The organism is Agromyces terreus (assembly GCF_009749465.1).
Lineage (GTDB): Bacteria > Actinomycetota > Actinomycetes > Actinomycetales > Microbacteriaceae > Agromyces > Agromyces terreus.
In genome coordinates this window covers 1,027,696-1,085,366 of sequence record NZ_WBIS01000001.1, presented here as the reverse complement: position 1 = coordinate 1,085,366, position 57,671 = coordinate 1,027,696, and the positions used below count along the sequence as shown (strand labels likewise).

Sequence of the window (57,671 nt, the reverse complement as noted above, 5' to 3'; positions counted from 1 at the left end):
GGACTCACCTCCTACCGCTTCAGCCTCGAGTGGTCGCGCATCGAGCCGGTGCGCGGGCACTTCTCGAAGGCCGAGCTCGCGCACTACCGCCGCATGATCGAGTTCTGCCTCGAACTCGGCGTGACCCCGGTCGTGACGCTGCAGCACTTCACGACCCCGCAGTGGTTCGCCGCGCTCGGCGGCTGGGACGGCCCCGAGGCCGAGGCGCTGTTCTGCGCCTACGTCGAGCAGGCCTGCACGATCCTCGACGGCGTCGAGTGGGTCGCGACGATGAACGAGCCCAATATGCAGGCCGCGATCATGACCGCGATGCGCCACCTCGCCGCATCCGGCGGTGAATGGACCAGTCCCACGGTCGAGGCCGACGGCGACGACGAGAAGAAGCAGACCCACAGCGAGTTCCTCACGTACGCCGACCCCGAGATCGGCCGCCTCTTCACCCGCATCCACCACGCGGCCCGCGCGATCGTGCGCGAGCGCACCGGCGCGAAGGTCGGGTGGACGATCGCGGCGGGCGCGCTGACCGCGGCGCCGGGCGGTGAGGAGAAGCTCCTCCAGATCCGGTACGGCAAGGAGGACGTGTACTGGGAGGGTTCGCGCGGCGACGACTTCGTCGGCGTTCAGGCGTACTCGAGCCAGCAGGTCGACGCGAACGGACTCGTGCCGCACCCGCCGCACTCCGACAACACGCTCGTCGGGACCGCGTTCCGACCCGACTCCCTCGCGATGGCCGTGCGCCACGCGTGGGAGGTCAGCGAGCACACCCCGATCCTCATCACCGAGAACGGCATCGCGACCGCCGACGACGCCCAGCGCATCCGGTACACGACCGGGGCCCTCGAGGGCCTCGCAGGCACCATCGCCGACGGCATCGACGTGCGTGGCTACCTGCACTGGTCGCTGCTCGACAACTTCGAGTGGGGCCACTGGGAGCCGACCTTCGGCCTGATCGCGGTCGACCGCGACACGTTCGCGCGCACCCCGAAGCCGAGCCTCGCTTGGCTCGGCGAGGTCGCCGCCCGCAACGGCCTCGAGGCGACGGAGGTCGCAGCATGAGCTTCCCGTTCGCCGACGTCTCGAACCGCCCGCTGACCGACCTGCTCTCGCTCGCCGGTCGTCGAGCCGTGGTCACCGGCGCCGCCCAGGGGCTCGGCAGGGCCATCGCGGCCCGCCTGGCCGAGGCCGGCGCCGACCTGCTGCTGATCGACCTCAACGCGGATGCCGCGCAGGTCGCCGCTGCGGACCTCGCGGATCGATACGGGGTGCGCGTCGCGAGCACTCGCGCCGACGTCGCCGATGCGGCCTCGGTCGCGGCCGCCGCCGACCTCGCGGTCGCCGAACTCGGCGGCATCGACGTCTGGGTCAACAACGCCGGGATCTTCCCGAACGCACCCGTCACGATGATGCCCGACGAGATGTGGGACGCGACGTTCGCCGTCAACGCCCGCGGCGTCTTCCTCGGCTCGCGCGAGGCCGCGCGCCGTATGTCGGCCGACGGCTCCGGCGGCGTGATCGTCAACATCATCTCGACCGCGGGCGTGCAGGTGGCCTTCTCCGGCATGGCGGCCTACGTGGGATCGAAGCACGCCGCGCTCGGCATGACGAAGTCGCTCGCGGTAGACCTCGCCCCGCTCGGCATCCGTGTGCTCGGCGTCGCGCCCAGCTTCGTGCCCACCGAGGGCAACCTCGCGGCCGCGAAGGCGGGCGCCGAGTCGGCGGCGGCAGCCGGCATCGAGATGCCCCCGCTCGAGGTCATGAACACGAGCATGATCGGCCGCATGGGCACCCCCGATGACATCGCGCGCGTCGTGCTCTTCGCCGCGAGCGACCTCTCGATGATCATGACCGGCAGCACCCTCCTCGCCGACGCCGGCGAGACGGTCTGACCCGTGCCGCTCACGGCGCAGCGGCCAATGCGCGGGATCCAGCAGATCCAGATCGGCCGGATCACGTCGACCGACGATCAGGCGCGCGACACGCTCGCGCGCCTGGTCGCGGCCGGGTTCGAGGTGATCGAGCTCAACGGCTTCATGACCCGGCCGACCCCGCTGCTCGTGCGGGCGCTGACGAGGGCCGCCGGCATGCCGGTGGGCGGCGGCGGCCGACTCGACTGGCGGCGGCTGGTCGCGGAGTCGGGCCTGTCGGTCGCAGCGCTGCACGAGGACCTCGGCACGATCGAGTCCGACCCGAAGGCGGTGGCCGCGCGAGCCGCGGACTTCGGCACCCGCAACGTCGTCGTCACCGGCATGCACCGGTTCGACTACGGCGACGACGTCGCGGTGCGACGGCTCGCCCAGCGGCTCGACACCGCAGGCCGGAACCTCGCATCCGACGGCATTCGGCTCCTGTACCACAACCACACCGCCGAGTTCCGGCGTCTGGGCTCCGGCGACACCGCGTTCGCGGCGCTCGTCGACATGACGGATCCGGATGCCGTCGGCTTCGAGCTCGACTGCTTCTGGGCCGCCACCGCAGGCGCTGACCCGCTCGCGCTGCTCGAGACGCTCGGCGAACGCGTGCGCCTGATCCACCTCACCGACCGCGGCTCGCGCACGACCGGGCCGACGATGACGCCCATCGTCAAGGTCGACAGCGTCGAACTCGGCACGGGGAACCTCGCCATCGACGCGATCGTCGAGCGCGCGGCATCCCTGCACGTCGAAGCCGTGATCCTCGAGACCCACAGGAACTGGCTCGACGGGTCACCGCTCCGCAGCGCCGAAGTGAGCGCCGAGGTGCTCCGGCGACTGCTTCCGGCCTGATCGACGAGACCCGCAACATCACCCCTGACCCTGAAGGACCCATCGTGAACTCCCGCATCGTCTGCAACCCTCTCGACCTCTCGTACCGCTATCAGGACATCCGCACGCCGTTCGTCGGGCGGAGCGTGCACCGGGAGGCGGCCGACCCGACGGTCGTCTTCTACCGGGGTCGCTACTTGATGTTCGCGTCGATGACGCGTGGGTTCTGGCATTCCGAGGACCTCATCGAGTGGACCCTCCAGCCGAGCGAGAAGATCCCGGCGATCGACTACGCGCCCGACGTGCGCGAGGTCGACGGTGCACTGCTGTTCACGGCCTCACGGAAGACGAAGGGACGGTTCTTCCGCAGCGTCGACCCCTTCGCGGACGACTTCGAGGAGATCGCCCCGAGCGACGTCGCGTTCTGGGACCCGGACACGTTCCAGGACGACGACGGGCGCCTGTACCTGTACTGGGGCTGCTCGCACAATCGCCCCGTGAGCGGCGTCGAGCTGGACCGCTCGACGTTCCGGAGCCTCGGCGAGCCGGTGCCGCTGATCTCGGCGGACACGGCGAACCGAGGCTGGGAGCGCACGGGCGACGACTACGTGGCCGAGGTGCGACGCGGGTTCGCGGGCAAGGTCATGGACGCATACATCGGCGACGCGCCCTTCATCGAGGGCGCGTACATGAACCGGGTGGGCGATCGCTACTACCTGCAGTACGCCGGCCCGGGTACGCAGTTCAACACGTATGCCGACGGTTGCTACGTCGGCGACGGCCCGCTCGGCCCGTTCGACTACGACCCGCACAGCCCCTTCTCGTCGAAGCCCGGCGGGTTCATCACGGGTGCAGGCCACGGCAGCACGTTCCAGGACCGGCACGGCAACTGGTGGCACGTCGCGACCATGCGCGTCTCGGTCAACGCCGACTTCGAACGACGGATCGGACTGTTCCCGGCCGGCTTCGACGACGACGGTGTGCTGTTCTGCAACCAGAACTTCGCCGACTACCCGATGCTGGTGCCCGACCGAGCATTCGACCCGTGGACCGAGGCCTCCCCGGGTTGGATGCTGCTCTCGCATCGCGCCCACGCCACCGCCTCGTCGTCGGCCGAGGGGCACGACCCGGCGCTCGCGACCGACGAGTCGGTGCGCAGCTGGTGGGTGGCCGGCTCCGACCGGCCGGGGGAGTGGCTGCAGCTCGACCTCGGCGAGGAGGCGACCGTGCACGCGCTGCAGGTGAACCTCGCCGACCACGAGCTCGCGTCTCGCGCGCCGAAGCGCCGCGACCTCGCGAAAGCGACGTTCGGCAAGCGCGCGGTCTTCCCGGACTCGCACCCCACCGAGGTGCGAGTCGAGCTCTCGGTCGACGGCGTGGAGTGGACGGTCGTGCACGACACTATCGGCTCTCGCGAAGACGCACCGCACGCGTTCATCGTGCTGCCCGAGGCGCGCCGGGCGCGCTTCGTACGGGTCACGGCCGGGGAGATGCCCTTCGGCGGCGCGTTCGCCGCGAGCGGGGTGCGCGTGTTCGGTCTCGCCGACGTGCCGCTCCCCGACGCCGTCGCGGTCGGCGGCGAACGCCACGACCCGCGCACGGCGTCGCTGCGATGGGATGCCGCACCCGGCGCCGTGGGCTACAACGTGCGCTACGGCATCGCGCCCGACAAGCTCTACCACTCGTGGCTCGTCTACGACCGGACCGACCTCGAGGTGGGTTCGTTGAACGCGGGACATCCCTACTGGTTCGCGGTCGACAGCTTCAACGGCGCCGGTGTGGCACCCGGTGCCGTGGCTCGCCTCGACTGACACAGCTCACCTCTCCAGAGACAGGAATCAACATGCACATCGCGAACAAGGTCTTCGTCGTCACCGGCGCCGGCAACGGCATCGGACGCGAGACGACGCTCCGCCTCCTCGCCGGCGGAGCATCGGTCGCCGGCGTCGACCTCAATGCCGACGGCCTTGCCGAGACCGCCCGGCTCGCGGGGTCGGGCGACCGGTTCTCGCAGCACGTCGTGAACATCACGGACCGCGAGGCGGTCGCCGGGCTGCCCCCAGCAGTCGAGGCGATGCACGGCCAGGTCGACGGCATCGTGAACATCGCCGGCGTGATCCAGCAGTTCGTCAAGGTGATCGACCTGCCGTTCTCCGAGATCGACAAGGTCATGAACGTGAACTTCGGCGGTGTCATGAACATGTGCAAGGCGTTCCTGCCGACCCTGCTCGCGCGCCCCGAAGCGGCGATCCTGAACGTCGCGAGCATGGGCTCGTACGCTCCAGTGCCGGGCCAGGCTGTGTACGGCGCGTCGAAGGCCGCGGTGAAGCTCCTGACCGAGGCGCTCTACGCGGAGCTCCTCGACACGAACGTGCAGGTGAGCGTCGTGTTCCCGGGAGCGATCGGCACCGACATCGCGGCGAACTCCGGAGTCAGCCTCGCGAGCGACGCGTCGACCGAGACCGCCGCGTACAAGACGACCAGCCCGGCCCAGGCGGGCAAGGTCATCGTCGCGGCGATCGAGAAGGCACGATTCCGCACCACGATCGGGCCCGACGCTGCGGCGATGGATCGGCTGGCGCGCTTCAACCCCCGGTTCGCGACCACCCTCATCGCCAAGCAGATGGGCGAACTCCTCGAGGCATGACGGTCGGTGCTCCGAATCACGCGGGCCAGAGCGCAGCCGAATGCGCCTGGTCCGCGTTCGTCGTATGGTGCGAGCTGAGCATCCGCAGGTTTCGCCGTTCCTCTTCTAAGATCACTCTCTGATTTCTATCGAGGGAACTGCTCGCCTTCGTACTGTTGCCTTCGGCTCACCACGCGGCCGACGGAACGACCCGTCGGTCGCCCGAGCGGATTCCCGAAGGAGCGAACACGCAATGGCGCGTAACCCGAAGCAGACGGCCAGCGAGGCGGACGGCGTCACCTACCGTCGCGCCAAGACCTGGGAGATCGCGTTCTCCCAGATGAACAACGGCTCGGCGATGATCTTCTACGTCCTCGTCGGCCTCATGAGCTACCTGCAGAACGCCGGATACGGCATCGCCGTCGCCGCGGCGGGCCTCATCTTGACGCTCACGCGCGTGTTCGATGGACTCATCGACCCGCTGCTGGCGCTGCTCATCGAGAAGGTGAACTTCCGATTCGGCAAGCTCCGCTTCTTCATGCTCGGCGGATGGCTCATCCGCTCGCTCGCCATCCTCATGCTGTTCGTCTGGGGCTCTGACACGGGCCTCGGCGCGGTGTTCTTCATCGCGATCTACGTGGTCTACATCATCGGTTCGTCGATGAACGACATCGCCGGTCAGATGACGGGGCCGGTGCTCACGAACGATCCGCGACAGCGGCCGACCGTGCAGGTCTGGTCGACGGTGTACGCCTACTTCGTGCCCGCGATCTTCTCGATCCTCTCGACGGTGGTGTTCCTCCCGCGCCACGGCAACCAGTTCACCGTCGAGATGCTGAGCGAGACCGCGCTCACCTACGTCGCCTGCTCGCTCGTGTTCCAGATCCTCGCATGCATCGGCGTCGCCCGGATCGACAAGCCCGAGAACTTCGCACACCTCGAGGTCGACCGCGCCAAGGCGGACGTCTCGATGCGCGACATGTGGAACCTCCTCACGAAGAACGGTCCGTTCCAGCGCTACCTGATCAGCGGGGCCTCCGACAAGCTCGCCCAGGTCGTGAAGTCGCAGGCCGTGATCGGCACGCTGATGTGGGGCATCCTGCTCGGCAACATGCAGCTCGGCTCGGTGCTCGGACTGATCGCGATCCTTCCGGGCATCGTGTTCGCGATCTTCGGCGCCCGGTACACCGGCAAGCACGGCTCGAAGGCAGCGACCGTGACCTGGACGTGGATCTGCCTGATCCTCGCCGTGCTGCTGACCGTGTTCTGCCTGGTCGTCGACATGGGCTCGATCCTCGGCAACCTGGCACTCACGATCGGATTCTTCCTCGTGTACCTGCTCCTGAACGGTGCCTCGATGGTGGTCACCGTGGCGTCCGGCGCCATGCGCGCGGACGTCATCGACTACGAGCTCGACCGGTCGGGCAAGTTCCTCCCGGCCACAGTGACCGCGACGTACAACATCGTCGACCAGATCATCTCGTCGCTCGGCGCGGCGCTCGCGCTCGGCGCCGTCGCCCTCATCGGCTTCACGACGGTCATGCCCCAACCGACCGACAGCCCGTCGACGCCGATCCTGGTGATGAGTCTGCTGCTCTTCTTCGGCCTGCCGATCCTCGGCTGGGCATGCACGCTCATCGCGATGCGGGGCTACAAGCTCGATCGCATCGAGATGATCGAAGTGCAGAAGCGCGTCGGCGAGCGCAAGGCCGCCTCGCAGGGTGCGGAGGCTGAGGGCGAGGCAGTGCCCGCCTGACGAAGCGCCGACGTCGGGGGCCGCGGATCCGATCTGATCAGCGGCCCTCGTGCGTGTCAGGCCGTGTGGGCCTCGCGATAGGCGGTCGGCGTCATGCCGTGCGCATCTCGGAACACCTTCACGAAGTAGTTCGCGTCGTCGTAGCCGACGAACAGCGCGATATCGCGCACGCTCTGCGTCGTCGTGGCCAGCAACCGGGCCGCACGCTCTGCCCGCTGCTGGGCCGTGTACGCGACGATGGTCATGCCGGTCGCCGACTTGAAGCGGCGAGCGAGCGTGGACGCGGACACCCCGAGTCGGTCCGCGAGCTCTGTCGTCGAGACCTGGCTGCTGAGGTGCAGGTCGATCTCGTCGGCGACTCGGCGCACCAGTGGCGGATACTCGCGCTGGTTGTGGCGTCGGACGTGCCGGCAGAAGTCGGTGACCATCTGCGCGGTGAACGCGGCGGACCGCTTCGGATCGGCGGAATGGCCGAGACGATGCAGGCGCTGTGCGTACTCCTGAGAGATCGCGTCGACGGTCACCGGCGGCAAGCCGCCGCGCTGCGCCGCCACCCGGGCCATGATGCGCAGGATGGTCGTGCCGAGGAACGGCGTGTTGAGGTAGCTGATGGTCTGCGGCATCCGCCCCATGCGTTGCAGGGCGGCCAGCGCGCGTTCGGATGATCCTTCCGCGACCGCGTCCATGAATTCCCGTTCGAGTCGGTACCGCTCCTCGATCACCGTGAATGCGGCTGATTGCGGGGCCTCACGGACCCCCGGGGCGATCGTTCCGCCTTCGGCCTCGACTTCGCGAAGGCTGCCGAGCGCGTCCTCGCCGCCGCCGGCGCGGAGCACGCTCGCAGCTCCGCGGTAGACGTACTCGGCATCCACGATCGGGTATCTGGTGCGGTAGAGCTTGTAGATCTGGAGGTGGGCGCTGGGGACGCCCAACCGACTCAAGGTCTCTTCGGCGACACCCGGATGCATGGGCTCGTGCGTGTACGGGCCGATGACGAGCAGGCGATCGCCCCAACGGACGAGCGAGATGGCCATGCCGAGCGGCTCTCGGATCTCATGTACGACCTGCCGATCCATGTCGCGCACGAACCCTCGGAGCACCGACGCGGTGAAGGCGGGCTGGATGCGAGGGTCGAGGCAGTGCGCCGACTCGAACGCGTCGAGTGCCGGCGCAATGTCCGTCGTGAGCTCGATCGGACAGCTCAGGACCTCGGCCACTGCGGCCGCGATGGGTGCGAGCGCGTCCTGTGCCCGTTCCTGTGCCTGTTCCTGTGCCTGTTCCTGTGCCCGTGCCTGTTCATGCGACCTTGTCATGGGGGCCTCAGTTCGTGTGGATCGTGCGGGGGCCGGAGAATCCGCTGAATCAGTGCTGATTCTGCGTGATCAGTTCTATCACGCGCCGTTCCGTCGTTCATATCGTGGTGGGGTCCAGCCGGCGTGCGCCGGTGCACTCACGTCGAAGGAGACTCCCATGACGCAGCCCGCTGCCCCTGACGCCCGACGGGCCACGTCGCTCAACGCGGGGTGGGCGTTCGCACCTGTCGAGCTGTCGACGGACTCGCACTGGTCGGACGTCGCCGCAGCGGGGGAGCACGTCGTGCTGCCGCACACGTGGAACGCGATCGACGGGCAGGCGGGCGGCGACTACCGCCGCGGCCGTTCGACGTACGCACGCGTGATCGAGGCGGAAGCGCCCGACGTCGAGACCTGGATCGAGTTCGCGGGCGTGAACTCGTCGGCCGAGGTGTACCTGGACGGCCGCTTCCTCGCGAGCCACGACGGCGGCTACTCGACCTTCCGCGTGAACGTGACGGACGGGCTCGCGGACGGCGCGGGCACGCTCGTCGTCATCGTGGACAACGCGAAGAACGAGCGGGTGTACCCGCAGCAGGCCGACTTCACCTTCTACGGCGGCATCTACCGCGAGGTGCGCCAGATCACCGTCGGGCGCGAACACTTCGCGCTCGACGGCCACGGCGGCCCGGGGGTCATCGTCACCCCGCGTCTCGACGGCGAACGTGCCGAGGTCGCGCTCAGCGCGGCGGTGGCCTCGACTTCGGGCGGATCGGCGACCGGTGTGCGGTTCACCGTCGACGCCGAGGCGACCGTCACCGTGCCGATCCTCGATGGTGAAGCGAACGCGTCGCTCGCGATCGAGCACGTCCGCCGTTGGCACGGCCTGCGCGACCCGCACCTGTACACGGCCCGAGCCGAACTCCTTGCCTGCGACGTCGTGCTCGATGTCGTCGAACTGCGGTTCGGCTGCCGCGAGTTCGCGGTCGATCCCCAGCGCGGGTTCTTCCTGAACGGCGAGAAGTACCCGCTGCGCGGTGTCTCCCGCCACCAGGACTTCGAGGGCGTCGGAAACGCGATCACCGAGGAGATCAAGCAGGGCGACCTCGCATTGATCCGGGAGCTCGGTGCGACCACCGTGCGCCTCGCGCACTACCAGCACGACCAGCGCTTCTACGACCTTTGCGACGAAGCGGGCCTCGTGGTGTGGGCCGAGATCCCGCAGATCACCGTGTTCCTCCCCGGAGCGACCGACAACGCCCGCGACCAGCTCACCGAGCTGATCGTGCAGAACCGCCACCACGCGAGCATCATCTCGTGGGGCCTGTCGAACGAGATCACTCTCGCTGGTTCCGGCGACGACGTGGTCGCCGCCCACCGCGAACTGAACGACCTCGCCCACGAGCTCGACCCGACCCGCCTGACCGCGATGGCGAACCTCTTCCTCCTCGAGACCGACCACCCGCTGGTCGGTCTGCCCGACGTCATGTCGTACAACCTCTACTTCGGCTGGTACGTCGGCGAGGCCGCCGACAACGACACCTGGCTCGACGACTTCCACGCGGCCAACCCCGAGATCGCGATCGGCCTGGCCGAGTACGGCGCGGACGCGAACGCGCAGTTCCAATCCGTCGCTCCCGAGAAGGGCGACTACACCGAGAGCTATCAGGCGCTTTACCACGAGCACATGGTCGGCATGATCGAGGCGCGGCCGTGGCTCTGGGCCACGCACGTCTGGAACCTCGCCGACTTCGGATCGGCCGGACGTGACGAGGGCGGCGTCGCGGGCCGCAACCAGAAGGGACTCGTGTCGTTCGACCGGTCGCTGAAGAAGGACGCGTTCTACGTGTACAAGGCGGCATGGTCGAGCGAACCGTTCGTGCACGTCGCAGGTCGTCGGCGCGAAGAACGGGCCGAGGATGTCACCGAGGTGATCGTGTACTCGAACCAGGAGCGGGTCGTGCTGTCGGTCGACGGCGTCGAGGTCGGGGCCGTCGAGGGCCGCCGAGTCTTCCGCTTCCAGGTGCCGTTGACCGGCGAGCACGAGGTCACCGCCCGCTCGGGCGCATCGACCGACACGATCACGCTGCGCAAGGTCGACGAGGTCTCCGCCGCAAGCGTGATGCCCACCACGAGCATCGCAAATTGGTTCGACGAGGCCGAGTTGCCCAGTCCCGCCGGGTATTTCTCCGTGCGCGACTCGCTCGGCGACATCAAGCAGTCCGAGGACGGCGCGCGCGTCATCGCCTCGGTGATGGAAGCCGTCGCGACGAGCCGCGGCGAGGTCGGCCACGGCGTGGAGATCCCGCCGGCGATGCAGGCCATCGTCGACCGCATGAGCGTCGAGAAGCTCATCAAGCAGGCCGGCGGCGTGTCCATCGAGCACGTCGCCGCCTTGAACGCCCAGCTCAACCTCATCGCCAAGTGACGCCGATGCCAGACCCGCACCTCCGAGATCCTGCACGGCTGCTGCCGGCCGACCCGTCGACCAGGGCGATCGCGCTCGACCTGTACGCGCGCGTGGCGGACAGCCCGATCATCTCGCCGCACGGCCACGTGCCGCCGTCGTTGCTGCTGGCCGACGAGCCGTACACCGACCCGGTCGCCCTGCTGCTCACCGGCGACCACTACGTGACCCGGCTGCTGCACGCCGCAGGCGTCGACCTCGCCGACCTGGTCGTGGAGGAAGACGCCGGGCGCGACGCGCGCACGGTCTGGCGCACGCTCGCCGCGCACTGGCACCGGTTCGCCGGCACGGCGTCGGGCTATTGGATCGAGGAGGAGCTCGACGGAGTCTTCGGCATCACGACCCGGCTCGGGCCAGACACGGCGGATGCAATCTACGACGAGATCGCCGCCGCCCTCGTGCGTCCGGAGTTCCGACCGCGTGCGCTCTTCGAGCGGTTCGGCATCGAGTTCCTGGCGACCACCGACGACCCGCTCGACGATCTGTCCGAGCACGCCGCGCTCGCGGCATCCGACCTTCCCGGGCGGGTGGTGCCCACGTTCCGGCCGGATCGGTACCTCGATCCGGATGCGGTCGGGTTCGCCGGCAACGTCGAGCGCCTGCTCGCCGCGACCGATCGCGCCGGCGACTTCGCCGGCTACCTCGGCGCGCTCGAGGACCGGCGGGCGCACTTCATCCGGCACGGCGCGGTCTCGACCGACCATGGCGTCGAGGAGCTGCACACGGTCGATCTCGACGCGGGGGAGGGCGAGCGCCTGTTCCAGGCCGTGGTCGCCGGTACGGCCGACTCGGCTGAGCGGCGCGCGTTCCGCGGGCACATGCTCGTGCAGATGGCGCGCATGAGCGTCGACGACGGGCTCGTGATGACGATCCACCCGGGCGTGCTCCGGAACCACTCGACCGGCACGCACGCCCGGTTCGGACCCGACACCGGACACGACATCCCCGTCGCGACCGAGTTCACGCGCGGCATCCGTCCGCTGCTCGAACGCTATGGCCTCGAGCGGGACTTCCACCTCGTGCTCTTCGCCGTCGACGAGACCACGTACTCCCGCGAACTCGCACCGCTCGCCGGGTTCTACCCGAGCGTGTACCTCGGCGCACCGTGGTGGTTCCTCGACGCGCCCGACGCGATCGCCCGCCACCGGGCCGCTGTGACCGAGACCGCGGGCTTCTACCGGTCGAGCGGGTTCATCGACGACACGCGCGCGTTCCTCTCGATCCCAGCACGCCACGACACGGCCCGCCGCGTCGACGCCGCGTTCCTCGCGCGACTGGTCGTCGAGGGAAGAGTCCGAATGGATGCCGCGGAGCGCGTCATCGACGACCTGGTCGACGCCATTCCCCGAGAGGTCTTCACGCTGTGACCGCCGCAACCGACGCCGGTGTACGCCTCTCACGACCCGCGGTGGGACTCCCGACGCCACCCGAGCGGATCGTGCACCTCGGCCTCGGCGCATTCCACCGCGCACACCAGGCCTGGTACACCGCGCGCGCATCGAACGCCGCCGAATGGGGGATCGTCGCGTTCACCGGCCGCAGCCGTGATCTCGTCGACCGGCTGAGCCCGCAGGACGGCCTGTTCACCCTCGTCGAGCGGGCCGCCGACGGCGACCGATTCGATCTCATCCCGTCGATCGTGCGAGTCGAAGCGGGCGACGACGTGCCCGCGTTCGTCGCGGCCGTCGCCGACCCGCAGGTCGCGATCCTGACGCTCACGATCACCGAGGCCGGCTACCGGCTCGCCCCCGGTGGTTCGCCGGACCTCGACGATCCGGCCGTGGCATCCGATGTAGACCTGCTGCACCGTGCGCTGACGGGCGTCGCGCCCGACGACACGACCAACGGCGCTCGGCCCTCGACCGCGCTCGGTCGTGTGCTGCTGGCGCTCGACGCGCGGCGTCGCGCGGGCGCGGGCCCGATCGCGCTCGTCTCGTGCGACAACCTGCCCGACAACGGCGGCCTCGTGCGGCGCGCGCTGACCGACCTCGCCGGCCGCATCTCGCCAGATCTCGCGGAGTGGTTGGGGGAGTCGGTCTCGGTGGTCTCGACCTCGATCGACCGCATCACCCCGGCGATCGACGCCCATGTCGAGTCCCACGCCGTGCTCGAGGCGACCGGATGGCTCGATGACGCGCCGGTCGTGACCGAGCCGTTCTCCGACTGGGTGCTCTCGGGGAAGTTCCCCGCGGGCCGACCAGATTGGGAATCGGCCGGCGCGAGGTTCGTCGACGAGATCGCCCCGTGGGAGAACCGCAAGCTCTGGATGCTGAACGGTGCGCACACCGTGCTCGCGACGTTGGGCCAGACCCGAGGGCACACCGTCGTGTCGACCGCGATCGACGACCAGCTCTGTCGTGACCTCGTCGAAGCGCTCTGGGACGACGATGCCCGGCAGCTGCCCGATTTCGACCTCGCCGACTACCGGGCTGCGCTCCTCGAGCGGTTCCGCAACCCGCGCATCGAGCACCGCCTCGCGCAGATCGCGCTGGACTCGACCACGAAGGCGCGCCTGCGCATCGTGCCGGTCGCGCTCGGCGAACGCGCCGCCGGACGCGATGCGACCGGGTGTGCCGCCGCCATCGCCGCCTGGATGCTCGGCGTGCGGGCCGGCACGGCCCCGATGCCCGACGGGATCGAGCCCGCCGCGATCGTCGACCTCGACGCATCCGCCCGGAAGGCCCTGATCGGAGCGCTCGACAGGCGGCTCGCGGAGGACGTCGGCTTCGCCCCACACGTCGCCGACGCGATCACCGCGCTCGAGACATCCTGACCCCCCAATCCAGCTCACCCACGATCCACGGAGCAACACCATGAGCATGATCATCGACAAGGCCGACGTCATCGTCACCAGCCCCGACCGCAACTTCGTGACCCTGAAGATCACGACGGCAGACGGCCTGACCGGCCTCGGCGACGCGACCCTGAACGGGCGCGAGCTCGCGGTCGTCGCCTACCTGCAGGAGCACGTCGTGCCGCTGCTGATCGGCAGCGACGCGTCGAAGATCGAGGACACCTGGCAGTTCCTCTACCGCTCGGCGTACTGGCGCCGCGGCCCGGTCACGATGGCCGCGATCGCCGCCGTCGACATGGCGCTCTGGGACATCAAGGGCAAGGCGGCAGGGATGCCCGTCTACCAGCTGCTCGGCGGAGCCTCGCGCACCGGGCTCCTGGCGTACGGGCATGCGTCGGGCAAGGAGCTGCCGGAGCTGTTCGACTCGGTGCGCCAGCACCTCGAGGAGGGCTACCGGGCGATCCGCATCCAGACCGGCGTGCCCGGGCTGAAGGCGATCTACGGCATCGCCTCGCAGTCGGCCGACACCGGTGGCGGCGAGGCCCGCTACGACCACGAGCCCGCGCGCCGCGGTGCGAAGCCCGTGCAGGAGGACTGGGACACCCGCGCGTACCTGCGTCATCTGCCCGGCGTCTTCGAGGCGGTCCGCAACGAGTTCGGCCCCGACATCCCGCTGCTGCACGACGGCCACCACCGGATGACCCCGCTGCAGGCGGCGAAGCTCGGCAAATCGCTCGAGCCGTACGACCTGTTCTGGCTCGAGGACTGCACGCCCGCCGAGAACCAGGAGGCGCTCCGTCTCGTGCGCCAGCACACCACGACGCCGCTCGCGATCGGCGAGATCTTCAACACGATCTGGGACTTCAAGGACCTGATCCGCGACCAGCAGATCGACTACGTACGCGGCGCGGTCACGCACATGGGCGGCATCAGCCCGTTGAAGAAGACGCTCGAGTACGCGGCGATGTACCAGGTGAAATCCGGCATGCACGGTCCGACCGACATCTCGCCCGTCGGTATGGCCGCCGCGATGCACCTCGGCCTGTCGATCCACAACTTCGGCATCCAGGAGTACATGCAGCACGGCACGAAGACCGATCAGGTCTTCGAGCAGTCCTTCACGTGGCAGGACGGCCTGCTGCACCCGGGCGACACGCCGGGCCTCGGCGTCGAGCTCAACCTCGATGAAGCGGGCACGTACCCGTACGCGCAGGCTTACCTGCCGTACAACCGGCTCGCCGACGGCACCGTCCACGACTGGTGAGATCCATGGATGCCGCGGTCGGCACCGACTCGCCGCCCGCAGTGGTCGTGATGGGCGTGGCAGGAGCCGGTAAGTCGACCCTCGCGATCGCGCTTGCCGAACGGCTTGGCGCGGTGTTCGTCGAGGCTGACGATCTGCACTCCGCGGAGGCGAAGGCGCAGATGGCCGCCGGCATCCCGCTCACCGACGAAGACCGGTGGCCCTGGCTTGCCCGCGTCGCCGCCCGCGCGCGCGACGAGCACGCCGACCGGCATCCGGTCGTGGTCTCGTGCTCTGCGCTGAAGCGCTCGTACCGTGAGTTCCTCACCCGCGTCAGCGAGACGGGGCTCGCGTTCGTGCACGTGCACGGCTCCGAAACCCAGCTCGCCGAACGCATCGGGCAGCGCACCGGCCACTTCATGCCCGCGACGATGCTCGCCTCGCAGATCGCCACGCTGGAGCCTCTCGCCGACGACGAGCACGGATTCGTGGTGGATCTCGAACTCGCGCTCGGTGACGCCGCCGACCGTGCGCTCGACTTTCTCAGGAGGAACGCATGACGCGATGGGCCGTACTCGGAACCGGCATGATCTCGCACCAGTTCGTGCCCGACCTGCAGGCGGTGTTCGGCGACGGCAGCGTGGTCGCCGTCTGGGGCCGTGACGAGGCACGCACCGCGGCGTTCGCCGAGCGGCACGGAATCGCCGCCGGCACGACGGGTCTGACCGAGGTATTGCGGCGCGACGACGTCGACGCCGTCTACATCGCGACGCCGATCGCCACCCACGCGCTGATTGCGCTCGAGGCGATCGCCGCCGGCAAGCACGTGCTCATCGAGAAGCCGATGGCCTCCAACGCCGCCGAGATCGCACAGATCTTCGACGCCGCCGACGCCGCAGGCGTGTTCGCGATGGAAGCGATGTGGATGAAGTTCAACCCGTTGCACGTCGGCCTGGTCGAGCGCGTGCGGGCGGGCCTCACGGGGGAGCCTCGCAACATCTCGGCGACGTTCGGCATGCCGACGCCGCCGACCGGGCGCGCCTGGGCTGCCGAGCGCGGCGACAGCGCCGTGCTCGACCGAGGGATCTACGGCGTGACACTCGCGCAGTGGGTGCTCGGCGAGCCGATCGCGGTCGACGCCTCCGGAGTCGTCGCAGACGGAACCGACCTCGAGGCTCGCGCCACGCTCACCTTCACGGGCGGGGCGCGGGCGGACGTGGCGTGCTCGGCGATCGGCTTCCTCGATCAGTCAGCGACGATCAGCGGCACGCTCGGGTGGATCACGATCGAGCCGATGTTCTGGGCCGGCACCGCCGCGCGAGTCCACGCAGGCTCGGTCGAGGCGATCATGCGCTCGCCCGAGCTGGTCGTGCATCCCCGGGAAGGCTCGGGATTCCGGCCGATGCTGCGTGCGGTCGCCGAGGCTCTCGCGGCCGGGGACCGGCAGGTCGCCCGACACGACCGTGCGGCGACCCTCGCTGTGGCGCGAACGCTCGACGTGATCCGCGAGCGTGTCCTCGCTTCGGAACATGCCGACGCGATCGGCGGCTCATCGTCGCGGCGCTGACGTAACGCTCGTGAGAGGCCCCATCGACTTCCGTCCCGGGTTGAAAAAGAGCGATAGTCGAGCTGGTTCAGTGACCGATGCGGTGATCGAACTCGCCCAGCACCGGCGACCGCATATTCACCACATTTCGATCGGAGACGCGCCCAGACGGGCCCAGACGAAGCCGGGTAGTCTGGAGGAGTTCGAGAACGATGCACGAGAAGATCCTGATCAGCCCCAGATCAGTCGAGGTATGGCCAGCGGTCCGGGAAGCCCTGAAAGCGCAGTCGGCTCCCATCGGTCACGGGTTCAAGTCCCGTCCGCCCTACCGTATTTCGACTTGATCATCCGTTGGGAATGCCGTGAACGCGCCAGCTGCTCCCCTGGAGCAATGCATCCTCGACGAGGGTATGGAGGACCTAATCCCACTGCCCGAAATCGTCCAGACGGTCGGGATGCGTGGGCTCTCTAAGTCACCTTTGCTCGTCAGCGAGGTGGCCGCCGCGATTGGAGCGCTCGTCCGCCAGGGCCGGATCCAAGTCTGGGCGGGGCAATGGCCAGCTGAGCCCGAATTCGTCGCGAGGCCTCTGGCTGAATCGCTGGTCGAGGATCTCGGCCAATATCAGTTCAACAGCCCAAGTGACCTGTCGCGACGGGTCTACTACGTGAACGTTGACAATCTCTACGTCAAGGACGGTGCCTGATGCGCCGCTTCGTGGGTGTCCCCGTCCGGGTGATTGAGTCCCCCGGCGTTTCTGGAGACTGACTTCCTTGGAAGGATCGTCTTCATGGCACGTCCCAGTAAGTACCCGCGCGAAGTTCGTGAGCGCGCTGTCCGGATGGTCGTCGAGGTGCGGCCGGATTATCCGAGCGAGTATCAGGCGATGACAGCGGTCGCCGGGATGCTCGGCATCGGTTCGCCTGAGACGGTGCGGACCTGGATGCGCCGGCAGCAGGTCAACGCGGGCGTGCGGCCTGGGCTCACGACGGACGCGCAGGCCGAGCTCAAGGGGACTGCTGAAGGTCTTGGTGACTCTTTGACCTGCCCCACAGTTTGGTTACCGTTCAGCGTGTGGCGATCAGGCGTGGGATGGATGGTAGGCCCGAGCATAGTTCGTATTCGATCGGGGTGAGGTAGCCGACTGCCGAGTGGCGTCGGCGGCGGTTGTAGAAAATCTCGATGTACTCGAAGATCGCGTTCGCGAGTTCGACGCCGGTGGCCCACTTCTTTCGGTTGAGCAGTTCGATCAACGGGCGCAGAGCTAAGACGCTCGAACGGCGAACTTACGTCGGAATCTGGCAGTCTTTCGGAAAGCGTTCGCGAGCGCGCCGATAGCGGAGCCGAGGTGGAGGTCGTCAGCACGTGATCGAGTACCCGAAGGGGCACGAGCCCGACTTCTGGAGCCCCACTCTTGAGGTCCAGTCCCATCGTTTCGCGCTCGGCAATACGGCGCGCGCCTCGGCTGGCGATCCGCCGCTGATCGCCATATGCATGAACCCCTCGTACGCGATGAGCTCAGAGGCCGACAAGACGGTGAACCGGCTCATTCAGGCCAGCATCGACAACGGGCATCCGGGCTGGGTGATGCTGAATCTCTATCCCGAGCGGGCGACCAATTCGGCACATCTCACTGCTTACGACGCTGAGCTGTCGGCGGCGAATTGTGCAGCGATTGAGCGTGTCCTCAGGCAGTACCGAGTGAGCGAGGTGCTCGGCGCCTGGGGGCAGCTAAGGCACAGGACGCTGCGTCGAGCAAAGAAGGATGTGTTGGACCTGCTCGAACGCCTCGGCGTCGGACTGTTCACGTTCGACGGGCTGACGGCCAGCAGCGATCCGCGGCACCCGATGCCCCGAGGGAAGCCGCTGCTCATGACTGGCGACCAGCGCTTCCTCAACTGGACTGACCATCGGCTTACTGAAGTGGTCCCATAGCAGCCTGCAGGTATGCTGCAATCAGGCCGTCCACCCTTGGCCGAAGGCCAGTATTCCCTCGTGCAATTGGGGAACGATCTTGGGAGGTGTGACATGGCTGTAATTCGGAAGGTATCGCCGGTTGCACTGCGGCGTGCGGTCATTCGTTCGACTGAGGCATCGGCGAAGCTGGAGAACCGGGTAGTGCCGAATGGGTACGTGGCGTCGGCAGAGGCTCGTCGTTTCGTCGAGGCCGCGAAGGCGCGCGCGATTCGCTCGAGCAAGTGACGTTCGATCCTGGATACGGCGAGACGCCGCTTGATCCGGACGAAGCGGACGCGCTCACCGCTGAGGCTCGAGCGGTGGTCGGAGATCCACCCCTGAGGGCCGCGATATTCGAGCTCGAGCAAGCAATCGAGCAGGCTGTCGCTCTGGACCTCATCAACGCGGTACTGCGCGGCGAACTGGGCGTCGACGATCTGTTGACGCCGGGATTCGTGTTCGACCTGCATGCTCGGTTGTACGGTGCGGTCTGGACATGGGCGGGTCGACCGCATGTTCGGCTGCTCAGTATCGGCGTCGATCCGGCACAGATGCAGGTCGACTTGGACGCGACGTTGGACAATCTCGCGTACAGATGGGCGAACACGAGTGATTGGGATGCTCGTCAGTTCGGCATCGCCGTGCATGCCGAACTCGTCCGTATCCATCCGTTCGTCGATGGAAATGGGCGAGCGACGCGCTTGATCGGTGACCTCATCTATCTCGCCGCGCAGGGTTCGGATTCGCCGCCGGCCGTCTATGACTGGAGCATTGACAAGCGCACGTACGTCGATGTGCTCCGTGTGTTCGATCAGAACCGGGACCCGATCCCGTTGGCGGAGTTCGTTCCGATCATCGTTATCGAGTAGCCCGAACGGCACGAACAGCGTGAGGTGGCACAAAGCCATCAGTTCGTCGGTGCGACCGAGGGCCGGGATTCATCCGTCGACGTCTATCCAACGTCACGCGCTTCGGATGAAGCGAGACTCAGATCGACCCGCCGGCGATGACGCGCAGCCTCGCGTGCCGTTCAGGACGCTCGGCCGTGTCGGCGTGGCCGGTGATTGTGAGGATGCCGTGGATCGCGGCCTCGGCGGCGATCTCGAGGTCGTAGTCGATGGTCGTGAGCGGCGGCAGCGTGAGCCGGCCGAGCGTGGTGTGGTCCATGCCGATGAGGGCGAGGTCTTCTGGAACCTGCCAGCCGCGACGAGTTGCCGCTGAGAGCAGCGCGGTGGCGACGTCGTCGTTGTAGCAGGCCACGGCGAAGCCGGTGCCGCCGAGTTCGTCGAGGGCGCGTTCGGCGTCGTCGGGGGTCACGTCGAGCCCGACCGACCCAGGATCGGGCAGCCCGGCTTCGCGGCACGCCTCGCGGAGCCCGTCTTCGCGGTCGGCGCCGAATGGGTCTTGACGGGCGTCGGCCAGGTGGGCGAACGCGAGTCGCCGGTGGCCGTGGGCGATGAGCGTGCGCCCCTGCAGGAGCCCGATGGCGTGGTTGTAGTCGAAGAAGTTCGTCGCGCTCGGGTCGAGGCCGGTCACCCCCCGGTCGCCGATGAGTGCGCGCTCCTCGTCGGTGAAACGGGTGAGCGAGAACACCGCGGCGGGCTTCATGCTCGCGATGACGCGCCCGAGCGAGGCGGTCGACGGCGTCGAAAGTCGCAGCACGAGCGTGAGGCCGTGTGCTGCGAGTTCGTCGGTCATGCGGCTGAAGAAGTCCTGCAGTGTGGCGCCGAACGTGGTGTGGGGGATCAGCGCGATGACGAAGTCGCTCGATCCGCGCGCGAGGGTGCGGCCCGCGGATGACGGTTCGTAGCCGAGTTCGCGCGCGGCCCGGTTCACGCGGTCGCGGGTGGCCTCGGCGAACCGCTGGCCGCGGCCGTTCAGGATCTGGCTGACCGTAGCGCGCGAGACGCCGGCGTGCCTGGCGACGTCTTCGCTGGTGGTGATCATGCGGAGAAGCCTATCGCGGTTGACGCGCGTAACCGAGGAACGCCGGCGAACCGGCATCCGAGTGTCGACATGGTGTTGACGCGCGTTACTAGGTGTGCTTTACTCCTGACGTAACGCGCGATACCTGATCGGTCGGATCCGGTCGCCGCATCACCCGCCGATGAAGTTGGAGCCCCTCGATGACCAGCACCGAGACCGTGACCGCCCCGGATCGCGTCGACCCATCGCGGGTGGCGTTCAACACGGGTTGGAGCTTCCGCACGAAGGTGACCGCGTTCCAAGAGCTCGGCGGCGCCGGCGCATCCGACTGGACCGAGGTGCTGCTGCCGCACGACGCGCTCATCGGCACCGAGCGTTCGGCCGACGCGCCCCGCGGCGACACCACGGCGTACTTCGCCGGCGGCTCGTTCGAGTACCGCAAGCGCTTCACCGTTCCGGCCGAGGCGCGCGGCTCCCGCATGCTGCTCGAGTTCGACGGCGTGTACCGCGACGCGATGGTGTTCGTGAACGGCGCCCTCGCCGGGCAGCACGCCTTCGGCACCTCGCGCTTCGCCGTGCGCATCGACCCCTATGTGGAGTTCGGCGCCGAGAACGAGGTTCGCGTCGAGTGCCGCACCCACCTCGACAGCCGCTGGTACGCCGGCGCCGGCATCCACCGCGACGTGCACCTGATCACCAAGGCGCCGCTGCACATCGCCCACGACGGCGTTCGCGTGACGACCCCGGATGTCGACGCGGACCGTGCGATCGTCGAGATCGCCGTCACGGTCGAGAACGACAGCCCGGTCACCACGACGGTGCGCCTGAGCGCTGCCGTCATCGAGGAGGACATCGCCGAGGTCGCCTCGGGCAGCACGCCGGTCACCCTCCTGCCCGGTGAGCGCCAGGTCGCGCGGCTGCGCCTCCCGGTCGCGAGCCCTGCGCTCTGGAGCGTCGAGGACCCGTCGCTGTACGCGCTGCGCCTGCAGCTCGCCGAGATCGGCGGGGCGGATGCCGCGGGCGCGACGGTGCTCGACGAGGAGCGGGTGAGCTTCGGCATCCGCACCCTGCAGCTCGATCCGCAGCAGGGACTGCGCATCAACGGGCGCGAGGTGAAGCTGCGCGGCGCGTGCATCCACTCCGACAACGGCCCGCTCGGCGCCGTCTCGATCGCCCGCGCCGAGGAGCGCCGGGTGCAGGCGCTGAAGGATGCCGGGTTCAATGCGATCCGCAGCGCGCACAACCCCGCCAGCAGCGCGCTGCTCGCGGCCTGCGACCGTCTCGGCATGCTCGTCATGGACGAGAGCTTCGACATGTGGACCTTCGGCAAGAGCGACTTCGACACCGCGTCGGACTTCGCGCAGTGGTGGGAGCGCGACCTCGAGGCGCTCGTCGCCAAGGACTTCAACCACCCGAGCGTCATCATGTACTCGATCGGCAACGAGATCCCCGAGACGGGCAACCGCTTCGGCGCAATGATCGGGCGCAGGCTGGCCGAGAAGATCCGCTCGCTCGACGACACCCGGTACCTCACCAACGGCATCAACGGGTTCGTCTCGATGCTCGACACGATCATCCCGATGATGCAGGCGAACCGGGCCGCGGCGGCCGACGCCGGACCCGCGGGCGTGAACGGCATGATGGCCGGGTTCGGGCAGATGATGAGCCGTATCCAGGCCTCGCCGCAGGCGACCGAACGCATCGAGGAGTCGTTCGCCGTGCTCGACATCGCCGGCATGAACTACGGCGACGCCCGCTACGAGCTCGACCGAGAGCTGTTCCCGAACCGCATCATCGTGGGCGCCGAGACCTGGCCGACCGACATCGACAAGAACTGGGCGCTCGTCACGGCGAACAGCCACGTGCTCGGCGACTTCACCTGGACCGGCTGGGACTACCTCGGCGAGACCGGCATCGGCGTCGTCAAGTACGACGACGACGGCGCCCGCGGACAGGCGTCGTTCGCGACCGGCTTCCCGGGCCTGACCGCCTGGTGCGGCGACCTCGACATCACCGGCTTCCGCCGGCCCGCGTCGTACTACCGCGAGATCGTGTTCGGCCTGCGCACCGAGCCCTACATCGCCGTGCAGCGACCCGAACACCATGGCAAGGACATCGCCGTGGCCACGCCCTGGGCCTGGACCGACTCGATCGGCAGCTGGTCATGGGCCGGCTTCGAGGGCCGACCCATCCACGTCGAGGTCTACGCCGACGCCGACGAGGTCGAGCTGCTGCTCGACGGCGAGACCCTCGGCCGCGCGACGGTGGGGGAGTCGCGCAAGTACCGCGCCGACTTCGAGACGGTCTACCGGCCGGGCGAGCTCGTCGCCGTCGCCTCCCGCGACGGCGTCGAGATCGGCCGCACCTCGCTCGCCGCGGCATCCGCGACCCTCGGCCTGCGCGTGACCGCCGACCGCACAGACCTGCGCGCCGACGGCACCGACCTCGCCTACCTCGCGATCGAACTGACCGACGAGCCCGGCACCGTGCACGCGACCCGCGACCGCACCGTCACCGTGACGGTCGACGGCCCCGCCGTGCTCGCGCTCGGCAGCGGCGCACCGATCACCGAGGAGGGCTTCACCGCCCCGCAGCACCGCACCTTCGACGGGCGGGCCCTCGCGATCATCCGTCCCACCGGCGCCGGCGAGATCACCGTCACCGTCACGGCAGACGGGTGCGCACCGGCATCCGTCGCCCTGAGCGTGGACTAGCGCCCGCTCGGATCAGCACACCACACCAGACCCCGCACCACCCTGACAAAGGAGTCCCACCATGAACAACGACCTCGACACCGGCGCCCCCCAGCCGGGCGGCGATCCGCTGGGCGCCGCGCTCGCCGACGCCGAGGGCGGTCCCCTCGGCAAGATGGTCGACCCCGGCGAGCCCGTCTTCACCGACGTGACCGCGACCGGCTCGATGATCGTGCGCGAGCCCGTGAGCGCCGGATACATCTGGCTGATGATCCTCGCCACCTTCGGCGGGTTCGCAGCCCTCGTCGCCCCGATCGGGCTCTCGCTCGCCCTGCGCGTGCAGCAGCTCGCACCCGACAACGTCGAGTACCTGGGGTACGTCGTCGGCGCCGGCGCCGCGGTTGCCGCGATCTCGGCACCGCTCACCGGCATGTGGAGCGACCGGACCCGCACGCGCTTCGGCCGCCGCCGGCCGTTCTCGCTGATCGGCGCGCTCGTGGGGCTCGCGGGCCTCGCGTTCATCGCGTGGGCGCCGTCGATCCCGCTCGTCATCGTCGGCTGGATGATCGCCCAGCTCGGCTGGGGCACCGCCCTCAACTCGCTGATCCTCTCGCAGGCCGACCGCCTGCCTGAGGCGCAGCGCGGCAAGGTCGCCGGCCTCAGCGGCGTCGTGCAGATGATCGCGTCGGTCGCCGGCGTCGGCGTCGCCAGCGCATTCATCGGCAGCGACTACCTCGTGTTCCTCGTGCCCGGAGCGATCGGACTGTTCTTCTTCGTGCTGTGGACGCTGCTCGTGAAAGAGCCGAGCAGCGTCGACCTGCCCGCCCCCGCGAAGCTCAGCATCGGCAAGGTGCTCGCCAACATGGTGTTCAACCCGCGCAAGCACCCCGACTTCGCGTGGAACTGGCTCGGCCGCCTGTTCTTCAATTTCGGCGTCACGTTCGCGACCACGTTCACCACCGTCTTCTTCGCCGCCCGCCTCTCGGACAGCGGCAAGGTGGCCGACGTCGGGTCGCTCATCGTCATCCTTTCGCTCGCCGGCGTCGTCGCGACCGCGGGCGGCGCCATGCTCGGCGGATTCCTTTCCGACAAGCTCCGCCGTCGACGCATCTTCGTGCTGCTCGCCGGTCTCGCGTTCACCGCTGGCGCGATCATCATGGCCGTCGGCGGCACGAACGCCGGCCTGCTCATCGGCGGCTCGGTCATCACGAGCATCGGCCTCGGCGTCTTCTCGGCGGTCGACCAGGCGATCGTGCTCGATGTGCTGCCCGAGCGCGACACCGATGCCGGCCGGTTCGTGGGCATCAACGTCTACTCCACGTCGATCGCCCAGGCGCTCGCTCCGATCGTCGCCGTGCCGCTGCTGCTCATCGGGGCCGAGGGCGCCGACCGGAACTACGCGCTGCTGTTCATCGTCGCCTCGGCGTGCACGCTCATCGGCGGCAACATCATCATGATCTTCGTGCGCACCGCGAAGTAGGCGAGCGGATGCCGCGGGGCGGCCGTCCCCGACGAGACGGCCGCCCGCGGCATCCGAACTCCGCATCGATCCTCTCCTCCATACGAAAGGCTTGAATCGCATGACCCGCTTCCCGACCCCGTTCCTCTGGGGCGCTGCAACGGCCCCGCACCAGATCGAGGGCAACAACCTCAACAGCGACTGGTGGGCGCGCGAGGGCCTGATGCCCGGGATGGAGCCGAGCGGCGACGCCGTCGACGGCTACCACCGATACGCGGAGGACATCGGCCTGCTCGCGGACGCCGGCCTGACCGCCTACCGCTTCGGCCTCGAGTGGGCGCGGATCGAGCCGCGCGAGGGGCAGTTCTCGAACGCGGAGCTCGCGCACTACCGTCGCATGATCGACGCGTGCCTCGACGCGGGCGTGACGCCGGTCGTCACGCTCAACCACTTCAGCGTGCCGCGCTGGTTCGCCGAGGCGGGCGGATGGTCGGCGCCCGAGTCGGCGGAGCGGTTCGCCGCCTACGTGGCCCGGGTGACCGACATCCTCGACGGGGTCGAGTGGATCGTCACGATCAACGAGCCGAACATGATGGCGATGATGGTCATGCTCCAGGAGGCGGCGCGTGCCGGACAGATGTCGGAGTGGCAGAGCCCGACCGTCGGTTCCGACGGCGCCGAGCCGTCGCGCGACGCGATCGCGCAGAACCTGCCCGTGCCGAAGCCCGAGTACGCCGCGCCGTTCATCGCCGCTCACCGCGCGGCGCGCGCCGTCCTGCGCGAGCGCACGACGGCCAAGGTCGGCTGGTCGATCGCGAACGGCGCCTTCTGGGCGGAGCCGGAGCACGCGGCGAAGCTCGCCCAGGTGCGCCGCGACTACGAGGACCTCTACCTCGAGGCATCCGCGGGCGACGACTTCGTCGGCGTGCAGTCGTACTCGACCCAGGAGGTCGACGGGAACGGGCTCGTCCCGCACCCGCCGCACCCCGACAACACGCTCGTCGGCACCGCCTACCGCCCCGACGCACTCGGCATCGCCGTGCGCTACGCCGCGGAGGTCACCGGACTGCCGGTGCTCGTCACCGAGAACGGCATCGCGACCGCCGACGACGCGCGTCGGATCGCCTACACGACCGCCGCCCTCGAGGGCCTCGCCGACGCGATCGCCGACGGTGTCGACGTGCGCGGCTACCTGCACTGGTCGCTGCTCGACAACTACGAGTGGGGCCACTGGGGACCGACCTTCGGGCTGATCGCGGCCGACCGCACGACCTTCGTCCGCACGCCGAAGCCCAGCCTCGCGTGGCTCGGCGGCATCGCCAGCAGCAACGGGGCCGACCTGGCGGAGCGGTCATGACCGTGCAGCGCTGGGCCGCGATCGGCGCCGGCACGATCTCGCGCAGCGTCGTGCCCGACCTGCAGTCCTGCGGGGGCGCCGAGGTCGTCGTCGTGCAGAGCCGCGACGCCGCGAAGGCGGCGGCGTTCGCCGAGGAGTTCGGCATCCCGGCCTCCACGGGCGACTACGACGCGGTGCTCGCCGACCCCGGGATCGACGCGATCTACCTGGCGACCCCGTTCGCGACGCACCACGCGATGACCCGTGCGGCACTGCTCGCCGGCAAGCACGTGCTCGTCGAGAAGCCCATGACGATGAACGCCGCCGAGGCGGCCGACCTGTTCGCGCTCGCCGCGGAGCGGGGCCTCTTCCTCATGGAGGCCATGTGGATGAAGTTCAGTCCCGTCTTCGTCCGCCTACAAGAGGAGCTCGCGAACGGCACGATCGGCGAGCCCCGCAACCTGCGGGCGACCTTCGGCATCCCGTTCCCGAACACCGACGGCGCGAGCAGCAAGTGGGATGTCGCACGCAGCGGCGGCGCCCTGCTCGACCAGGGCATCTACCCGATCACGCTCGCCCACTCGGTGTTCGGCGAGCCGGTCTCGGTGCACGCCGCCGGAACGGTGCGCGACGACGGGCTCGACGTCGCCGAGCACTTCACGCTCGAGTACGCCGACGGGCGGTACGCCCAGTGCGCGAGCTCGATGTCGGAGTTCGCCGAGCTCACGGCGTCCGTCGGCGGGCCGACGGGGTGGCTCACGTTGACGCCGCCGTTCTGGGCGACCACCGACCTCGAGGTGCACGCCGGCGGCATGCGCCAGATCTTCCGGACGCCCGACCTCGTCGAGTTCCCGCGCGAGGGCAGCGGCTACGTGCCGATGCTGCGCGCGGTCATCGCCGCCATCGCGGAGGGCACGACCGAGCACCCCGTGCACACCGCAGCCGACACGCTCGCCGTGTTCCGCACGATCGACGAGATCTTCGCGCAGATCCGCTGACGCGCCGACGCAGTCGCACTGACGCAGATCCGCCGACGCGCACCCACTCCGCCCCGACCGACGACGAACGAGAGAACCGAGACCATGACCGACATCGCCACCCTCCCCTACCGCGATGCCACGCTGCCCGTGGCCGAGCGCGTCGACGACCTGCTCTCGCGCCTCAGCCTCGAGGAGAAGGCCGGGCAGCTGACCCAGTACTTCTACTTCGGCTCGGCCGGCGAACTGCCCGCCGACTTCGACATCGATTCGGTGCCGCCCGAGCACCAGGCGTTCATCCGCCAGCCGCAGATGGTCGAGGCCGCGATCGCGAACGGCACGGCCGGCTCGGCGCTGTTCGTCACGAACGCGGCGACGGCGAACCGGCTGCAGCGCCTGGCGGTCGAGCAGACTCAGCACGGCATCCCGCTGATCTTCGGGTTCGACGTGATCCATGGGCTCCGCACGATCTTCCCGGTGCCGATCGCGCAGGCCGCGTCGTGGAACCCGGCGTCGATCGAGGCCGCGCAGGCGGTCGCCGCCCGGGAGGCCCGCGCGCTCGGCATCCACTGGAGCTTCGCGCCCATGATCGACGTCGCCCGCGACCCGCGCTGGGGCCGCATCATCGAGGGGGCGGGCGAAGACCCGTACCTCGGCTCGACGGTCGCGGCCGCGCAGGTGCGCGGCTTCCAGGGCGACCTCGGGCCCGAGCGCGTGCTCGCCACGCCCAAGCACTTCGCGGGCTACGGGGCCGCGCGCGGCGGCCGCGACTACGACGACGCCGAGATCTCCGACTCCGAACTCCGCAACGTCTACCTCCCGCCGTTCCAGGCTGCGATCGACGCGGGCGCCGCGACCGTCATGAGCGCCTACATGGACCTCAACGGCGTGCCCGCCAGCGGCAACCCGTGGCTGCTCACCCGGGTGCTGCGCGATGAGATGGGGTTCGACGGGTTCGTGGTCTCCGATGCGAACGCGGTCAAGTCGCTCGAGACCCAGCACTTCGCGGCGTCGGCGACGGATGCCGCGGCTCGCGCCGCCTCGTCGGGCCTCGACATGGAGATGTGCATGTTCGACCCGGCCTTCGGCACCCTGCCGGATGCCGTCGCGCAGGGGCTCGTCGACGAGGCCGTGCTCGACGCCGCCGTGCGACGCGTGCTCGAGGCCAAGTTCCGCCTCGGCCTCTTCGAGCGGCCGTACGTCGAGGAAGGCGCCGTGGAGGCCGTGCTCGACGCGCCGTCGCATCGCGACCTGGCGCAGTCCGCCGCCGAGCAGACCGCCGTGCTGCTGAAGAACGAGGCCGCGGCGCTACCGCTGGACGCGGCCGGGCTCGGCTCGATTGCCGTCATCGGACAGCTCGCCGACAGCAAGCGCGACACGCTCGGTCCGTGGGTGTTCGTGCACGACACCGCCGAGACGGTGAGCATCGTCGAGGGCATTCGGGCCCGGGTCGGCGACTCGGCGCGGGTCGAGCATGCGGCCGGCGCCGGCATCCCTTCGCGCGTGTTCCCGTCGATGTTCGACCGGCAGGACCCGACCGTCGTGAACACGCCGGCCGACTACGATGACGACGCCGAGATCGAGCGCGCCGTGGCCGTCGCGGCCGAGGCCGACGTGGCCGTGGTCGTCGTGGGCGAGCGTCAGAACCAGATCGGCGAGAACGCGTCGCGCTCGTCGCTCGACCTGCCGGGCCGGCAGCTCGAGCAGCTCCAGCGCATCGCCGCGACCGGCACCCCGGTCGTGCTCGTCGTGATGTCTGGGCGCCCCCTCGACCTGCGCTGGGCCGACGCGAACGTGCCGGCCATCCTGCAGGCCTGGTACCCGGGCACCCGCGGTGGTGACGCCGTCGCGGCCGTGCTCTTCGGCGACACCTCGCCCGCCGGGCGCCTGCCCTTCACCTGGCCCCGCCACGTCGGCCAGGTGCCGATGGTATACACGCACCTGCGCACGTTCGAGCCCCAGAACCAGGGCAAGCGCTACTGGGACGAGGAGTCCACCCCGCTCTATCCCTTCGGCCACGGCCTGAGCTACGCGAGCTTCGCCTACGACGCACTGCGCCTCGACCGCGACGAGATCGCCGTCGGCGAGACCGCGACCGTGTCCGTCGACGTCACGAACACGTCCGGCCGCGAGGCCGACGAGGTCGTGCAGCTCTACATCCACCAGCGGTACGGCACCTCCTCGCGTCCAGTGCGCGAACTCAAGGGCTTCGAACGCGTCACCCTCGCCGCAGGAGAGACCCGCACTGTCACCTTCGACCTCGGCCCCGCCGAGCTCCGCTACTGGAGCGCGGCGACCCGCGACTGGGTGCAGGACCCCACCACGCTCGACGTCTGGGTCGGCGGCAGCTCGACGGCCGACCTCGCCGCCGTGCTGACGGTCGCCGCGGCATCCGACCCCCGATGACCGAGCGAGGAGACGCCGAGATGACGAACGAACAGCAGACCGCACCGACCGAGCAGACCGAGCAGACCGTGCAGGCCGACCAGGCAGAGCAGACCGAGCGGCAGACCGCGATCCGGCCCGGGCAAGTCTGGCTCGACACCAAGGGCGAACGCATCCAGGCGCACGGCGGCTCGATCTTCACTCTGCCCGACGGCACCTTCGTCTGGTACGGCGAGAACAAGGAGCACACGACCCCCGGCAGCGGCAACTGGCACTGGGGCGTGCGCGCGTACACCTCGACCGACCTCGTGAACTGGGACGACCGCGGGCTGATCATCCCGCCCGTGCTCGACGACCCGGCGTCGCCGCTGCATCCGGCGCAGAAGATGGACCGCCCGCACATCCTCTTCAACGAAGCGACGGGCAAGTACGTCTGCTGGCTGAAGATCATGGGCGAAGACGAGCAGGCGACCCAGGCCTCCACCGTGCTCGTCGCCGACGACCTGCTCGGCCCCTACGAGATCGTGCGCACGGGCCTGCGCCCCCTCGGCATGGACGCCGGCGACTTCGACCTCACGGTCGACCCGGCCGACGGCACCGCGTACTACGTCTTCGAGAAGGTGCACACCGACGTCGTCGTCGCCGAGCTCACCGACGACTACACGGATGTCTCGGGGCAGCACAGCGTGCACTTCCACCACTCCGGGCCGCCGTTCAACCGCGAGGCCCCCGCGCACTTCACGCGCGACGGCCGGCATTACCTCGTGACCTCGAGCACGACCGGGTACTTCCCCAACCCGTCGGAGTTCGCGAGCGCCGACGGGATGCACGGGCCGTGGACCGTGCTCGGCGACGCCCACCCCGGCGACGAGACGCGCACGTCGTACCGGTCGCAGATCAGCTCGGTCTTCAAGCACCCCGGCAAGCAGGACCTCTACATCGCGCTCGCCGACCGCTGGCTGCCCGAGCTCCCCGACGACCTGCCGAACGTGTTCGACGCGATCGCCGCACGCATGCAGGGCGCCCCTCGCCCGCCCGGCGCCGAGAACCTCGCGGCCGTCATGTCGCTCGCCAGCGGCGAGAACACGGCGATCGCCGACTACGTGTGGCTGCCGATCCGCTTCGACGGCGACATCCCGACCATCGAGTGGCTCGACGAGTGGAGCCCGGAGGACTACGCATGAAGGCCGTGAGACTGCGCACCGAGTACCTCGACCGGCCGCTCGGGCTCGGCATCCTGCGCCCGCGCCTGTCGTGGAACTGCGAGGGCGGCCTCGAGCAGACCGCCTACCGTGTGCAGGCGACGCGCGACGGCGAGACGGTGTGGGACTCCGGCAGGGTCGACTCGAACCGCATGGCGCACATCGCGTACGAGGGCGCCGAGCTCACGAGCCGCGACCGCGTCGAGTGGTCGGTCACGCTCTGGGACGAGACGGATGCCGCGGGCGAGCCGTCGTCGACGTGGTTCGAGCTCGGGCTGCTCGCCCCGCAGGACTGGACGGCGACCTGGATCGCGGGCGACGTGAAGCTCAAGAAGCACGCGCGGCATCCGGTCGACTGCTTCCGCACGGGATTCCGCACGCGCGGGCCGGTGGCCCGAGCACGCCTCTACGCCACGGCCTGCGGTGTCTACGACGCTCACCTGAACGGGCAGCGGGTGGGGGAGTTCCGGCTCGCGCCGGGCAGCACCGACTACCGGAAGCGCCTGCAATATCAGACGTACGACGTCACCGAACTGCTGGCGACCGAGGAGCAGGGCGCGAACCGGCTCGAGTTCCGGCTCGCGGACGGGTGGTACCGCGGATCGGTCGGCGCCTACGGCCCGACGAACGTGTTCGGCCGCCAGACGAAGCTGCTGGCTCAACTCGAGATCACCTACGCCGACGGCCGGCGCGAGGTCGTGGGTACCGATGGCTCGTTCGCGTGGAGCAACGACGGCCCGCTGCGGTTCGCCGACCTCAAGGACGGCGAGATCGTCGACGCGAACCTCGCGCCGACCTACGCGGGCAGGGCCCGCGTGGCGAAGCCCGGGCTCGTGCCGACGGCCTCCGACAACGTCGAGCCGCGTGAGCAGGAGGTGTTCACGCCCACGCTCATCACGACCCCGTCCGGTGCGCGCATGCTCGACTTCGGGCAGAACATCGCCGGATTCGTCGGCTTTTCCGTGACCGCGGAGCAGGGGCAGCGCATCGTGCTGCGCATGGGCGAGATCCTCGACGATGCGGGCGAGTTCACGCAGGCGAACTTTCAGCTCGACAAGCCGATCGGCGAGTTCGGGCGGGCCGCCGAACTGCTGCTCATGTCGCAGAAGCAGCGGCTCATCCGCGGCGAGTTGCAGCCGACGCCCAAGCAGGAGGTCGACTTCACCTGCGCGCAGGGTGAGAACCGCTACCAGACGGAGTTCGCGGTGTTCGGGTTCCGCTACGCGCTCATCGAGACTGACATAGTGTTCGAGGCATCCGACTTCCGTGCGATCGCCGTGTACTCCGACCTGGAGCAGACCGGCGGGTTCGAGTGCTCGAACCCGGCCGTGAACCGGTTCCTCGAGAACACCCGGTGGAGCATGAAGGGCAACTTTCTCGACGTGCCCACCGACTGCCCGACGCGCGAGCGCCTCGGGTGGACCGGTGATGCGCAGGTGTTCTTCGACACCGCCGCATCGCTGATGGACGTCGCGAGCTTCTATCGCAAGTGGCTGCGCGACCTCGCCGACAACCAGGCGAAGTCGGGCAAGGTCGCCGCGGTCGTGCCGTACAACGGCGTCGCGATGATGTACGACGCGACGGGCGGTTCGGTCGGATGGGCGGATGCCGCGGTGCTCGTGCCGTACCGATTCTGGAAGCGCTACGGCGACGAGCAGCTCATCCGCGAGTTCTACCCGATGATGCGCGCGTACGCGAACTACATGATCGGTCGCACGGGTCACAAGAACCGCGCGGCAGCCCGCGCCAATCCGTACAACCGGTACGTGTACGAGAAGGGACTGCACCTCGGCGAGTGGCTCGAACCGGCCGAGTTCCACGACCCCGTGACCGCCGGGTCGCAGCCGACGCGGCCCGAGGAGGCGACCGCCTACCTGCACTACACGATGGCCCACCTCGCCGAGGTCGCGACCGCGCTCGGCGAGACCTCCGATGCTGCGCTCTTCACCGAGTACGCCGACGGGGCGAAGCAGGCCTACGCGCACCTCTTCCTCGCCGAGGGCACGATCGACACCGACCGGCAGGCGAAGCTCGTGCGCCCGCTCGCGCTCGGGCTGGTCGAGGGCGAGGGAGACGGCGAGGTGCGCGGGCGCCTCGAGGCTCGACTCGTACAGGCCGTCGAGAGCCGCGGGTACACGATCGGCACCGGCTTCCTCTCGACCCCGTTCGTCCTGCCCGTGCTGACCGAGGCCGGGCGGGCGGATGTCGCGTACCGCATGCTCGAGAACACGCAGGCGCCGAGCTGGCTCGCCGAGGTGGAGGCCGGCGCGACCACCGTCTGGGAGCACTGGGAGGGCAGCGAGAGCCACAACCACTACTCGCCGGGAGCGGTCTGCCAGTGGCTCTTCGACACCGTCGCAGGCATCCGAGTGGCGGGCGAGCGGCACTTCACGATCGCGCCCGTGCCCGGCGGCACGCTCACGCACGCCTCCGCGCGGTACGCGAGCCCCTCGGGCGAGGTGCGCAGCGCATGGGAGCTCGTCGACGGCGAGCTGCTCGTGACGGTCGCCGTGCCCCCGAATACGACCGCCGACATCAGTCTGCCGAACGGAGAGGTGCACGCGGTCGGCGCGGGCACGTTCGAGTATCGAATCGCCCGGGCCGAAACGGCGCCAGCGAGTATCGAATGAGGACCGTCTCGTTGTGATTTTCGCGGTCGGAGTGCTCCCTCCACGTGTCGTCGATCCCGCGCCTCCGACCTGAGACGCACGCGATGCCAGAATGCATCCGAGGCTCCTACGCCATGAAAGGCACGGTTCGAATGCGCGAGAGACGCACAGCACTCATCGGGTTCGCGATCATCGCGGCGACGCTCCTGAGCGGGTGCACGACGTCCGCCCCCGTGGAACCGTCAGCGGCGCCGACTGCGAACCCGTCGACCACCCCGACGTCCGAGCCGGACACTGTCGTGGAAGCCGACCCGATCGACTCCGTGACGACATTCGTCGTGCGACCGGAAGGGCTCGAGCTCCGAGACGCGACCGGTGCGGTCGTGTTCGAGCTGGACTACCTCGCCGATACGGCCGCGGCCGTCGCGACCGTCACCGGTGCCCTCGGGTCTGCCCCCGTCGACGAGATGTACAGCGGCGGGAACCATTTCCCGCCTTCGACCGCGCACCGATGGGGTGCGTTCGAACTCCACGAACGCCGATACGTCGACCGGTGGGACTTCGCCGCGTCCGACCCACGCACCCTCGGCCAGCCCGCATGGGGTGTGGTCTTCACCGGACCGCAGACCGCCGACGTGACCCTCAACACCGAGCAGCGCGTGCCCGCCGGAACCGCCTGGGCCGACTTGGAAGCCAACCCCGCCCTCCAACTGAACCCCTCCGGATGCTCGGGCCCGTACCTGGACTTCATCACCCGCGAAGAGACCTGGCCCGACGGCACGGTGTACCAGCAGCGGTACGGCGTCGACTTCGAAGCAGACGAAGGCCGCACGGTCATCGAGGCAGTGCGCGCACCCATCGGGATCTACGACGGGTGTGCGTAGGGTCTGACGCAGAACTCGATCTGCGAAGTGGACCACGTATTGACCATTCATCGCTCCGAGAGCCTCCCAGACGGGCCTATCACGGCAGCCCGGCGTGGTGCCCGCCGATCAGCAGTCGGGGCGGCATCCGCGCTGGTAGAGCGCGTCGACGAGGACCGCGCTGAGATCTTCGGGCTGGGCGGCGGAATACGCCGCACCGCCGGTCGCGGCGGCGATCTGCTGCATCGCGGCGAGATCGGTGTCTGGACCGAAACCGACCATGATCACCGGGACCGGCTCGAGCGGATCATCCTGTTCGTGCAGCTTCGCGAGCAGGGTGGGCAGATCGATGCCGTTCTCGTCCTCGTTCTTGCCGTCGGTGATCAGCAGCACCGAGTTCACCATCTCGGGGTCGTATCCCTCGCGTACCCGCTCGACCGCGGCGAGCGTCGTGTCGTAGAACCCCGTCGCACCGCCGAGCCGCTGGTGCAAGGAGCCGATGATCCCCATGATTCGGTCCGTGTGCGCGCCGTCGGCCAGTGGCGCTATCGGAGCCAGCTCCTCGTAGTCGAGGTCGCCGTTGCGGGTGGTCGAGAAGATCCAGACGCCGAGTTCGACCTCACCGGAGAACTGGCTCATCGCCCCGCCCGCCGCCTGCTGGAACACGTCGATCCGGCGGAGGCCGTTCGCCGCCGGCTCCTCCATCGAGCCCGACACGTCGATCACCGCGAGCATCCGCGAACGCAACGTCATGATGCCCCACAGCCGCAGGATGTCGAGCTGCGCGGCACCGATCTCCTTCGTCTGCTCGGCGGCCGCATACGCGGCTTCGGCGTCGGGGAGCGATGGGCTGATCCCGGCGATCGACAGCACACCCGACCCGTCGACGCGGCGGAGCCCCGCGACATCCATCGGCTGCTTCGCCGCTCGGATCTCGTCCTCGAACTCTCCGATCAGGCTGGATCGCGCGTCGTCCGGGTCATCGGACGGCAGCAGCACGAACGGGTAGTCGAGCAGAACCGACCCGTCGGTGGGGTACTCAGCCACCATCCGGTCGTCGGGATTCTCCATGTTGTGCTCGGCGATCTCGACCTCGGTGAGGATGACCGCCGTCGGAAGGTCGGCGGTCATCGCGGAACCGATCGCCGCCTCCGCGGAGGCGGGGATCTGCTTGCCCAGCGTCATCAATGCCGCCGCGAACTGCCGCGGGTCCTCCGAGGAGGAGACGTTGCGCACCGCATAGAGCGCCGCCACGCTGGCCGCTGAGGACTGCGGGTCGGGCAGGAGCGCGGGAAGCTCTCGGTCGCGCACACGTGCCCAGGTGATCGGGTCGGTTTCGATCGCCTCCGCGTGCGCCTCCGGGACGCCGAGGACCACCGGCGACACCGCGAGCGACCCGTGGTCCTCGATGGCCGGCATGCTCTGCCCCAGGGATCCGGTGAGCGCGGCGAGCCGTTCGAGCCACACGCCGGATCCCGGGATCCACACATCCGCGTCGAACTGCCCGCTTGCGATCGAGGCGACGCTGTCGGACGAGCTCTGCGCCACCACCTCGGCGACCAGGCATCGGCCGGAGTTCGTCGCGACCGGGAGCCGAGAGGCGGTGTACTCGACTGCTCCGGCGATGGACGGGTCGGCGACCACGCGGATCGGGTCGACCTGGTTCTCATCGCACGCGACACGGGTCGCGTGCGGCTCGGCTTCGACTGCGCTCCCGATCCAGACGAACCCGAGCACGAAGACCACGGCGAGGACCGTGATGGACGCCGAGATCCCGAGCACGAGCTTGAGCCTCGATGCTCGTGGGCGTTTCGCAGTTCGGCGTTGCCGCTCGGTCGGGATCCTCGGCGCGGGCGCCGGGGTGCTGTGTCGTCCCACGGGTGCACTCCAATCGGGGGCGACGTGCATCCGTCGCCGGTGGGATGGGGGATGTCTCGCGTTCAGGAACCGCGTCGGGGGAATGCGGGCGTGTTCACGCGCCGCTGATTCCTGCTGCGACCTCGGCGACCTTGCCGCGCAGCCAGCGATGGCCGGCATCTGATTCGTGCGACGGGCTCCACCAGAACGCCTGCTTGATGCCCGGAATCGGGATCGGGCATTCGACGGCCGCGACGTCGCCGCGCAGCTCGAACCGGTCGACCAGCGATTCGGGCACGAAGGCCACCCGGTCGGTGCCGGCCACCATGTCGGGCAGCGTGAGGAAGCTGCGCGTCGTCACCTGCGTCTGCGGGTAGACGCCGAGCACGTGCAGCTCGCGGGTGGCGGCGACGATGGCGGTGCGACCGCTGTAGGTCGTCGCCCACGGCCGGGCCCCGAGCTCGTCGACCGTGAGCGGCGCGTCGGCGGTCTCGGCCGCGACGAGGCACTGCCAGCGATCGGCGAACAGGTCGATGAACTCCACGTGTTCGAGGTAGCCGTGGGGGAGGATGAGCCCGTCGATGTCGCGCAACGAGTCGGGCGCGCTGTCGACGATCGCGTCCTGCACGTGCTCCATGCGCAGCATGACGCCCGGTGCGGTGCGCGAGAGCTCGCGTGCCAGCGATGCGCCGTACACCGCGGCGACGTAGTCGGAGCAGACCAGGCGGAACTCGCGGCTGCTCTCCTCTGGGCGGAACTCGGCCTGGGCGCCGAACACGCGGCTGAGGGAGCTGCTCGCGACGGTGACGGCTTCGAGCAGTTCGACGCCGAGCGGGCTGAGGTCGTACCGGTTGCCCGAGCGCACGAGCAACTCGTCGTTGAAGTGTCGCCGGAGCCGGGAGAGCGCCGCCGAAAGGGCGGGTTGGCTCATGAACAGGCGTTCGGCGGCACGGCTCACACTGCGCTCTTCGAGCAGTGTCTGCAGCGGCACGACCAGATTCAAATCGACCGAGCTCAGCTGCAGTGGCGTGCGACCGGTCTCGGCCGGCGCCTCGTCGGGTACTGCGGGTTCGTTCGTCATCGTTGACGGTACCTCCGGTCGGATCGGTGGTCGGGGTCAGGCTATCGTTCGGTGCTGCGGCGCACGATGAGCTCGGGAGCGAGGCGGATCGCCCGGTGCTCGTGGTCGGGCTCGTCGACCTCGTCGATGAGCAGCTGGGCGCCGATGAAGCCCAGCTCGTCGCCCGGCTGGCTGATCGTGGAGATCGGGATCGGCGCATCCCAGGCGGCCTGGTTGTTGTCGTAGCCGATCACTCCGACCGAGTCGGGCACCGAGATCGCGCCGAACTCGGACATCGCCTGAACGATGCCGGCGGCGAGCAGGTCGGATGCCGCGACGACGCCGTCGATCTCGCCACGCTGCACGCGTTCGGCGAGCCGCCGGCCGACCTGCCAGCCGTCGGCTCGATTGACCCAGGTCGGCGCGATCTCGTCGATGGGGTCAAGGCCGGCCGAGGCGAGCGCACGGCGGAACCCGCGGCGGCGGTCGGCGACGGGCTGGAGGGTGTCGGGGCCGCCGACGAACACGATGCGTCGTCGTCCGGTCTCGAGCAGGTGCGTCGTCGCGAGGTGCCCGCCGGCCTCGTTGTCGATCGACGCGGTGCAGTAGCGGCCGCTGTCGTCGTGGAAGTTCAGCATGACGAGCGGCTGGCCGTGCGCATGGCGCCCGACGATCGCGCGGAAGTGAGAAGCATCGTTGAGGGTGAGCAGCACGCCGCGCACGCGGGTCTCGGCGAAGAGCTCCACGTAGCGGTCTTCGCGCTCGAGCTTGCCGTCGCTGTTGGCGAGCACGACGCTGAGCCCGCGTTCGTCGGCGGCGCGCTCGGCGCCGCGTGCGATGTCGACGAAGAGCGAGTTGCCGAGGTCGGAGAGGATGAGCCCGAACGACCGGGTGCGGCCGGCGGCGAGCGAGCGTGCGGCGCCGTTCGGGATGTAGCCGAGCATGCCGATGGCTCGGTCGATGCGGTCGAGGGTGGGTGCCGCCACGCGCTCGCGATGGTTGAGCGCGTTCGAGACGGTCGCGATCGAGACCCCGGCGAGGGCGGCGACGTCTTTGATGCCCGCCGAAGTGGGCTCCTCGCGCGGCAGTGCGTCTGACATGTGCTGAAGCCTAACCCAACTTGGAGCGCTTCAAGTTCCGCTCTCGCGGCATCCGTCCGCCGAATAGGCGGTATTCGCCTGACGCTGTGCGCGAAAGCCGGTTTCGGCTCGCCGTCGGAAGAGCGACGACCTACGCTCTCGTTGTAGCGCTTCAAACGAGGCCGCATTCAAGGAGGAACTGTGACCACAGCACGTCAGCGGGCGACGAAGCTCGTTCCGCTCATCGCCGCGATCGGCGTCACCGCGTTCGCACTCACCGGCTGCTCGGCCGGCGGCAGCAGCGAGGGCGGCACGACGGCACCCGACAAGTTCAGCTATCTCTCGTTCGCCGAGAACACCTCCATCCAGGACACGCTCACCGCGCTGTCCACGGGTGAGTGCTCCGCCGAGAACGAGGCCCTGCCGCTCGACATCACCACCCAGCCGCAGGCGAGCTACGACCAGCAGCTCCAGCTGCTCGCCGGCCAGGACGCCCTGCCGGTGCTCTTCGCGAGCGGCAACACGCCGCAGGTCGCGAAGGACCTCAACACGGGCGGCAAGCTCGTCGACGTCGAACAGGCGCTGGCCGACCTCGACAAGTCCGACGCGATCATCCCCGCCGCACAGTCGACGATCGACGCCCTGTACGACGGCGAGCAGTACGTGCTGCCCACCGAGTTCAACGTCGAGGGCATCTGGTACAACAAGCAGCTCTTCGCCGAGAACGGCATCGAAGTTCCGACCACGTGGGACGAGCTCGTCGCCGCAGCCGAGAAGCTCAACGCGGCCGGGGTCATCCCGTTCTCGGCCGACGGTCAGGACGGCTGGCCGCTCACGCGCCTCGTCGGCAACTACATCTTCCGCGACCTCGGGCCCGACGCCCTCCAGAAGGTGGCCGACGGCGAGGCGAAGCTGACCGATCCCGAGTACGTGAAGGCCGCTGAAGCCGTCGCCGACCTCGGCGCCAAGGGCTACTTCGGCCCCTCGGTCACGTCGATCGACTACATGACCGCGATGAACCAGTTCCTCACCGGACAGGCCGGCATGTTCTACATGGGCAGCTGGGCGCTCGCGAACTTCAACGACCCGGCGCAGAACCAGATCGGTGCCGAGAACGTCGGCTTCATCCCGTTCCCGACGGTCGAGGGCGGCGCAGGTTCGGCCGACCAGCTCGCCGCCAACGTGGGCGTGCCGCTCGCGCTGTCGAAGTCGACCTACTCGGACGACGTCGCGTCGTGGCTCGGCTGCTTCGCCGACAACTTCGGTTCGAGCTCGCTGCAGAACCAGGGCGTCATCACCGGCTTCAAGGTGAACACGCCCGTCGAGGATCTGCCGCCCCTCACGCAGGAGGTGCAGACGCAGATCGACGCCACCACGCAGAGCGTGCTCTGGTTCGAGGCGCTCTTCAACGCGAAGGCCGCGACGACCAGCCAGACGAACGCGTCGCAGCTGGTCACGGGTGCGATGAGCCCCGAGGACTTCATGAAGGCCGTGCAGGCCGACATCGGCAACTAGTCCGAACCATCGGTGCGCGCATCCCCGCATGCGGGGATGCGCGCACCACCCGAAACGAAAGCTCCCACTGCTGTGAATCGCGTACTTGGTGATTGGCGCGCCGTCACCGTCCTTCTCGGGCCGGCCATGCTGGTCTACACCCTCGTCATGCTGGTGCCCATCTTCTGGTCGCTCGGCTACACGGTCTTCGAGGGCAACCCGATCATCGGGTTCACCTTCGTCGGCTGGGACAACATCCTCCAGCTCTTCACCGACCCGAAGGTCGGCGATGCGCTGCTCTTCACGCTCAAGTACGCGATCGTGCTCACCGTCGGCCAGGTGCTCGTCGGATACGGGCTCAGCCTGCTCTACGTCTTCTGGCTCAAGAAGGCCTCCGGCGTGATCCGCACCCTGGTCTTCTTCCCCGTCGTGCTGCCCACGGTGGCCGTCGCGCTGCTGTTCCAGGCGCTGTTCGCCATCGCCCCGCAGATCGGCCCGGTCAACTCACTGCTCAACTTCTTCGGCGCGGACTCGATCGACTGGTTCGCCTCGGGCGCCACGGCGTTCTGGGTGATCGTCATCATGGACATCTGGCGCTCGATGGGCTTCTACGCGGTGCTGCTGTACGCCGGCCTCGTCGACATCCCCGAGGAGATGTTCGAATCCGCCCGCCTCGACGGCGCATCGGGTTGGAAGCTCGTGCGGCACATCGTGATCCCGCTGTCGCTGCCCGTGCTCTTCTCGTCGATCATCTTCAGCATCAACGGCACGTTGAAGGTCTTCGACTCGGTGCTCGCCCTCACGAACGGCGGACCGGGCAACACCACGACCCCGCTCACGCTGTACATGTACCAGACCTCGTTCACGTACGGCGAGTACGGCTACGGCAGCTCGATCGCGCTGATGCTGACGATCCTCTGCCTGCTCGTGACGCTCTTCATCTTCCGTTCCTCGCGCCGCGACCTCACGAAGGGGTGACCACCGTGTCCCACACTGCACTCGAGACCGTCGCCCGCCCCTCGATCCGCCCGACGGAACCGCAACGGCGCAGCCCGATGCGCTGGGTACGCCGCATTCCCGGCTGGGTCGTCGTGACCCTCCTGCTGGTGGCCGTCGTCTACCCGCTCTTCTGGCTCCTCACCGGCTCGTTCAAGACCCAGAACGAGTTCCTCAACAACCCGACCTGGGCGTTGCCCGAGGACTGGACGAACCTCGACAACTACGTCGAGGCATTCACGACCGGCAACCTCGGCATCTACATCAAGAACAGCATCCTCGCCACCGTGCCGGCGCTCGCGCTGACGATCATCTTCGGCGTCGCGGCCGGCTTCGCGCTCGAGGTCATGGTCTGGAAGGGCCGCGGCACCGTGCTGCTGCTGTTCCTGGCCGGCATCATGGTGCCCGGGCAAATGATTCTGCTGCCGCTGTTCACGATCTACTTCCAGACGGGACTGACCGGCACACTCTGGCCGCTCATCATCACCTACACCGCGATCGGCCTTCCGCTGACCGTGTTCATGATGGCCACGTTCTTCCGCGCGGTGCCGCGCGAGATCTTCGAGGCGGCGACGCTCGACGGCGCGAGCATCTACCGCCAGTTCTGGTCCATCGGGTTCCCGATGGTCAAGAATGCGATCTTCACGGTCGCGCTCGTGCAGTTCTTCTTCATCTGGAACGACCTGCTCATCGCGCTGACGTTCACCAACCGCGACGACCTGCGCACCATCCAGGTCGGCCTGTTGAACTTCACCGGGCAGTTCGGCCAGGTGCAGTACGGCCCGACCTTCGCGGCCGTCTGCGTCAACGTGTTCGGCACGCTCATCATCTACCTGTTCCTGAACCAGCGGGTCATGAAGGGCATGACCGCCGGGGCGGTGAAGGGGTGAACATCCTCGACCTCCGCGTCGAGCACCTCGCAGATCCGCTCGGCGTCGGCACCGCTGCGCCACGGCTCAGCTGGCGGCTCGCCGGCGGTACCCAGATCGCCTACGAGGCGGAGGCCGTCGACCGTGACGGCCGCACCGAGCTCGTGCGCGTCGACAGTGACGACGTGCTGTTCCGGCCCTGGCCGTTCGCCCGGCTGCGCTCGCGCGACGCGGTGCGCGTGCGGGTGCGTGCGCTCGTCGAGGGCGAGCCCGATTTCGGTCCGTGGAGCGAGCCGCTCCGCGTCGAGGCCGGGCTGCTCGATCCGGCCGACTGGCAGGTCGACTGGGTCTCGCCCTCGACCGCTGCGCCGCACGACGGGCCCCGGCCCGCGCACCTGCTCCGCGCCGAGTTCACGGTCGCCGGCGACATCCGCTCGGCTCGCCTCTACGCGACCGCGCACGGCGTGTACGACCTCGAGGTGAACGGCCAGGCGCCCACCGACGAGCTGCTCGCGCCCGGCTGGAGCTCGTACCGGCACCGGCTGCGCTATCGCACGCTCGACGTGACCCCGCAGATGGTCGCCGGCCGCAACACGATCGGCGTGCACCTGGCCGACGGCTGGTACCGCGGGCGCATCGGGTTCAACGGGGGCCTGTGGGACGAATACGGCACGGATGTCGCGGTGCTGATGCAGCTCGAGATCCACGACGAATCGGGCAGGCGGGTCGTTCCGCTCGAGTGGCGCACCGCCGAGAGCGCGGTCATCGCGACCGGCCTCTACGAGGGCGAGCGCCACGACGCGCGCCGCGAGTCGACCGGATGGTCGACGGTGGGCTTCGACGACACCGACTGGCGTGACGCGACCCGCATTCCGCGGGCAGAGTTCGGCGCGACGCTCGAAGCGGCCGGCGGGCCGCCGGTGCGCGTCGTCGAGATCCTTCGGCCCTCGCTCGTGAGCCGATCGGCCGACGGCACGCTGCTGCTCGACGTCGGCCAGAACATCGCCGGCAAGGTGCGCATCACGGCGGCCGCGGAGGCCGGCACCACCGTGCGCATCCGCCACGCCGAGGTGCTCGAGGACGGCGCGCTCGCCACCCGGCCGCTGCGCACGGCGACCTCGGTCGACGAGTACACCTTCGCCGACGGCGAGCGGGTGACCTGGACCCCGCGGTTCACGATCCACGGGTTCCGCTACGTCGAGATCAGCGGCCTGCCAGAGCTCGCCGTCGACGACGTCGAGGCCCTCGTCGTGCACTCCGACATGCGCCGCACCGGATGGTTCGAGACCGACCACCCGCTGCTCGACCGATTCCACGAGAACGTCGTGTGGAGCATGCGCGACAACTTCGTCGACCTGCCCACCGACTGCCCGCAGCGCGACGAGCGCCTCGGCTGGACGGGCGACATCCAGGTCTTCGCGCCGACGGCTTCCTACCTCTACGACGCCTCGGGCGTGCTCGGCAGCTGGCTGCGCGACCTCGCCGCCGAGCAGGCCGAGTTCGGCAGCGTGCCGAACTTCGTGCCGTGGATCGACTGCGGGTTCCCGAGCGACCCGGCCGCGGTCTGGGGCGACGCGGCCGTCATCGTGCCGTGGACCCTGTACCGCCGAACGGGCGACGTGGGCGTGCTGCGCGACCAGTTCGAGAGCATGGGCGCCTGGGTCGATCAGGTCTTCGCGCTCACCGACGGCACCGGTCACTGGAACCGCGGGTTCCAGTTGGGCGACTGGCTCGACCCGGCGGCGCCGCCCGAGCGCCCCGGCGACTCGAAGACCGATCCGTACCTCGTCGCCACCGCGTACCTCGCGCACTCCGCGCGTCTCGTGCGCGAGGCGTCCGCGGTGCTCGGGGAACGGGCCGCGGAAGCGCGGTTCGCGACGATCCACGACGCCGCCGTCACCGCCTTCCGGCGCCACTACGTCGCGCCCTCGGGACGTATCGTGAGCGACACCGTCACGGCCACGGCGATCGCGATCGCATTCGACCTGCTCGAGGACGACTCGCAGCGCGCCGCCGCCGGAGCACGGCTGGCCGAACTCGTCTCAGCGGGCGACTACCTGATCCAGACCGGGTTCACCGGCACCCCGATCGTCTGCGATGCGCTCGCGGCGACCGGGCACCTCGACGACGCGTACCATCTGCTCATGCAGACCGAGGCGCCGTCGTGGCTGTACGCCGTGACGATGGGGGCCACGACGGTCTGGGAGCGTTGGGACAGCCTGCTGCCCGACGGCAGCGTGAACCCGGGGGAGATGACCTCGTTCAACCACTACGCGCTCGGTGCGGTCGCCGACTTCCTGCACCGCGTCGTCGGCGGACTCGAGCCGATCGAGCCCGGCTACCGGCGCGTGCGCATCGCGCCGCGTCCCGGCGGCGGGCTCACGCGGGCCTCCGCACGCCATGACAGCGCGTTCGGCACCATTTCGAGCGCGTGGCGACGAGACGGCGAGCGGATGTCGCTGAGCGTCGTCGTGCCCCCGGGAGTCACCGCCGACGTGGTGCTGCCCGATGCGCTCGGAACGGCCGCGACCGTCGGCGAGGGAACCCACGAGTTCGCGTTCGAGCACCGTTCCGCCGCTGAGGACCCTGCTCGCCCGCGCCGCTGGAACATCCACAATCCCGAGGAGCGACTCCAGATGATCGAAGCGGGTGTGCTGTGAACGGCCTGCCGTCGTCCGCCGCGCCGGCTGAGCCGACCGGGGAGCTCACGCTCTCGGAGGCCGCCTCGCTGCTGTCGGGCGCCGACATGGCCTCGACGAAGGCGCTGCCCGAGCGGGGCATCCCCTCGGTGCTCATGACCGACGGGTCCAACGGCCTCGCCATGAACCTGCCCGACTTCTCGGGCAAGGTGCCGGCGACCTGCTTCCCGACCTCGTCGGCGCTCGCGGCGACCTGGGATCCGGCGCTCGTCGGCCAGGTCGCCGGCGCGATCGCCCGCGAGGCGTCTGCAGCCGGTGCAGACGTGTTGCTGAGCCCCGGCATGAACCTCAAGCGCTCGCCGCTCGGCGGCCGCAACTTCGAGTACTACAGCGAAGATCCGCTGCTCACCGGCGAACTCGCGGTCGGCTTCGTCGAGGGCGTCCAGGGCGAGGGCGTCGGCGCGTGCGTCAAGCACTTCGTGGCGAACAACCAGGAGACCGATCGGATGCGCGTGAGCGCCGACGTGTCGGAGCGGGCGCTCCGCGAGCTCTACCTCCGGGCGTTCGAGGAGGTCGTGACCCGGGCGAAGCCGTGGCTCGTCATGGCCTCGTACAACCGGGTGAACGGCACCTACGTCTCCGAGGACGAACGCCTGCTCACCGGCATCCTGCGCGAGGAATGGGGCTTCGACGGCGTCGTGGTCTCGGACTGGGGCGCCGTCGACGACCGCGTCCGCGCGCTGCGCGCAGGCCTCGACCTCGAGATGCCGTCGACCTCGGGCGCGTCCGACGCGCAGGTCGTCGCGGCCGTCGACGCCGGAACGCTCGACGCCGACGTCGTGCACCGATCGGCACGACGCGTCGCCGACCTCGCCGTCCGCGCCGCGGCATCCGGAACCCACCGCGGCGAGTCGAGCACGACCGCTCCGTCGGCCGCGGATCTCGCCATCACGGCGGCCGAGCGCTCGACGGTGCTGCTTCGCAACGAGCACGGCGTGCTGCCGCTCGCACCGACGGCAGGCGTCGCGGTCATCGGCGCGTACGCGAGCGCGCCGCGGTTCCAGGGCGGCGGCAGCGCGGGCGTGCAGCCGAAGCAGCCGGCCGGATCCATCGTGGACGCCGTCGGCGCCAGGCACGCCGGAACCGTCGAGTACGCGCCCGGCTACGCGGACGACGGGCTCACCCGGGATCCGGCGCTGCTCGAGCAGGCCGTCTCCGTCGCGGCGGCCGCGGACGTCGCGATCGTCGTCGTCGGCTCGCCCGAGTCGGCCGAGAGCGAGGGGTACGACCGCGCCGATCTCGGCCTGCCCGAGGCCCAGAACGAACTCGTCGCCGCGGTCGCCGCGGCCGCGCGCAGCACGGTCGTCGTCGTCATCTCGGGCGGGCCGGTGCGCACCGAGGCGTGGCGCACGAGCGTCGACGCGATCGTCTCGACCGGGCTCGCCGGGCAGGGCGTGTCGCTCGGACTGGCGTCGATCCTCGTCGGCGACGCCGACCCCGGCGGGCGTCTGGCCGAGACGTGGCCGCGCGAGCTCGCCGACACCCCCAGCTTCCTGAGCTTCCCCGGCGAGGGCGGGCACAGCGCGTACGGCGAGGGCATCTTCGTCGGATACCGCGGGCACGATCGCACCGGCGGCGAGGTCGCGTTCCCGTTCGGCCACGGTCTGTCGTATGGCGAGACACGATTCGAGGATCTCGCGGTCTCGCCGTCCGCGAGCGGGTGGAGCGTCGAGGTGACGGTCGTCAACGTCTCCGAACGCGCCGCCCGCGAGGTCGTGCAGCTCTACGTCGAGGCACCCGACCACGCCGCGCGCCGCGCGCCGCGCGCCCTCGTCGGGTTCGCCGCCGTGGCGGTCGCACCCGGTCAGACCACGCGCGTGCGCATCGAGGTGCCGCGACGCGCGCTCGAACGTTGGGACGAGGCGGCTGCGTGCTGGACGCTCGACTCCGGCGCCCACACGATCGTCGCCGCGCGGTCCTCGCGCGATGCCGTGCTCCGTCACGAGATCGACGTCGTCGGCGATGACCTGCGGATGCCGCTGACAGCCGACTCGACCCTGGTCGAGTGGCTGGAGCATCCAGCCGTCGGCCCCGCCCTGATCGCTGCCGTGACCGAAGCCGACCCGAGCGGGCGCACGACCGGCATGCTGACCAACCCGATGGCCGTGCTCATGATCGGCGGGCTGCCGATCCATCGGCTCGCTGTCGACGCCGGCAACGCGCTCACGCTCGATCTGCTCGACCGGGTCGCGGGTTCGCAGACGGACTGACCCATGGCGCGCGGGTCGGAGGGGCGATCGAGCCTGAGCAGGCAGCTCCAGCTCTTGGATGCGTTCAGCGTCGATCATCCGTACCTCACGGCGTCGGAGGTCGCCCGACGAAGCGGGGTCCCGATGTCGACCACGCACGCCCTGCTCGCCGACCTCGAACGCAACGAACTCGTCGAGCGGCTGCCCGATCGCACGTTCCGACTCGGAGTGCGGCTCTGGGAGCTGGCCTCGCGCACGCCGGGCGTGCTCGGGCTGCGCGAGCTCGCGCTCCCGCACCTCGTCGACCTGCATGCCGAGGTCGGCCAGCACGTGCAGCTCGGGGTGCTGAACGGCGGCGACGCGGTGTTCCTCGAACGCCTGTCGAGCCGTGACGCGGTCGTCAACGTGACGGTCGTGGGCGGGCGGCTGCCCGCGCACGCCTCCGCCGTCGGGCTCGTGCTGGTGGCGTTCGCGGACACGGCGGTACAGGACGCGGTCCTCGCCGGCCCGCTCGAGCGATTCACCGACCGGACGATCGTCGACCCTGCGGCGCTTCGGCGAACCCTGCACGAGGTGCGCACCACCGGATTCGCCCTCGGCAACGGCTACGTCCATGCCGACGCGCGGGGACTCGCGGTGCCGATCACCGGTGCCGCGGGCGAGGTCGTCGCCGCCCTCGGCGTCGTCGTGCCGAACGACGACGCACCGTGGGAGCCGCTGCGCGAACGGCTTCGGCGCACCGCCGACGCGATTGCGGTCGACCTGCGACGCGCGTCGCTCCCACAGTCCGACCCCGAAGCGAGCCCGGGCGGGCGCTACCGCGCGCTCGTGCACTCGTCCGACGAGTCGATGGCCTATCTGGCGAAGACGCGACCGACCCCTCGCGCGCGCGGCTGAGGCATCCGGTTTCCCGTTCAAATGGAAGACGCGGCCACGGCCGGGTCGCCGCGCCTAGCGTGATCGCAGCACAGTCGAAGACGACGAGGAGACGCTGCGATGACCGTTCGCGAAGATGCGATGGACCGTCGGGTCGTGAACGATGATGCGGCCGGCGCCGTGATCATCGAGGCCACCCGCATGGTCACCGATCGCGTGGTGCACCTCACCCTGCGCCGAGCCGACGGCGAGCGCCTTCCCGATTGGACGCCCGGATCTCACATCGACCTCGTGCTGGCCGACGGCACCACGCGGCAGTACTCGCTGCTCGGCGACCCGCGTGACGCCTACCACTACGAGATCGCGGTGCTTCGCGAGCCGGGCGGCCGCGGCGGATCGCGCTTCGTGCACGACGTGCTCAAGGCGGGCGATGCCGTGGACGTCGGAGGGCCGCGCAACAACTTCCGCCTCGCGCCCTCGCCGCGGTACCGCTTCATCGCCGGCGGAATCGGCATCACGCCGATGCTGCCGATGCTGCGGGCCGCCGCCGAGATGGGCGCCGAATGGGAGCTGCTGTACCTCGGGCGGTCGCTGACGTCGATGCCCTTCGCCGACGACCTGCGCGACGAGCACGGCGAGCGCGTACGGGTGCACACGTCCGAGAACGGGCGTCTCGACGTCGCGGCTTGGATCGGCGCCTTCGACCCCGGCGTCAAGGTCTACACCTGCGGACCGGTGTCGCTGATCGACGCGGTCGTCGAGGCCACCGCAGCCTGGCGGCCCGGCTGGTCGAGGGTCGAGCGGTTCGAGGCATCCGACCTCGGCGACGCCGCACGCACCACCGCTTTCGAGGTGGAGGTCGACGGAACCGGTCGCAGCATCACCGTCGAACCCGGCGTCGCCGTCGCCACTGCGCTGCGCGAGGCCGGCTTCGACCTGCTCACCTCCTGCTCGCGCGGCGTCTGCGGCACCTGCGAGACCGATGTCGTCGGCGGCGACCCAGATCACCGTGACGCGATCCTCGACGACGCCGAACGCGCCGCAGGCAACTGTTTCTTCCCCTGCGTGTCCAGGTCGAAGAGCGACCGCTTGGTGATCGCGCTCTGAGCCGCCCCGCATTCACCCATCTCGACGAAGAGAGCCATCGATGACGATCATCAGCCCCGCACCCACCCTGATCCCGACCACCGATGAGGATCCGTTCAGCGAGGCCGTGCTCGCCGATCCGCTGCCGTTCCAGCACCGGCTCCGCGAGGCCGGCGAGGTCGTGCTGCTCGAGCGGTACGGCGTCTACGCCATGGGACGCTACGACACCGTCCGGTCGGCGCTGCTCGACTGGCAGGGCTTCGAGTCTTCGGCGGGCGTCGGAATCACCGACTTCCGGGCCGAGACGCCGTGGCGCCCGCCGAGCCTGCTGCTCGAAGCCGACCCGCCGCACCACAATGCGCCGCGCTCGGTGCTCGCAAAGATCCTCGGACCGCGCGAGCTCCGCACCATGGCGCCCCGCTGGCAGGCCGACGCCGAGACGCTCGTCGACGAGGTGCTCTCGCGCGGCACCGAGTTCGACGCCGTCGCGTCCTTCGCAGAGGCGTTCCCGCTGCGCGTGTTCCCCGACGCGGTCGGCATCCCTGAAGCGGGGCGCGAGCACCTGCTGCCGTACGGCGACCACCTCTTCAACACCTTCGGACCCGAGAACTTCCTCGTCGAGCACGGCGCGCCCCGCATCGCGGAACACTCCGCCTGGGTGAACGAGCAGTGCGCGCGCGATCACATCAGCCCGGGCGGATTCGGCGACGCGATCTGGGCGGCCGCCGACCGCGGCGACCTCACCGTCGAGCAGGCACCGCTCGTGGTGCGCTCTCTGCTCTCGGCCGGCGTCGACACCACCGTGCACGCGATCGGCGCGGTGCTGCACGCGTTCGCGACGCACCCCGACCAGTGGGCCAGGCTGCGCGAAGAGCCAGCGCTCGCCCGGGTGGCCTTCGACGAGGCGATCCGCCTCGAGGCCCCCGTGCAGACGTTCTTCCGCACGACGACCCGGGAGATCGAGCTCGGCGGGGTGCGCATCCCCGAACGCCGCAAGATCCTCATGTTCCTGGGCTCCGCGAACGCCGACCCCAGGCATTGGAACGATCCGCAGCGTTTCGACCTCTCGCGCGATCCCTCGGGCCACGTCGGATTCGGCATGGGCATCCACCAGTGCGTCGGGCAGCACGTAGCCAGGCTCGAAGCCGTTTCGCTGGTCACCGCGCTCGCGCGACGGGTCGAATCGATCGAGCTCACGGCCGAGCCCGTTCGCCACCTCAACAACACGCTCCGCGCCTGGAAGACCATGCCCATGCGGGTGCGGCTCGCATGAGCGCGGCAGCAGCGCGCGAGACGCAGGCCGTTCCGGCTCCGATCGTCCGCCTGAACGAGGTCGGCATCTCGTTCCGGGGCGTTCGCGCACTCGACGGCATCTCGTTCGACGTGCCGCAGGGTGGGGTCACCGCCGTCATCGGACCGAACGGCGCCGGCAAGACCACGCTGTTCAACTGCATCAGCGGCATCTATCGGCACGAGGGCGAGATCGAACTGGCCGGGTCGCCGATCAGGCACCTGCGCGCTCATCAGCGCGCGAGCGCCGGGATCGCGAGGACCTTCCAGACGCCGACCCTGCTCGATGACGAAGACGTGTTCGCCAACGTGCTCGTCGGGACCCACGCATGGACCACGACCGGCTTCACCGGGGTGCTGATCGGCACGCCGCGGGCCCGCCGTGAGGAACGGGAAGCCCGCGATGTCGCCTGGCACCACCTCACCGCGGTGGGCCTCGCCTCGCTCGCGGACCGCCCTGCGGGCGCGCTCGCGCACGCGGATCGGCGTCGGGTGGAGATCGCGAGGGCTCTGGCGGCACAGCCGCGGATCCTCATGCTCGACGAACCCGCGGCCGGTCTCAGCGGGACGGAATCCGACGAACTCATCGAACTCGTGCGCGAGCAGGGTCAGGCGACGGGAATGACGAGCCTGCTCGTCGAACATGATGTCGCGCTCGTCATGCGCACCGCGTCCTGGATCGCGGTGCTCGACGCGGGCAAGCTCCTCGCTGTCGGCGAGCCCCGAGCGGTCCGGGAGAATCCGGCCGTGATCGCCGCATACCTCGGTGCGGATGCGGAGGTCGTCGCATGAGCCTGCTCGAGATCCAGAACCTCCGGGCCCGGTACGGACGCGTGGAGGTGCTGCACGGCGTCGACCTGAACGTCGAGGAAGGGAGCATCGTCGCCCTGCTCGGGGCGAACGGGGCCGGCAAGTCGACGCTCCTCCGGGCGATCTGCCGTGCGGTCGACACCTCCGGTTCGTGCCGGTTCGACGGGGTGGACCTGTCGGGCCGTTCCACGGCGGCCATCGCACATCTCGGCATCGGACATGTGCCCGAGGGGCGAGGCACGTTCGCCGACTTCACCGTCGAGGAGAACCTCCGTCTGGGCGCCGTCAGTCGCACGCGTGCTCGTTCGCGCCGCGAGACCGACGCCGACCTGGAACTCGTGTACGAGACCTTCCCCGTGCTGCGGGAGTTCCGGCGACGGCAGGCCGGTGCGCTGTCGGGCGGACAGGCGCAGATGCTCGCCGTCGCCCGGGCGCTGCTCGGACGCCCCCGCCTGCTGCTCGTCGACGAACCCTCGCTCGGTCTCGCGCCGCTGACCGCTCGCGACCTGTTCGACCGGTTCACGGGCCTCCGCGACGAGTGGGCGCTGACCGTGCTGCTCGCCGAGCAGAACGCGAAGCTCTCCCTGACGATCGCCGACCGCGCAGTGCTGCTGTCGAGGGGTCGCGTGGTGCACGACGGGCCGTCGGGTGATCTCGCCACCGTCGACGCCGTGCACGCCGACTACCTCGGTGCGAGCGAGTTCGACCTATCTCATGCCGACGCCCGAACGAAGGAGACCCGATGACCGAGTTCCTCCAGATCGTGCTCGACGGACTGATGACCGGCGTCGTCTACGCCGCACTCGCACTCGCACTCGGCGTGGTGTTCCAAGGCACCGGCATGCTGAATCTGTCGCAGGGCGAACTCGCCGTCGTCGCCGCCTACATCGCCTGGGCGTGCACGCAGGCCGGCATCCCGATCTGGCCGGCGATCGCGATCGCGATCGTCGCCTCCGCGGTGCTCGGAGCCGTCATCTACCACGGCGTCGTGAGATTCGTGCCCCCGCACCGGGAGGACTCGCTGATGACGCTCGGCGTCACGCTGCTGCTCGGCCTCAACGCGATCGTCAGCATGGTGTGGGGCACGGATCCACGCGCGTTCCCGAGCCCGTTCGGCACCTGGGTCGCGAACTTCGGTGGGCTGCGGCTCACCAGCCAGCAGCTCGGCGGCGTCGCGCTGGTCGGCGCGACGATGCTCGTCATGGCCGTCGTCTTCACAAGGACGACATTCGGGCTGCGCCTGCGGGCCGTCGCGCAGAACCCGCGATCAGCCGCCTACCTCGGCCTGCGGTCGGGCCTCTGGCTCTCGGCCGGATGGGCCGCCGCGTGCGCCGTCGGCGCCGTGGCCGGCATCGTCGCCGCTCCGACCGCCGGTCTCTCGCCCGCGATGATGACGGTGCCGCTCCTGATGGCACTCGCTGCGGCCAACATCGGCGGTATCAGCAGCCGGGTCGGCGTCGTGGTCGGCGGCCTGCTCATCGGCCTGCTGACCGCGATCGGCGGACGGTACATCCCCGGCCTCGGCGGCGATCTCAACGTGGTCTTCGCGTTCGCGGCCGTCATCGCGGTGATCCTCGTCAAACCTGCCGGGCTCTTCGGCCGAGAAAGCGTGGTGCGAGCATGAGCGCCCAGATCGCCGTTCCGAACCGATCCGACCACCGCGAGGCCGTTCGACCGCCGTCGGCTCCGAACGGTGGGCCCCCGGTCCGACCTGCCGCTGCACGGGTCTCGTTCTGGCTCGGGGTCGTCGCCGCGCTCCTGGCAGCGGTCGTGCCCTTCGTCGTGAGCGACTACGACCTGTTCAACCTCAGCCGGGTCGCGGCCGTGGCGATCGGCGTCGCGAGCCTGAACCTGCTCACCGGGTTCTCGGGGCAGGTGAGCCTCGGCCAGGGCGCGATCTTCGGCATCGGCGGCTATGCCGCGATGATGTCGATGCGCTTCATCGAGATGCCCGCGTGGGCAGCCCTGCTCGTGGCGATCGCGGTGGGAGGCGTGGTCGGGCTCGTGATCGGCCTCCCCGCGACGCGCATGGGCGGCTTCAACCTCGGGCTGCTCACGATCGTCATCGCGGCGCTGTTCCCGGTGCTGCTGTACCGCTTCTCGGACTTCACCGGGGGGCAGGCCGGCGTCACGCTGAGCGCGCCGGCGCTCCCTTCGCCGACCGAGGCATTGACGGATGCGCAGTGGCTCTACCTCGTCGTGCTCGCGCTGCTCCTCGCCACGATCGCGTTCCTGAACCGACTCGTGGGCCGGCGAACCGGTCGTGCGCTGTCGCTGATCCGGGCCGGCCGCATCCTCGCCGTGTCAAGCGGAGTCGACACGCACCTCGTCAAGCTCCAGCTCTTCGTCATCAGTTCGATGATCGCGGCGTTCGGCGGCGCGATCTTCGCGTTCGTGCTCGGGCTCGTCGTGCCCGAGTCGTACCCGCTGATCTTCTCGATCACGATCCTCGTCGCCTCGGTCGTGGGCGGCAGTCGCTCCTGGGTCGGCGCGATCCTGGGCGCGGCGCTCGTCGTCTATCTGCCGTCGATCACGAGCTCCGTCATCCCGGGGGAGGCATCCGCCTATCTCGCGCAACTCGTCTTCGCCGTCGTGCTCGGCGTCTGCGTGATCGTCGCCCCGAACGGCATCGCCGGCGGCATCCGCCGTCTCGCGATCTGGATGCGACGCCGGAGCCGAGCGCGGCGGTCGCCGCGAACCGCACCCACGGCATCCCCGATGCCAGAGACCACACCCGACCGAGAGGAACCCCGATGAACCAGCAGAAACGAATCCGTGGCAGGGTCGCCACGATCGCGGTCGCCGCAGTCGCGATGCTCGCCCTCGCCGGATGCACCCCGCGCGCGGCCGCCGGCGACAGCGCAGTCGCCGACGACGCCCCGATCGTGATCGGAGCGAGTTGGCCCCAGAGCGGCCCGCTCGGCTCCGTCGCGCCGGGACTCTCCGGGCTCGAGGCCGCGATCGCAGCGGCCAACGAGGCCGGCGGCGTCGACGGTCACGAGATCACCCTCGTCACGGCGGACGACGCCTACGACCCGTCTCGTCTCGTCGAGAACGAACGGAAGTTCGTCGAGCAGGACGGCGCTATCGCCGTCGTGAACTTCGGCGGCATCTCGATCGCAGGTCGCGAGTACCTCGGCCAGAAGAACGTGATGGGCGTCTCGATGGCCGGCAACTCGCCGCTCAGCGATGTCGAGGCGTTCCCGATGCAGCGGGCCTTCTGGCCGGATGTCTCGTGGGAGGCACAGCTGCAGGGCAAGTGGCTGACCGAGAACAAGCCAGACGCCGTCGTCGGGTACATCGGCTTCAACAACGACCTCACCGAGAGCCACCTCGCCGGGCTCGCCGAGCAGGGCATCGTGCCCGCGCAGGTGGCGGCGGTCGCACCCGGCACGGCCGACCTCAGTGCCCAGATCAGCCAGTTCCAGGCGGCCGGCGTCGATACCGTGATCTTCAACATCGGTGCGCCCACGGGCGGGTCGACGCTCGCGTACATGCAGCAGATCGGCTGGAAGCCGACGGTCCTGCTGTCGTCGACCGTGTCCGACTTCCACACCGTGATCAACCTCGCGGGGCCCGAAGCGGTCAAGGACGCGTACTCGTTCGAGTTCTTCAAGGACCCGTCCGACCCCCGGTACGCCGACGACGAGGTCATCGCCCAGTACACCGCCGACATGGAGGCCTCAGGTCACGATGCGGATGTGTCGAACGCGCTCGCCCTCGAGGGCTACGGCCTCGGGGCGGCGCTGATCGATGCGCTCTCGCGGGCCGAGTCGTACGACAGCGAGGGCCTGTTGACAGCTTGGGACTCGTTCGATTCGACCGAGAACCCGATGCTCCGCGACGGCATCACGCTCGACGCGAGTGCGCACGGTCGTGTCGTCTTCCAGTACCAGCTGAGCCGCTTCGACGGCACGAGCTGGACCGATGAGGGCGACATCCAGGATGTCCGGGACCTCGGCATCGTCGACTGACGATCGCACACCGTGAATGGGCCGCGAGCGTCGCCTCGTGGCCCATTCCCGTGCAGGATCCGGAAAGGAAGAGGTCGTCATGACGGACCACGGGAATCGACGCTACGTCGTCACCGGGGCAGCCTCCGGAATCGGTGCTGCGACGGCGTCGGTGCTGGCCGAGGCGGGGGCCACGGTCATCGCGGGCGATCTGCGCTGGGAGGATGCGGAGGTGACGGCGGTCGGCGAGATCGAGCGTGTCGTGCTCGATGTCGCCGATCCCTCCGCGTGGCGGGCGCTGGCCGAAGACCTCGGCGCATCAGGGCACTCGCTCGACGGGCTCGTCAACGCCGCCGGCATCACCACTCGCGCGCGACTGCACGATGTCGAATCGACGGACTTCGAAGCGGCGTTCGCCGTCAACGCGGCCGGGCCGGCATTCGGGATCCAGGCGCTCGCGCCCCTGATGCGGCGAGGCGGTTCCATCGTGAACATCGGTTCCGCCGCCGGCTCGACCGCCCATTACGGCGTCGCCTACGGCGCGAGCAAATGGGCGCTGCGGGGCATCACGAAGACCGCGGCGATGGAACTCGGGACACGCGGCATCCGGGTCAATCTCGTGAGCCCCGGATACATCGAGACGCCGATGACGGCGAGCGCCCCGGTCGCGTTCCGTGAGGCGAGCAACGACTCGACGCCGCTCGGACGCACCGGCAGACCGCGCGAGGTGGCCGAGGTCGTCGCCCATCTGCTCTCCCCGGCGGCGTCGTTCGTCACCGGGGCGGAGATCGCCGTCGACGGCGGGCTCACCGGCCACGGCGGGGGTTTGGGCACGGCTCGCGCGATGGGCTCGGCGCTCCCGCTCGCGTGAGACATGCGGAATGCAGAACAGGCCGCGAGCGAACGCTCGCGGCCTGTTCGGTGTGCGGGTCTCAGCCGATGGCGGCGCGGAGCTGCGCGGCGGCCTCGCCGACGTTCTCGGCGCTGTAGATCGCGCTGCCGGCGACCGCGATGCGAGCGCCCGAGTCGCGCACCGACCCGATGCTGGCGGCGGTCACGCCGCCGGCCACCGAGAACGGGACACCGGATGCCTCGCCGTCGCGCAGCAGCGTCGCGAACGTGAAGCCGTCTTCGGCCTGCTCGTCGAGGCCCGCGTGCATCTCGACGAACTCGGCGCCGAGGGCCACGACCTGCTTGGCGCGGGCGGGCTTGTCGGCGACGCCGATGAGGTCGACGACGATGCCCTTGCCGTGCTTCTTGGCGGCCTTGACGGCGCCCGCGATGGTGCTGTCCCCGGCGGTGCCGAGCACGGTCACGAGGTCGGCGCCCGCGGCGAAGGCGATCTCGGCCTCGAGCTCGCCGGCATCCATCGTCTTCAGGTCGGCGAACACGATCTTGTCGGGGTGGGCCTGCTTGACGGCCGTGATCGCCGAGAGTCCCTCGCTCTTGATGAGCGGGGTCCCGAGCTCGAGGATGTCGACGTGCGGTGCGGCCGCCGCGGCGAGCGCGAGGGCGGATTCGGTGGACAGCGTGTCCATGGCGAACTGGAGCTTCATGCGGTTGTTTCCTTTCGTGGGGTGAATCGATGCGGATGCGGAATAGGTCATTCGAGGTTGGCGTGGCGGGGCCAGAGGTCGTCGGCGCTCTGCCCGCTGCGGTGCCAGAGCGCATCGAAGAGCGCATCGCCGATGAGCACGACGGTCTGCTCGAAGAGGCTGCCGGCGTATTGCGCCGACGCGGCTTCGGAGCGATCGAGCTTGCCGGCCGCGGGAACGGCGATCACTGCCGAGGCCAGGGCGGCGAGCGGTGATGCGGGCGCGGTCGTGATGGCGGCGATGCGTGCGCCGGCGGAGATCGCCGTCTCGGCGGCCCGCACGATGCCGCCGGTCGTGCCCGACCCGCTCGCCGTCAGCAGCAGGTCTCCGGCGCCGATCGCCGGAGCGGTCACCTCGCCCACGACATGCACCTCGAGTCCGAGATGCATGAGCCGCATGGCCGTCATCCGCAGCGCGAGTCCTGAGCGCCCGGCGCCGAGCACGAAGACGCGGCGAGCCTCGAGCACGAGGTCGGCGGTCGCCGAGAGGTCTGTTGCGGCATCCCGCTCGATGCGGGTGAGCGCCGACGCGATCTCGGCCGCGATCACGGCGAGGGACGACGTCACCCCGGGCGCGGTCGCGGCCGGCGTTACGGCGGGCGCGAGAGCGGGCGTGACGGCGGTGTCGAGTGCTTCCATACGCCCCATGCTGCGAGACTTCGAGCCGCGGTGCGCCCGCCCATCGGTCGGGATTCGCCTACCCGAAAGCATGGGTGGGCCGACGAGGATAGGGTTGCGACGTGACCGAGACCGAACTGCCGTCGCCGAGCTCGCGCCGCCTGCTGTCCGAGCAGGCCCGCGCCATGGCCGAGCAGGCCGACCAGCACGCGTTGACGCTCGAGTCGATCCTCGCGATCCTCCGCTCCGACCGTCTCGACGACCGCGGTGCCCGCACCGTCGCGATCGACGCGGCGGCCGCGGCCCTCGTCGGGCTGCGCATGGCGAGCGACGAGCAGCGCAGCGCGATGCTCGAACCCGTCGTCGGTGCGTTCGCGCGTCTGCAGAGCGATCTGCGTCCGCTCGTGCGCTTCAGCGACCTCGACGTGCAGTTCGTCGAACCGCCGGCGACGGGCCGTGCGCTGCCGGGCGAGGTCGCCTTCGCCGCGCGTGCGATCGTGCGCAGCGCGGTGCTCGCGCTCGTCGACCAGGGTGAGACCAAGCGCGTGCGCATCCAGTGGGACTGCGACGGGCTCAACCTGCTCATCGGCATCCGCGACGACGGCGACGGGGTGCTGACGGGGCACGACGATTCGCTGCGCCCCATGGTCGAGCACGTCGCGGCCCTCGACGGCGACATGCGGGTGACCTCGACGCCCGGGTGGGGCTCGAACCTCGATATCCGGCTGCCGCTCGACCCGCCGACGGCGCCCGAGCCGCTGGTCGACGCGGTGCCGCTGTCGCTGCGCGAGCGGGAGGTGCTGAAGCTCGTCGCGTCGGGCGCGCGCAACCGCGACATCGCCGGTCAGCTCGGCATCAGCGAGAACACGGTGAAGTTCCACGTGTCGAACCTGCTGCGCAAAGCGGGCGCCCAGTCGCGCGCCGAGCTCATCGCGCTGTCGGCATCCCGCTGATCCGGCGCGTTCTTCGTTTCGCGTGGCCGTTCGTATCAGGGGGCGGCTGTGCCGTCCGCAAGCCTGCGCGCGAAGGCGATGAGACGGGCGACGAACGCCTCGTCCGTCTCGTCCTCGTCGCTCCAGAATGTGGACCCGTACATCGCGCGAAACGAGCACTCCGTATAGACCGCACGCATGAGCGTCAACGCTTGTTCGGGCTGGACGCTGTCGAGCGCGGCAGCAAAGCGGTCGATCACGGCCCGCGAGAGGACCGCGCCTCGGGTCAGGAGCGCGGGGTCGGCGGCCGCACGCGAGATCACCGCCCTCAGCAGCGCCCGGTGTTCGGCGAATACCGCGGCCATTGCACCGACGACGTCCTCGATCGTGCCATCGGACG

The 57,671-nt window shown here is 69.6% G+C and carries 46 protein-coding genes and 2 pseudogenes (2 of these 48 only partly in view); 39 read left to right on the top strand and 9 right to left on the bottom strand.

Features of this window, described 5'->3' with window-relative positions; genetic code table 11:
- The 6 genes from GQQ92_RS04870 to GQQ92_RS04845 all read left to right on the top strand — a co-directional run.
- Positions 1-1,056, top strand: partial view of a glycoside hydrolase family 1 protein gene (locus GQQ92_RS04870; RefSeq protein ID WP_156998040.1) — the 3' portion only. The gene continues 183 nt to the left of window position 1, outside the view; 1,056 of the gene's 1,239 nt are visible here — the last part of the coding sequence; its start codon lies beyond the left edge, outside the window; the stop codon is at positions 1,054-1,056.
- Positions 1,053-1,886, top strand: coding sequence for an SDR family NAD(P)-dependent oxidoreductase (locus tag GQQ92_RS04865; RefSeq protein ID WP_156998039.1), 834 nt, complete (start codon positions 1,053-1,055; stop codon positions 1,884-1,886). The genes GQQ92_RS04870 and GQQ92_RS04865 overlap by 4 nt, the downstream gene beginning before the upstream one ends.
- A gap of 27 nt (positions 1,887-1,913) precedes the next feature.
- The gene (locus tag GQQ92_RS04860) at positions 1,914-2,762 is read left to right on the top strand and encodes a sugar phosphate isomerase/epimerase family protein (protein ID WP_156998038.1); all 849 of its coding nucleotides are present in this window, start codon (positions 1,914-1,916) and stop codon (positions 2,760-2,762) included.
- Between the two features lie 44 nt (positions 2,763-2,806).
- The gene (locus GQQ92_RS04855) at positions 2,807-4,552 is read left to right on the top strand and encodes a family 43 glycosylhydrolase (RefSeq protein ID WP_156998037.1); all 1,746 of its coding nucleotides are present in this window, start codon (positions 2,807-2,809) and stop codon (positions 4,550-4,552) included.
- Positions 4,553-4,584: 32 nt separating this feature from the next.
- The gene (locus GQQ92_RS04850) at positions 4,585-5,388 is read left to right on the top strand and encodes an SDR family NAD(P)-dependent oxidoreductase (RefSeq protein WP_156998036.1); all 804 of its coding nucleotides are present in this window, start codon (positions 4,585-4,587) and stop codon (positions 5,386-5,388) included.
- 232 nt (positions 5,389-5,620) lie between these two features.
- The gene (locus tag GQQ92_RS04845; RefSeq protein WP_156998035.1) at positions 5,621-7,123 is read left to right on the top strand and encodes an MFS transporter; all 1,503 of its coding nucleotides are present in this window, start codon (positions 5,621-5,623) and stop codon (positions 7,121-7,123) included.
- A 56-nt stretch (positions 7,124-7,179) separates the two neighbouring features.
- Here GQQ92_RS04845 and GQQ92_RS04840 read toward each other — a convergent pair whose 3' ends face one another.
- On the bottom strand, positions 7,180-7,959 hold the full coding sequence (locus GQQ92_RS04840; RefSeq protein ID WP_197738071.1) for a helix-turn-helix transcriptional regulator: 780 nt from the start codon (positions 7,957-7,959) through the stop codon (positions 7,180-7,182).
- 634 nt (positions 7,960-8,593) lie between these two features.
- On the opposite strand from GQQ92_RS04840, the gene GQQ92_RS04835 reads away from it, so the two are divergent.
- From GQQ92_RS04835 to GQQ92_RS16760, 8 genes and pseudogenes are all read left to right on the top strand, one after another.
- Positions 8,594-10,843: a glycoside hydrolase family 2 protein gene (locus GQQ92_RS04835; RefSeq protein ID WP_156998033.1), complete on the top strand. Its 2,250-nt coding sequence runs from the start codon at positions 8,594-8,596 to the stop codon at positions 10,841-10,843.
- A gap of 5 nt (positions 10,844-10,848) precedes the next feature.
- Positions 10,849-12,249 (top strand): glucuronate isomerase, encoded by a 1,401-nt coding sequence (gene uxaC, locus GQQ92_RS04830; protein ID WP_156998032.1) that lies wholly within the window; start codon positions 10,849-10,851, stop codon positions 12,247-12,249.
- Positions 12,246-13,655: a mannitol dehydrogenase family protein gene (locus GQQ92_RS04825; protein WP_156998031.1), complete on the top strand. Its 1,410-nt coding sequence runs from the start codon at positions 12,246-12,248 to the stop codon at positions 13,653-13,655. The genes uxaC and GQQ92_RS04825 overlap by 4 nt, the downstream gene beginning before the upstream one ends.
- 46 nt (positions 13,656-13,701) lie before the next feature.
- The gene (gene manD / locus GQQ92_RS04820) at positions 13,702-14,940 is read left to right on the top strand and encodes a D-mannonate dehydratase ManD (protein ID WP_156998179.1); all 1,239 of its coding nucleotides are present in this window, start codon (positions 13,702-13,704) and stop codon (positions 14,938-14,940) included.
- A 5-nt stretch (positions 14,941-14,945) separates the two neighbouring features.
- A complete protein-coding gene (locus GQQ92_RS04815) occupies positions 14,946-15,479 on the top strand; it encodes a gluconokinase (RefSeq protein WP_156998030.1) in 534 nt (177 codons plus the stop codon).
- Positions 15,476-16,486, top strand: a complete 1,011-nt coding sequence (locus GQQ92_RS04810; protein ID WP_156998029.1) for a Gfo/Idh/MocA family protein — start codon at positions 15,476-15,478, stop codon at positions 16,484-16,486. The genes GQQ92_RS04815 and GQQ92_RS04810 overlap by 4 nt, the downstream gene beginning before the upstream one ends.
- A 341-nt stretch (positions 16,487-16,827) precedes the next feature.
- Complete coding sequence (locus GQQ92_RS04805; RefSeq protein WP_156998028.1) at positions 16,828-17,169, top strand: hypothetical protein; 342 nt, start codon at positions 16,828-16,830, stop codon at positions 17,167-17,169.
- An 84-nt stretch (positions 17,170-17,253) separates the two neighbouring features.
- A pseudogene (locus tag GQQ92_RS16760) lies at positions 17,254-17,475 on the top strand (IS3-like element ISMyma3 family transposase); the annotation flags it as partial.
- Positions 17,476-17,530: 55 nt separating this feature from the next.
- Here the strand turns inward: GQQ92_RS16760 and GQQ92_RS04800 are convergent.
- Positions 17,531-17,713 (bottom strand): annotated as a pseudogene (locus tag GQQ92_RS04800) (IS3 family transposase); the annotation flags it as partial.
- 115 nt (positions 17,714-17,828) lie between these two features.
- Between GQQ92_RS04800 and GQQ92_RS04795 the strand changes: the two are divergent.
- Entirely contained in the window at positions 17,829-18,398 is a 570-nt protein-coding gene (locus tag GQQ92_RS04795; protein ID WP_156998027.1) for a DUF1643 domain-containing protein, read from the top strand.
- A gap of 263 nt (positions 18,399-18,661) precedes the next feature.
- The gene (locus tag GQQ92_RS04790; protein ID WP_197738070.1) at positions 18,662-19,288 is read left to right on the top strand and encodes a Fic family protein; all 627 of its coding nucleotides are present in this window, start codon (positions 18,662-18,664) and stop codon (positions 19,286-19,288) included.
- Positions 19,289-19,406: 118 nt separating this feature from the next.
- Here GQQ92_RS04790 and GQQ92_RS04785 read toward each other — a convergent pair whose 3' ends face one another.
- Positions 19,407-20,366 (bottom strand): LacI family DNA-binding transcriptional regulator, encoded by a 960-nt coding sequence (locus GQQ92_RS04785; RefSeq protein ID WP_197738069.1) that lies wholly within the window; start codon positions 20,364-20,366, stop codon positions 19,407-19,409.
- A gap of 179 nt (positions 20,367-20,545) precedes the next feature.
- Here GQQ92_RS04785 and GQQ92_RS04780 point away from each other — a divergent pair, with 179 nt between their 5' ends.
- The 8 genes from GQQ92_RS04780 to GQQ92_RS04745 all read left to right on the top strand — a co-directional run bounded on the left by GQQ92_RS04780 (position 20,546) and on the right by GQQ92_RS04745 (position 33,890).
- Positions 20,546-23,059: a glycoside hydrolase family 2 TIM barrel-domain containing protein gene (locus GQQ92_RS04780; RefSeq protein WP_156998024.1), complete on the top strand. Its 2,514-nt coding sequence runs from the start codon at positions 20,546-20,548 to the stop codon at positions 23,057-23,059.
- A 61-nt stretch (positions 23,060-23,120) separates the two neighbouring features.
- The gene (locus GQQ92_RS04775) at positions 23,121-24,518 is read left to right on the top strand and encodes an MFS transporter (RefSeq protein WP_232057490.1); all 1,398 of its coding nucleotides are present in this window, start codon (positions 23,121-23,123) and stop codon (positions 24,516-24,518) included.
- A gap of 100 nt (positions 24,519-24,618) precedes the next feature.
- Positions 24,619-25,854 carry a glycoside hydrolase family 1 protein gene (locus GQQ92_RS04770; RefSeq protein WP_156998023.1) on the top strand — a complete coding sequence of 412 codons (1,236 nt, stop codon included), beginning with the start codon at positions 24,619-24,621 and terminating at the stop codon, positions 25,852-25,854.
- Positions 25,851-26,831: a Gfo/Idh/MocA family protein gene (locus GQQ92_RS04765; protein ID WP_156998022.1), complete on the top strand. Its 981-nt coding sequence runs from the start codon at positions 25,851-25,853 to the stop codon at positions 26,829-26,831. Before GQQ92_RS04770 ends, GQQ92_RS04765 begins: the two co-directional genes overlap by 4 nt.
- A gap of 84 nt (positions 26,832-26,915) precedes the next feature.
- Positions 26,916-29,216 carry a glycoside hydrolase family 3 N-terminal domain-containing protein gene (locus GQQ92_RS04760; protein ID WP_156998021.1) on the top strand — a complete coding sequence of 767 codons (2,301 nt, stop codon included), beginning with the start codon at positions 26,916-26,918 and terminating at the stop codon, positions 29,214-29,216.
- Positions 29,217-29,236: 20 nt separating this feature from the next.
- Positions 29,237-30,379, top strand: a complete 1,143-nt coding sequence (locus GQQ92_RS04755) for a family 43 glycosylhydrolase (RefSeq protein ID WP_156998020.1) — start codon at positions 29,237-29,239, stop codon at positions 30,377-30,379.
- Positions 30,376-33,027: a family 78 glycoside hydrolase catalytic domain gene (locus GQQ92_RS04750; RefSeq protein WP_156998019.1), complete on the top strand. Its 2,652-nt coding sequence runs from the start codon at positions 30,376-30,378 to the stop codon at positions 33,025-33,027. The genes GQQ92_RS04755 and GQQ92_RS04750 overlap by 4 nt, the downstream gene beginning before the upstream one ends.
- 302 nt (positions 33,028-33,329) lie before the next feature.
- Entirely contained in the window at positions 33,330-33,890 is a 561-nt protein-coding gene (locus GQQ92_RS04745) for a hypothetical protein (RefSeq protein WP_156998018.1), read from the top strand.
- A 108-nt stretch (positions 33,891-33,998) separates the two neighbouring features.
- Here GQQ92_RS04745 and GQQ92_RS04740 read toward each other — a convergent pair whose 3' ends face one another.
- From GQQ92_RS04740 to GQQ92_RS04730, 3 genes are all read right to left on the bottom strand, one after another.
- Positions 33,999-35,651, bottom strand: a complete 1,653-nt coding sequence (locus GQQ92_RS04740) for a substrate-binding domain-containing protein (RefSeq protein WP_197738068.1) — start codon at positions 35,649-35,651, stop codon at positions 33,999-34,001.
- Between the two features lie 190 nt (positions 35,652-35,841).
- A complete protein-coding gene (locus GQQ92_RS04735) occupies positions 35,842-36,807 on the bottom strand; it encodes a LysR family transcriptional regulator (protein WP_156998016.1) in 966 nt (321 codons plus the stop codon).
- Between the two features lie 41 nt (positions 36,808-36,848).
- Positions 36,849-37,886 carry a LacI family DNA-binding transcriptional regulator gene (locus tag GQQ92_RS04730; RefSeq protein WP_156998015.1) on the bottom strand — a complete coding sequence of 346 codons (1,038 nt, stop codon included), beginning with the start codon at positions 37,884-37,886 and terminating at the stop codon, positions 36,849-36,851.
- A 180-nt stretch (positions 37,887-38,066) separates the two neighbouring features.
- Between GQQ92_RS04730 and GQQ92_RS04725 the strand changes: the two genes are divergently transcribed.
- The 14 genes from GQQ92_RS04725 (at position 38,067) to GQQ92_RS04660 (ending at position 54,998) form a co-directional block, all read left to right on the top strand.
- On the top strand, positions 38,067-39,380 hold the full coding sequence (locus tag GQQ92_RS04725; protein WP_197738067.1) for an ABC transporter substrate-binding protein: 1,314 nt from the start codon (positions 38,067-38,069) through the stop codon (positions 39,378-39,380).
- 126 nt (positions 39,381-39,506) lie between these two features.
- Entirely contained in the window at positions 39,507-40,337 is an 831-nt protein-coding gene (locus GQQ92_RS04720) for a carbohydrate ABC transporter permease (protein ID WP_232057489.1), read from the top strand.
- A gap of 5 nt (positions 40,338-40,342) precedes the next feature.
- A complete protein-coding gene (locus GQQ92_RS04715; protein ID WP_232057488.1) occupies positions 40,343-41,245 on the top strand; it encodes a carbohydrate ABC transporter permease in 903 nt (300 codons plus the stop codon).
- Positions 41,242-43,884 carry a glycoside hydrolase family 78 protein gene (locus tag GQQ92_RS04710; protein WP_156998013.1) on the top strand — a complete coding sequence of 881 codons (2,643 nt, stop codon included), beginning with the start codon at positions 41,242-41,244 and terminating at the stop codon, positions 43,882-43,884. The genes GQQ92_RS04715 and GQQ92_RS04710 overlap by 4 nt, the downstream gene beginning before the upstream one ends.
- Positions 43,881-46,133 (top strand): glycoside hydrolase family 3 protein, encoded by a 2,253-nt coding sequence (locus GQQ92_RS04705; RefSeq protein ID WP_197738066.1) that lies wholly within the window; start codon positions 43,881-43,883, stop codon positions 46,131-46,133. Before GQQ92_RS04710 ends, GQQ92_RS04705 begins: the two co-directional genes overlap by 4 nt.
- Positions 46,134-46,136: 3 nt before the next feature.
- On the top strand, positions 46,137-47,009 hold the full coding sequence (locus GQQ92_RS04700; RefSeq protein WP_156998012.1) for an IclR family transcriptional regulator: 873 nt from the start codon (positions 46,137-46,139) through the stop codon (positions 47,007-47,009).
- A gap of 99 nt (positions 47,010-47,108) precedes the next feature.
- Positions 47,109-48,095, top strand: coding sequence for a PDR/VanB family oxidoreductase (locus GQQ92_RS04695; protein WP_197738065.1), 987 nt, complete (start codon positions 47,109-47,111; stop codon positions 48,093-48,095).
- 40 nt (positions 48,096-48,135) lie between these two features.
- Positions 48,136-49,347: a cytochrome P450 gene (locus tag GQQ92_RS04690; protein ID WP_156998011.1), complete on the top strand. Its 1,212-nt coding sequence runs from the start codon at positions 48,136-48,138 to the stop codon at positions 49,345-49,347.
- Positions 49,344-50,156 (top strand): ABC transporter ATP-binding protein, encoded by an 813-nt coding sequence (locus GQQ92_RS04685; RefSeq protein WP_156998173.1) that lies wholly within the window; start codon positions 49,344-49,346, stop codon positions 50,154-50,156. The genes GQQ92_RS04690 and GQQ92_RS04685 overlap by 4 nt, the downstream gene beginning before the upstream one ends.
- Positions 50,153-50,920 carry an ABC transporter ATP-binding protein gene (locus GQQ92_RS04680; RefSeq protein WP_156998010.1) on the top strand — a complete coding sequence of 256 codons (768 nt, stop codon included), beginning with the start codon at positions 50,153-50,155 and terminating at the stop codon, positions 50,918-50,920. Before GQQ92_RS04685 ends, GQQ92_RS04680 begins: the two co-directional genes overlap by 4 nt.
- The gene (locus tag GQQ92_RS04675; protein WP_156998009.1) at positions 50,917-51,798 is read left to right on the top strand and encodes a branched-chain amino acid ABC transporter permease; all 882 of its coding nucleotides are present in this window, start codon (positions 50,917-50,919) and stop codon (positions 51,796-51,798) included. Before GQQ92_RS04680 ends, GQQ92_RS04675 begins: the two co-directional genes overlap by 4 nt.
- The gene (locus GQQ92_RS04670; protein WP_156998008.1) at positions 51,795-52,931 is read left to right on the top strand and encodes a branched-chain amino acid ABC transporter permease; all 1,137 of its coding nucleotides are present in this window, start codon (positions 51,795-51,797) and stop codon (positions 52,929-52,931) included. The genes GQQ92_RS04675 and GQQ92_RS04670 overlap by 4 nt, the downstream gene beginning before the upstream one ends.
- The gene (locus GQQ92_RS04665) at positions 52,928-54,148 is read left to right on the top strand and encodes an ABC transporter substrate-binding protein (protein ID WP_156998007.1); all 1,221 of its coding nucleotides are present in this window, start codon (positions 52,928-52,930) and stop codon (positions 54,146-54,148) included. The genes GQQ92_RS04670 and GQQ92_RS04665 overlap by 4 nt, the downstream gene beginning before the upstream one ends.
- A gap of 79 nt (positions 54,149-54,227) precedes the next feature.
- On the top strand, positions 54,228-54,998 hold the full coding sequence (locus GQQ92_RS04660) for an SDR family NAD(P)-dependent oxidoreductase (protein WP_156998006.1): 771 nt from the start codon (positions 54,228-54,230) through the stop codon (positions 54,996-54,998).
- A gap of 61 nt (positions 54,999-55,059) precedes the next feature.
- Here GQQ92_RS04660 and hxlA read toward each other — a convergent pair whose 3' ends face one another.
- Together hxlA and hxlB are read right to left on the bottom strand one after the other, a co-directional pair.
- Positions 55,060-55,683, bottom strand: a complete 624-nt coding sequence (gene hxlA / locus GQQ92_RS04655) for a 3-hexulose-6-phosphate synthase (RefSeq protein WP_156998005.1) — start codon at positions 55,681-55,683, stop codon at positions 55,060-55,062.
- A 47-nt stretch (positions 55,684-55,730) separates the two neighbouring features.
- Positions 55,731-56,360: a 6-phospho-3-hexuloisomerase gene (gene hxlB, locus GQQ92_RS04650; protein ID WP_156998004.1), complete on the bottom strand. Its 630-nt coding sequence runs from the start codon at positions 56,358-56,360 to the stop codon at positions 55,731-55,733.
- 101 nt (positions 56,361-56,461) lie between these two features.
- On the opposite strand from hxlB, the gene GQQ92_RS04645 reads away from it, so the two are divergent.
- Positions 56,462-57,292, top strand: coding sequence for a helix-turn-helix transcriptional regulator (locus GQQ92_RS04645; RefSeq protein ID WP_232057486.1), 831 nt, complete (start codon positions 56,462-56,464; stop codon positions 57,290-57,292).
- Between the two features lie 35 nt (positions 57,293-57,327).
- On the opposite strand, the gene GQQ92_RS04640 is transcribed toward GQQ92_RS04645, so the two are convergent.
- Positions 57,328-57,671, bottom strand: partial view of a TetR/AcrR family transcriptional regulator gene (locus GQQ92_RS04640; RefSeq protein WP_197738064.1) — the 3' portion only. It continues 250 nt past the right edge of the window; 344 of the gene's 594 nt are visible here — the last part of the coding sequence; the start codon falls outside the window, past its right edge — the gene reads right to left on this strand; its stop codon occupies positions 57,328-57,330.

Excerpts from the sequence above, each read along its gene's own strand:
- GQQ92_RS04785 (WP_197738069.1), bottom strand. The coding sequence starts at position 20,366 with ATGATCACCACCAGCGAAGACGTCGCCAGGCACGCCGGCGTCTCGCGC.
- GQQ92_RS04860 (WP_156998038.1), top strand. The coding sequence starts at position 1,914 with ATGCGCGGGATCCAGCAGATCCAGATCGGCCGGATCACGTCGACCGAC.
- GQQ92_RS04755 (WP_156998020.1), top strand. The coding sequence starts at position 29,237 with ATGACGAACGAACAGCAGACCGCACCGACCGAGCAGACCGAGCAGACC.
- hxlA (WP_156998005.1), bottom strand. The coding sequence starts at position 55,683 with ATGAAGCTCCAGTTCGCCATGGACACGCTGTCCACCGAATCCGCCCTC.
- GQQ92_RS04735 (WP_156998016.1), bottom strand. The coding sequence starts at position 36,807 with ATGACGAACGAACCCGCAGTACCCGACGAGGCGCCGGCCGAGACCGGT.
- GQQ92_RS04770 (WP_156998023.1), top strand. The coding sequence starts at position 24,619 with ATGACCCGCTTCCCGACCCCGTTCCTCTGGGGCGCTGCAACGGCCCCG.
- GQQ92_RS04700 (WP_156998012.1), top strand. The coding sequence starts at position 46,137 with ATGGCGCGCGGGTCGGAGGGGCGATCGAGCCTGAGCAGGCAGCTCCAG.
- uxaC (WP_156998032.1), top strand. The coding sequence starts at position 10,849 with ATGCCAGACCCGCACCTCCGAGATCCTGCACGGCTGCTGCCGGCCGAC.
- GQQ92_RS04720 (WP_232057489.1), top strand. The coding sequence starts at position 39,507 with ATGCTGGTCTACACCCTCGTCATGCTGGTGCCCATCTTCTGGTCGCTC.
- GQQ92_RS04670 (WP_156998008.1), top strand. The coding sequence starts at position 51,795 with ATGAGCGCCCAGATCGCCGTTCCGAACCGATCCGACCACCGCGAGGCC.
- GQQ92_RS04760 (WP_156998021.1), top strand. The coding sequence starts at position 26,916 with ATGACCGACATCGCCACCCTCCCCTACCGCGATGCCACGCTGCCCGTG.
- GQQ92_RS04685 (WP_156998173.1), top strand. The coding sequence starts at position 49,344 with ATGAGCGCGGCAGCAGCGCGCGAGACGCAGGCCGTTCCGGCTCCGATC.
- GQQ92_RS04810 (WP_156998029.1), top strand. The coding sequence starts at position 15,476 with ATGACGCGATGGGCCGTACTCGGAACCGGCATGATCTCGCACCAGTTC.
- manD (WP_156998179.1), top strand. The coding sequence starts at position 13,702 with ATGATCATCGACAAGGCCGACGTCATCGTCACCAGCCCCGACCGCAAC.
- GQQ92_RS04730 (WP_156998015.1), bottom strand. The coding sequence starts at position 37,886 with ATGTCAGACGCACTGCCGCGCGAGGAGCCCACTTCGGCGGGCATCAAA.
- GQQ92_RS04865 (WP_156998039.1), top strand. The coding sequence starts at position 1,053 with ATGAGCTTCCCGTTCGCCGACGTCTCGAACCGCCCGCTGACCGACCTG.
- GQQ92_RS04750 (WP_156998019.1), top strand. The coding sequence starts at position 30,376 with ATGAAGGCCGTGAGACTGCGCACCGAGTACCTCGACCGGCCGCTCGGG.
- GQQ92_RS04675 (WP_156998009.1), top strand. The coding sequence starts at position 50,917 with ATGACCGAGTTCCTCCAGATCGTGCTCGACGGACTGATGACCGGCGTC.
- GQQ92_RS04690 (WP_156998011.1), top strand. The coding sequence starts at position 48,136 with ATGACGATCATCAGCCCCGCACCCACCCTGATCCCGACCACCGATGAG.
- GQQ92_RS04775 (WP_232057490.1), top strand. The coding sequence starts at position 23,121 with ATGAACAACGACCTCGACACCGGCGCCCCCCAGCCGGGCGGCGATCCG.
- GQQ92_RS04665 (WP_156998007.1), top strand. The coding sequence starts at position 52,928 with ATGAACCAGCAGAAACGAATCCGTGGCAGGGTCGCCACGATCGCGGTC.
- hxlB (WP_156998004.1), bottom strand. The coding sequence starts at position 56,360 with ATGGAAGCACTCGACACCGCCGTCACGCCCGCTCTCGCGCCCGCCGTA.
- GQQ92_RS04765 (WP_156998022.1), top strand. The coding sequence starts at position 25,851 with ATGACCGTGCAGCGCTGGGCCGCGATCGGCGCCGGCACGATCTCGCGC.
- GQQ92_RS04660 (WP_156998006.1), top strand. The coding sequence starts at position 54,228 with ATGACGGACCACGGGAATCGACGCTACGTCGTCACCGGGGCAGCCTCC.
- GQQ92_RS04815 (WP_156998030.1), top strand. The coding sequence starts at position 14,946 with ATGGATGCCGCGGTCGGCACCGACTCGCCGCCCGCAGTGGTCGTGATG.
- GQQ92_RS04845 (WP_156998035.1), top strand. The coding sequence starts at position 5,621 with ATGGCGCGTAACCCGAAGCAGACGGCCAGCGAGGCGGACGGCGTCACC.
- GQQ92_RS04680 (WP_156998010.1), top strand. The coding sequence starts at position 50,153 with ATGAGCCTGCTCGAGATCCAGAACCTCCGGGCCCGGTACGGACGCGTG.
- GQQ92_RS04780 (WP_156998024.1), top strand. The coding sequence starts at position 20,546 with ATGACCAGCACCGAGACCGTGACCGCCCCGGATCGCGTCGACCCATCG.
- GQQ92_RS04695 (WP_197738065.1), top strand. The coding sequence starts at position 47,109 with ATGACCGTTCGCGAAGATGCGATGGACCGTCGGGTCGTGAACGATGAT.
- GQQ92_RS04835 (WP_156998033.1), top strand. The coding sequence starts at position 8,594 with ATGACGCAGCCCGCTGCCCCTGACGCCCGACGGGCCACGTCGCTCAAC.
- GQQ92_RS04850 (WP_156998036.1), top strand. The coding sequence starts at position 4,585 with ATGCACATCGCGAACAAGGTCTTCGTCGTCACCGGCGCCGGCAACGGC.